We start from the raw sequence: 57,671 nt of genomic DNA on the forward strand, positions 1-57,671 counted from the left end.
TACCATCAGATTTATATCCGCTTGTGAGTAGAGGTCGTCATGCGTTCGTCCAGAAAGGCAAACAGATTGTCGGGCATGGCGGGATTAGCTTACATGAGGTGGTTGTCCCATTAGCTATTGTTACGAGAGAGCAGCATGTCAAAGAGAGTCAACTTTAGTCGTCATATCGAGGTTCAATGGTTAGATTCCGTTGCGGTCTGGGTCGCCGAGGGAAAACAAAAAAAAGAACTCGATGAACAGATTGATTTGATGCTTGAGCCTTCGGTCACGTGCAAAGTAAATAGAGGGAAAACTCGAAATCAGCTGACCAAGTTATGGTCCCCTAAATCTGATGATGTTACTGAAAGCTTTACTCAGTTTGCCATTGAAGCCGTGCTTGGTAGTGAACGTCCAGACTTTACATTGCATTGGGGAATGTTAGTTGCTAAAAACAACTTTTTTGCTGATGTAGTAAGATTCATCGGGCGACGTGAAAAACACGCTGAGGTGTTCGCCTATGCTCAAGTTCAAAAGCACATTGTTGAACTGTACGGGGATACCGAGACGGTCAAACGTGGTCTTCGCTCTGTGTTAAAAACACTGGTTGATTTTAGGGTTCTTGAGCGTCAAACGAATAGGACGTACAAAGCGCATAAGCTCGAACATATAGTAGAAAGTAAGTATAAGAGCTGGCTTCTGCAATCTTTGATGTATAACCAAAGGTATCGAAGTCGTTCTCTTGCAGATATGCTTGATGATCTAGTTTGGTTTCCGTTTGTATTCTCAGTATCAGTCAATGAGCTTGAGACAACCTGGTTTGATCTTCACCAACAAGGAAACGACCTTGTTTTATTTAAAAAGTAGAGAGAGTTGTATTGAAAGTTTCAATTGGTTTTAATCGTCACTTAGAGCCTGATTGGCTAGCACAGACGGCATCTTGGGTCGCTAATGGTATAGAAGGGCAGGCGTTGAAAGACCGGATTGATTCCATGCTTGAGCCTGCATTTACCAGTAAAGTTGCAAAAGATAAAACTCGGAATTTGTTATTTGGAATTTGGAACAAGCTACCTAAGCATATCTCAGAAAGATTTCAATTGAGAGGGGCTAACTTGTTAATGGAGCATAGTGAGCAACACTTGGTGTTTCATTGGGGCATGATGCTGTCGAAGTATCCGTTTTTTGCCTTTGTTGTAGGTCAGATTGGTAAGTTGACTAAGCTTAACGATACCTTTATATACTCTCAGCTTGAAGATCGTGTAACGGAGCAATACGGCGATACATCTACAATAAAACGTAGTATGCAGTTTGTTGTAAGAACTCTTATGAACCTTGAAGTACTCAAAAATCCAAAGCAGGGTGTTTATGAGCTAAATACGGCAGTATCTATTGAACAACCAGAGGTAAAAGGTTGGCTAGTAGAAGCAATAATGCATTCAAACCAAAGCTCTAGTAGGAGTCTATCAAGTATAAATGACGATACGGTTTGGTTTCCATTTAAGCTGTTTTTTGATTTATCAGATGTGCAAACTAACAAAGAACTAGAAGCACATCTTCAATCGTCGGACACGGTTGTTTTTCTTTAGTCTTAATAACTACAACCAATGTTTCGGGATTTTTAACTCGAAGCTCTTCGCTGCATACTCAAGCATCGTGATGATCTCACGGTGCTTTTTTTCATCATAGGGCTGACCGTTTTGCTTTTGCTGAACAATGATTTTGAGCTCTACGAGGTTAAACATGCCCAGCTTGTAGAAGTTTCCCCAACTTGGTATTCCAAATAAGTTGTATATTGTCTCTGTACTGTCACGCTCACTGGCAAGGCGTTTGGGCTCATCAATTTTGGCAAGTGCTGCTTCGCCTTCTTCTTTTGTATCGTAGGTGTTTAGTTGTTTCATCGTGCTATGGTGGATATCCTTAAGTAATATCAGACTAGCAAATCTGACGCTGAGAGTCTCGTACACAAGCTAATGATGTTTCGCTTTTCAGTACCCATTTTTCTCCTGATTTTGTGGTGTACCGCATTCATTTTTAATAAACTTGTATTCTATATGCAACAGCGTTTCTGTTGCGCTTTGTTTCGCTTAAATGCCAAGGCGAAGATAGATACGGCACAGGTTCTAGATTCTAGAGTTATCTTGCAGTGGTATCGTCGATTAGCCGGGTTTGATTCAAGAGAATAAGCATTTGGGTGTAGTCAGAAGGATTTCAAAAGTGGGATATTCAAGCCTGTCGATTAAGCAGTTAATCACCGATATTAGTGACAGTAAGTATTACCTACCGGCTATACAGCGTAAGTTCGTATGGGGCGAAGAGAAAATCTGTAACCTTTTTGATTCAATAATGCGCGATTACCCCATTGGCACTTTTTTATTCTGGGATCTTCCAGCCGAAAAAGCAGACCAATATACTTTCTATGAATTTCTAAAAAACTACCATCAGCGTGATTCTAAGAATGAGTTGGTTCGAAAGGACTTTACTCAAGAAGTTCGGGGTGTATTAGATGGCCAACAAAGAATAAGTTCATTGTATATAGCTTTACAAGGTGTTTACTGTTCAAAGCGAAAATATGCAAAAAAGACCACAGATAATGCATACCCCAAGCGCCAGTTGTACTTAAACTTGTTTGGTGATGAGAGAGATTATGAGTTTAAGTTTTTAGAGCAAAAAGATGCATTGGAAAAAGATGATTCAAAATACTTCTATCTCGTGAGAGACATCTTAAAACATGGTAGAGATGTAGACCCTCAAGACATTATTGAAGAGCTAGAAGATAGGACTCCTTCTGATGCAGATATGTTGAGGCGAAACGGTCGTGTTGCAAGAAAAAAATTATTTTTGCTGGCTAAAAAGTTAAACCAAGATGAGTTGATTAACTACTTCAAAATCGTGGACAAAGACCTAGATGATATCCTGGATATATTTGTGCGTGTAAACAGTGGCGGTACTATTCTATCAAAATCTGATTTGTTATTTTCTACGTTGGTCGCTCATTGGGAGGATGGAAGAGAGCATATCGAACAGCTTATTGAGACCATAAATGGTGAGGATAGTCTCTTCAATTTTAACACTGATTTTTTAATGAGAACGTGCTTGTTTTTGATTGATGCACCGATGAGCTTCAAGGTACAAACGTTTGATCGAAGTAACATCGCTAAGATTCGTGATAACTGGGAGGCAATCTTTACGGCGCTAACAAAAACTTCATCAATCCTACGTGAGTTTGGTTTCAATAAGACCAGGTTGTCATCTAACTATGCTGCTACACCAATAGCATACTACGTTTACAAAGGCGGAAGGGTAGATAAAGAATCGAAAGCCGAGTTGCGAAAGTTAGTCATTCATAGTCTGCTCAAGCAAATCTATAGTGGGCAAGCTGATTCAGCTTTAAGTGGATTACGTGATGGATTGAGAGATAAGCGTGAAGGCAGTTTTCCTCTAAAACAGACTAGCTTTTCATTTTCTAGTTTCCAACATACGAAACTTGCTGGTGGTAAGAGGCTTACAATTGACGGTGATGATATAGAGGATTTCCTAGAGTATAAGAAAGGTAGCTTCTGTTTCTTACTGTTATCTGTCCTTTATCCAGATCTTCAAATAGACCAAATCAGCTTCCATCAAGATCATATGCATCCCCACAGTGGCTTTAAAACATCAGCATTAGTCGACATGGGATTACAACAGGAAGATATTACTCATTGGCAGAACCTCCGTGACCAGTTACCTAATCTCCAATTACTTGAAGGACAAGAAAACGCGGAGAAACAGGCCACACCGCTGGACATTTGGGTATCCAAGAGTGGGATTGACGAACAGTATTATCGTCAACGTAATTATGTGCCCGCTACACAATCGCTCAAGTTAGTAGACTTTGCTCTGTTTTTCGAAGCTAGGAAAAGATTGATGCGAAAGCAGCTACATCTAATGTTTGATGTTGATACAGAAGAAAAAGTAGTCGAGTTAACTGAATAGCCAAGGAAATTTGGTAGTCCAGTGTTGATTCAATATAGTTAAAATGTAGATCAGCTGTATTTGCCATAGTTTAATTGAATCTCATTTAATGGAAATCTCAGTCACATGTTCCTAAGGGCTTACCCCAGTAGTAATAGAGACTGAGAGTGGAGTTTTTTGTTTGATGTTTGTCACAAAAATGAAATGTATGACAGGGTGTATATTCCCGAAAGTCGACTTGCTATAAGTTGTTAAATTTCAGACAGATAGGCTTAGAGTCCGACTTCCTCACTCACCGCCACATTCTAAGAGGTCTGATTTATCAGGCCTTTTTTCGTTTTTAAGGCTTATTGAGATAACGCTAGCCCACACTGGAGCTAACACATGTTATCGAATCAAAGGCTATCTTCTAAAAAATCTCTTTATCTCATTATCAGTAGGACAGGCGTTTGTTCGTTCCGCTGGAATCTAAGAGTTGATGGTAAGCCTCATCTATCCCCAACTGGGCCTGACAAAGAGAGAATGATCACTTGCTATTTCTCCTATCATCTAGCCAGTAGAGTTTTTTTGGAATGCCCAGCAAGAATTTCTCAGAACATCTAAACTCTGATGCGGATCACTACTTCTTGGCGAGTAGTGATTTTGACTGTAAAGATAATTTAAGAGTGAACTGTAGTAGATTCTTAAGCAGTAGTAATTCGCCAAAAGGCAAATACTAATTAATCTATATGGTCAGTAAGTGGGCATTTTAGATGTTTAAAGTCCAGCTTATTAGCTGGACTTGCTGTACTAATATTGGCTTTGAAATTCAGAGTACTGCATTAGAAAAGCTTGGAAGTCAAAAGGAGAAACGCCACCTTGCGATTGATACCAAGATATAAGTTTCGACACATCCATATTTTCAAAACTATCTTTCAAAGCGATATTTTTCGGTACTTTGGATAAGTAAAGCCAGGATTCTAAGAGTGTTTTGTCTTCAACTTCGGCACTGTAGGCAAGGAGTGCTGATTCATACGCTAACAGTTCAGCTCCCCAACAATCCCTGTCTGCTAAGTATTGTATATACGTAGCAGCAGCGAGCTTTTCATTTTTGGGCATGTTGATGAACCAATCATCAGCTATTTTTTTTAATGGCTTTTTGTTCTCTCGACATATTGCAATCTTTCTGTCTAGAGATACGTAGGCTTTCGTTACATGAAGCTTAAGAGACTCTTCCCATGTGACAGCGTGTGTAATTTGGGGCTGTATCAGGGCTATGAAGAAGAAGAAACTAGTAGATCGCATTAGCTACGCACCTCCAAAACTCGTAATCTTTTCCACTTGAGCTATACGCCATTAATTCTGCTGTTTGATGTAATTGTCTTTTACTAGCTTCGCCAACACCATTAAAAGCCTGTGAAAATTCTTTCCAATTATAAGTAGTTATGTTGTACCCTGCGGAAGTAGCGGTAGCCATCCCGTTATAAATAAAAGAACCACTCGCTCCTCTAGAGGCAAATATCTGAAAGGCAGGTATCGAAAGAAGAACTGATTCAAGTGTTTTTGTAACATCAATGATTCTATTCATTTCTTTAATACCGTCAAGTGTCTGAGAGCTTGGCGTAAATGAATTTATGTTGCAAAAGTCACCTTTAAAATTAGCTACTGGCATGTTTAAATCTCAAGTCTAAGTGGGAAATTAAAAGGTGCAGTCTAACATACAAAAAAACAGGGCAAAAATTTGCTCGTAAATTACAAAAAATACCAACTTGGGGCAACTTTTTGCTTGAAGATAAATATCAAATATTTAGCTATTAAACAACAATACTCCAAATGCTGAAATCATATCTGATTTATTTATAGCTAAAGTTCTTTATATTCTCTTTTCCAACCTTTGGGTATTTTAAACTTCTGTTATTTTTATGTATTTCTACTCTAGCTAGCTGTACTTGGGGTACATAAATCGAGGAATATCGAGGCCTTCTTTCTTATAGGCTGCTTGAATAGAGGCATTTTTTGATAAGCGGATTAAATAGCCTAAAAGGTGAGGGTATTTGGAAGGCTCAAATTCTAAAGGGATGCACCAGCCGGCTAGCATAAAGAGAAAATAATCACATGCAGTCAGTTTTTCACAGACTAAATACGGGTTATTTTCAAGCTGCCTATCAATAGCTAAAAGTGTCTTCGCAACCTGCTTATCTTGTGCTTCTACAATGCTTGCGATCATCGTTTCGTCGGTCGTGTTTCGGTGAGGGTAAAAACGAACCATCAACTGAGCTTGGAGTGTATTCGTAAGAAATGTCAGCCATTGAAAGAACAGAGGTCGGGTTGCCTCACCGATTTTGGGAATGAGCTCGTATTCAGGAAACGTTTCTGCAATATGAATACAAATAGCGGCAGACTCACAGATAACCTGCTCACCGTCCACTAATGTTGGGATCTTTCCACTGTGGTTTAAACGCAAATACGCTTCTGATTTTTGTGCGTTCAGTTTTCTATCCACGAGAACCAACTCATAGTCCGCTTTGACATGGTGAAGCAAAAAGTGGGGCGCTAAACTGGCGTTATTAGGGTAGTAATAAAGTTTAAACATGGGGAATCCACCTTTGGTTGTTCTATTGAAGGCACCATTTACTAATGCTACTTGTCATGATTTTGATAATATTTGTTTTACGAGCAATACATCGGTTATCCGTATATGTTTTAAGGTATTGAAAATTAATCGGAATTTAAAGGCATAGAGCCTTGAAGTGGGATGAGACGCAATATATGTCGTTTTGTTGCGCTTTGTGGTTACGATTCTTAAAAAGATAGTTGAGCGTAAAAAATAATGATGAGCATGAGTGAGTTTTCAAAGCAAGTTGGGTTGTCAGCGCATACGCTTCGGTATTACGAGAAAATAGGTTTGTTGAAGAACATTCAAAGGTCGAGCAGTGGGCATCGAGTCTATAGTAGTAAAGATCTGGCTTGGATTGAGTTCGTCAAGCGCTTGAAGGAGACCGCGATGCCACTTGAGGAAATATTAAAGTATGCTGAGTTACGAGAAGCGGGAGCGAGTTCTTTAGTAGAGAGGCAAACTTTGCTTGAAAAGCATCACAAAAGCTTGGTCGAGTATTTAGGGCAACAAAAGCAAAACCTCATAGCGCTCGAAGCAAAAATAGATTTATATAAGAAAGGAAAAGTTCGTTGACTTAGAGTGAACTCTAACTAGTAAGGTACTCCTGAATCAACTAGTTAGGAGTACGGACAATGCAAACCTCTCGTTTTGATAAAGGGCTTAAATTACTTTCAGAGATAGATGGCGAAGCTGGCAGAAATGTCATTGATAGCTTACAAGATATTTGTCCTGACCTAGCTCAGTTCACGATTGAATATCCATTTGGTGATATCTATTCCCGTTCTGGGTTAGACATCAAATCCCGAGAAATTGCGACGGTGGCTGCTTTAACTGCTTTGGGGACGTGTCGACCTCAATTAAAGGTTCACCTTCACGCAGCTCTTAATGTGGGCTGCAATGAGGAAGAAGTGAAAGAGGTTATATTACAAATGTCTGTTTATGCCGGATTTCCTGCAGCATTAAATGGTATGTTCGCTTTTAAAGAAGTTCTTGAAGAAAAGAGTGAGCGTTCAAATTTACTCGATTAGACAAACAATACCCATTACCATAGTGCTAAATTCATTAGCTAGTAATTATTTATGTCTTTACCTCCTTGCCCAAACTGTAACTCAGAATACGTTTATCCAGACCAAGACCACCTTGTTTGCCCAGAGTGCGCTCACGAATGGAACCCGACTCAGGCAGCAGAAGAAGACGCCGTAAACGTGAAAGATGCCAACGGCACTTTGCTGCAGGAAGGTGATAAGGTCACGTTAGCGAAAGACTTAAAAGTAAAAGGCAGTTCGCTGGTACTTAAGATCGGCACCAAAGCAGTGATTCGTCGTATTAAAGACGGCAAAGATCATCAATTAGACTGTAAAGTCGATGGTGCTGGCGAGATGATGGTGACGGCGCAGTTTGTGAAAAAAGCGTAATTTAAAGCCAGTCGAAACCCAATTTTCCAGCAGCCTCAATAGCGATATTGAGGCTGTTTTCTTTCTGTTTCATTATTCGCCATTGTGCGTCCCAAAAGCTACCCATACATTTGCGCTCTGACGTGCCATTCTTAAGCTGACTTTCTCGGTTTTTATCTTGATAGGAAAGGGCATGAAGGAATACGCACCGCAGTACAGCAAAAAAGAAAAGATCATCAGAGTCGCTATCGCTGGCGTATTTGGCCTTCTAGCTGGTGTGCTGTTTAAGCTTGAGGGAGAGCCTCTGCTGCAAGCAGTCGCCGAAGCGCCGGAATGTTATCAAATGTTCGGTATGTCAGGCTTAGAGCTTTTGGTTCACATACTGTTCTTTTGGATGCCACTGTCCGTGTTTTTACTTACTGCGGTATTGATGTTGCCACTTGGTGTACGTGGTTTGATCGAAGGTCAGTTCCCACCAAAAGGCGTCAAAGTATTCAGACCTACAGCGATTCAACGCGGCAAACTTGGCACGCTTAAATCCCTTATTCATCTGTTGTTCCCCTTATTGTGCTTTGGTTTTGTCTTGTGGGGTAATAGTCAAATCGAACCCATGATGGAGATGCTTAATGGTGAAGATGTGGATGTAACCTGCCAAAACGGAAAAAGAGGGGACAAGCCCCTCTAAGATCATTTATGTGGATGGTTTAAGGTCAACGTCTTTTGTCCATGATTACAGAACCTTAGTTTTGGTGAGCTCTTTGATGGCAGACAGTACCGCGGTTGGCAGTGCTGCAACGCCTAAAATCATGGCAAGGTGCCTAAGCTCAATCGCCTCGGTGCTAAAAATCAGCTGACCTAAGCTGGTGTATATCACCCCCAATGACAGAGTTGCCGATGTGGCGATAGCGCCTAGCAGGTACTTGTTAGTAAACGGGTTTACTCGATACAGAGACGTGAACGTTCGGCTATCAAACAAGTGCCACAACTGACCAAAAATCAAAGTAAGAAACGCCACGCTCTGCGCGTACTGGGCACTGAAACCATGGCTCAAAGCCATTAAGAAAGCACCAAAACTTACCCCGCCTAATGCTAACCCACGAATCACGATTCGGGCTCCTAAACCATCGGAGAAGAATCCTTGGTCACGCTTACGTGGCTTCCGCTCCATCAGGTCTTTTTCTTTTGGTTCAACCCCTAACGCCAGCGCAGGCAAACCATCCGATACCAAGTTCACCCAAAGAATCATCAGCGGCGTCAGCGGCAGAATGGCTTCTGGTCCCATCACTAAGAACGCAAATAGAATCACCGAGACTTCTGCTACGTTTGCGGTTAGCGCTTGGCGGATAAACTTACGCAGGTTATCGAATATCTGACGACCTTGGCGCACCGCTCGGACGATGGTGCTGAAGTTGTCATCCAGCAAAATCAGATCGCCGGAATCTTTGGCGACAGAGGTTCCCGTAATACCCATAGCGACACCGATATCGGCGCTTCTAAGTGCTGGTGCATCATTGACTCCGTCTCCGGTCATGGCGGCAATTTCGTTGTTTCTTTGTAGCGCTTGGACGATGCGCAGTTTGTGCTCTGGTGTTACTCGGGCAAACACAGCGGTTTCTTCACAGGCATATTCTAAGGTTTGCTCGCTCATATTATCGAGCTCAGTACCCGTGACCACACGTTTGTATTGTCTATTGATAATGCCAATATCTTTGGCAATCGCCGCCGCCGTTGCTGCGTGATCTCCGGTAATCATTACGGTGCGAATGCCAGCGTTGTAACACTCTTTTACCGCAGAGCGGACTTCCGGACGAGGTGGATCCATGATGCCAAATACCGCCAGCATACTTAGGTCGTTTTCCAGTTCGCTCACATCTGCGTTCAGTTCAGCTACGTCCAATCGACGGCAACCGACCGCCATGGTGCGCAAGGCTTTCTTGGCAAAGCTTTCAATCGCGCCATCAAAACGCTTGCTGAGATCTTTGCCGATACACTGGGAGAGTTCATTGAATCGGTTTGGCTGCTCTTCCATCGGCACTAATCCACCTTCAACCATATAGTTGCTCGATTTCTTCAGCATAAAGTCGGGCGCTCCAGCCACGGCTAAAAAGTGCTGTCCGCTTGGATCTTGGATAATCACCGAAGACATCTTGCGCTCAGAATCAAACGGGAAGCGTTTTAGAATCTGATAACCTTGCTTCTCTAGATTCTTTGGCGTAATTCCAAGCTTTGCGGCTGCCACTAATAACGCTCCCTCCGTTGGGCTGCCTCGTACACTCCATGCGTCTTCGATAAAGGCGAGCTCAGACTCATTCGACATCGCCGCAACGATCAATCCCATCTTCATTGCAGAGCTTTCTAGGGCATGTACACCGTGACTCTGAGGGACAAATTTACCTTTCGGTTGAAAGCCGTTTCCGGTCACTTCCCAGTAACGTCCAAAACTGTCATAAGCTTGCATCACCTGCATTTGATTTTGGGTTAATGTCCCCGTCTTATCGGAGCAAATGACAGTTGTTGAGCCCAAGGTTTCGATTGCGGAGAGTTGTTTTACCAAGGCGTTGTTCTTCGCCATCTTGGTAGAGCCCATGGTTAATACAATGGTGAGCACCGTAGGCAAGCCTTCTGGAATGGCTGCAACAGAGAGCGAGATACCTGTGGTTAGGATGTCCAGCCAATCCATGCCGTAAGCAAAACCAATTGCGCAGATAACAGCAACCACACCCAAACCGATAAACAACAAGGCTTTGGCTAAAGTATCCATACGCACTTGCATCGGTGTTTTTGTGGTTTCAGTTTGTGTCATCATGTGCGCAATGCGACCGACTTCCGTCTGCATGCCCGTGTTGGTGACGATCCCTAAACCTGAGCCAGTCGTGACGATGGTCGTCATAAAGCCCATATTAATTTGGTCACCTAAACTGACTTGTTTGCTATGGATCGCACTGACTTGCTTTGTCACAGGTTCTGATTCACCAGTGAGTGCCGCTTCATCGATCGATAGGCGGTTTGCTTCGACAATGCGCACATCGGCAGGAAGAATGTCACCTGTGCTGATTTTAATCACATCGCCAGGCACTAAGGTTCGCGCTGGAACATGTATCCATTTGCTGTCACGCAGAACATCCGCTTCTGGTGCCGCCATATCGCGCAGTGCTTCCATGCCTTTCTGGGCTTTGTATTCCTGCCAAAAAGAGATGCCGGTATTAATTACGATGATGGTGCCAATCGCAATGGCATCAATGAGGTGTCCCGTAAACCAAGACACTAAAGCACCCACCAATAGGATGTAGATTAAAGGGTTTTTGTATTGTTCAAAATAGAGTTGCCAAGGCGATTTCGATTTGTGCGTCGCCAGTGCGTTGTCACCGTACTTATTGAGGCGTTGTTGATGTTCTGTATGAGAAAGGCCGGCATTGGTATCAGTAGCCAAATGCTGCTCTATCTCTGACGTTGATTGCTTAAACCAAGGTTTTATAGTCATAAAAATTACTCCAAATTTCCTTCCGGTGGAGTGGTGAATGAGTGAGTTTGTGTTGTCTTCTGATGTGATCAGAACAAGATGAAATTAACGATGTTGAAATAAATCCAGATGCCCGAAATATCGACGAGAGACGCCAAAACCGGACTCACCAAGATGGCTGGGTCGAGCTTTAGCGCACGCGCAACAATGGGCAGTAAGCCGCCTAATACCGTCGATATCGTGACTTGAATAAACAGTGCAATGGCAACGGCAGTGGCGATCAGTGACACCCCAAACCCTTCCGACGAGGCGGCGGGTGTAAACAGGGCTATTCGACCGACAATCACCAGCGCCAGAATCCCTGCGAGCATGAGCGCAACACGGCTTTCTTTCCACAGTACGGCGCGCCATTGGCGGTTCTTAATCTCTCCGGTGGCTAATGCTCTCACCACCAAAGTCGCAGCTTGAGAGCCTGTATTACCGCCGGCAGCCGCGATCACTGGCATGTAGATCGCAAGCAAAACCAGCTGGCTGAGTAAGTCTTCGTAGCTGGCGATGATAAAGCCCGAAAAAATGCCGAAGATGGCGAGTAACACAATCCATCCTCCGCGCTGCTTAACGTGTTCCAACACACCAGTTGAGAGGTAATCGTCAGCGGGCTCTGCTTCCGAATGAACAAAGCCCAACTGAAATGAAAGATGGCTCGCGGCTTTGTCGAAGCCATATTTCTCCATCTTTACAATCCAATATTGCACGTAACCTAAAGGGCAGTAGGAGAGCAAATCGACGACCTCATCGGTATTGGTATGAGCAAGCCAATGGATTTTTTCTGCTTCGCTTAGCGCGTAAAACTGAGCCAAATGCGGTTGCTGATGCTCGCCAAGGTTGATTGGCTTACCGGACTCGCTAACAGTAATCATGGTGGCGTCACTAAGCGGTTTTCATGATGATCACCGAAGCAATCACCGTAAAAATACCGACCCAGCCAATTGGTTTGAGTTTTTGTTTAAACAAGAACCAACCACCGAGTGCGGTTCCTAAAATACCGATGGCTCCCCAACTGGCGTAGGCAATGGCGAGGTCGATTTCTTTCACGGCTTGTGCCAGTAAAGTAAATGCAGCGAGCACGAGAACGATGGCAGAAATACCCCAACCCTTGTGTTCAAATCCGCGTGATTTAGTCAGAGACATGTTCGCAGCGATATCGAGCAGTGCCGCCAAAACGACGTAACCGAAAGAGACGGTGAGAAAAGCGTTCATGGTTATACTCCAAGGCAATTAGTGAGGTTGAATTAGCATTGCGTGTTCGTCTTTCTTACTTGGCTGGTGGTGCTCTTCACCGAGTGTGACTAGCACCACACCGACAACGACAAGCGCGAGACCAAACAGCTCTTGTGCATTGAGCTGAGAATCGAAATAGAACATGGATACGATGGTGATTAAGGCAATGCCCAGTCCTTCCCAGCAGGCGTAAGCCACGCCAATGGAAATCTTTTTCGCTGCGAGAGAGAGGAAGTAATAAGAGAGCGAAATAAGAACGTACATGCCGAGATAGCCGGCGTAGCCTTCATTGCTGCCTGCGACATTCATGAGGCTAGTGCCCGCAACTTCAGCGATGATAGCGAGTAATAAAAATAGTCGTGCTAATAACATGATTTAAAAACCTGAAAATAAAGAGTCGTTAAACAAGTCCATGTTTATTGCCACGTCACTGTGAAGAAATATTCGAAGCAATATTTATTGTCTCGAACGGTATTTATGGTGGCATAGACAATTTAAAACCTGATGCACTGAGAGTGCATTGGGCGTGATAAATATGTTGTGGAGAATGTAAGTGTTTATTTCTGTGTAGGAATTAGACGTAAAGTGACATGGCAGAAAATAGAAATGAAACCAAGAAGAGAAGATGATAGAAAACAAAAAAGACGGCTGAGAGAAGCCGTCTTTTTATAAGTAGGTTTAGAAAGGGTCGGTTGAGAAAGGTTAAAACACCATGCCATCGGTGATGGAGGAGAAAGGCTCTGTTGAGTTAAACGTCACTCTGGCTTTACTGTTGGTGATCGCCCCTTGCTCCTCCCAGTAGTCGAGCGTCTTACTGACGGTGTTACGAGACATACCCAGCATGCCTGCGAGGTCTTCTACCGAGATTGGGATGGAACGTTTATTCGTTACACGGTAGAGGCTGTCTAGTGCTAAGCCGACTTTGCGATTGGAATTTCTCTCGTGGCTAATGAAGAGGATACGGGAGGTAAATAAGAGCTTCTGTGAAAGGTGTTGTGCCGTTAACTTATTAAACTCTAGGCTGTTTTCGTACAGTTCCAACACTGTACTTATCGGCAGAACAAGGGCGGTCATGGTCTCTTGGATGTGGTAGCGCCCATACAATTTGGTTTGATTCAAAATTGCCGATTCACTGTACATAAAGCCTGGAGGAATAAAACCCGCAAAGCGTTCTGCACCATCAAAGTTCTGTCGGTAAACGCTGATTAGCCCACTAAATACAAACAAAAAGTTTTCTAACTCTTGTCCCTGTACCTCAAGAATTTCTCCTGCTTCGATGGTTTGAACTTCTCCAGCTTCAAGTAACTGTGTTGCGAACTCTTCAGAAAGACCGAACAAATCCATGAGTGATTGTTTGGGTGTCATCGTTATTTAACCAAGCGCTATTAATCAACCACTTAGATCTTAGCCAGACAAAACAGGCTTTGCAAACCGATTATTTTTCCTCAAATGCACTCTGAGTGCATTAGGCTGATTGGTATTTTTGTTAGCTTAATAATTAACTTATGAACAGTGTTCATTTAATCATCATTGATTGAATGGAAATAATTCATTCGAGATTCGATTAATAATTAAAGGTTAGTTATGAAAAATACGATTAACGATATTTTTGAAGTGTTGCGATGTTACTTATTATTGCATGAAGACAATCGTTCAAAAATTCTCAGCTTATACATTAATACTGACAGTAAAAATCCAGCCAACCATCGTGAACGCCCGGCTTGGCAGATCGAAGTGAGCAATCAACTGGCCGCATTGCGTGAAGAGCACGGTGACGAAGGTACTCGACACATTGATTCCACACTTACTTGGAAAGAAGTGGAACAACGATTGGTCAACAAAGTTCTGGAAATGCGCCCGACAGGACGTTCTTTGGTGATCTTTACTGATTTGCTCGACGACATCCTGATCGAATTGCCAATGCCTGTCGAAACAAAAGCGTATTTTGGTCAACCTCAGGTAAAGCACTTACTCTCTCAGCTCCATCGATACGGCAAATATCTCGTTATCCTTTTCTCTGAAACGGAGCACCGAGTGGTTTCCATAGACGTTCCGACGAGTTTGGGAGAGGGCACGATGGAATCGAGTATTGAATCGGGTGTATTCCTTCGCCCTGGCGGAAGAAAGTCCCGAACTCAAGCCTCGGAACGTCGAGACTTGGATTCTGAGCGTCGTGTTATTCGCGAAGCGGCGAACGAAATCAATCGCTACTTTATGGGGGACCCAACGTTTGATCGCATCGTGTTCGGCGGCAACCTAAAAATCGCTCATCGCGTAAAGGGTGCGCTGCATCATACGGTTTCTGAAAAGTTGGTTTCTATCGAACCAATTCCTTTTGATGCCACCACAGAGCAGCTAGAACGCACAGTTAAACTGCTGGCGGATGAATACGAAGAGTTGCATGACAATACATTGGTATTGGAACTACTGATTCGTCGAGATACTTGTGGTCGCGGTGTAGCGGGCTTGGCAAATGTTCTAGAAGCACTGGAAAACGGACAGGTAAGAAAAGTCTTTTTGCCTTACCCAATTCAATCAGATGCGTTCGACCTCATCCTCGTTGAAGCTTTGATGGCTAATGTTGAGGTTGAGTTGGTACATGGTAAAGCGGCGGAGACACTGAATGAACTCGGTGGTGTGGGCGCATTGCTTTATTACATCATTCACTAATTCGTTTATAAGATTAAAGGCAACGCTTCACCCTAATGATTCCTCGAACATTGATCGCTGATCACTGATCGCTTGATTGCTCATTGGACACCCCCAAAGAAGTGTTGCCACTCTCTACTTTCCAATATCACTATGAATACCGTTACCTCTACAAATGATGTCGTTGACGATGTGTATCCTTTGTTTGATCTGAATGAAGATGAAATGTCAGCGCTCGTCGCCTTATATACGCTTGAGAAAACTGAAGGCGCAGCCGCGTATGCTGTCGATGAACAAATTGGTGTTTGGCTTTCCGATCTCAAGTTCGATTTGAACCAACAGCTGCATAACGATCTCGGTATCTACACCATTGAGTGGCAGGTTCTGGAGCAACTCAAAGCAAAACGATTCGTTACTCATGAACGCTTACCTAACACAAAAGTCGATTGGCTGAAGGATGGCGTATGCCTGTACCGTCTGTGTCCGAACGCAAAACAAATGGTTGGCGCATGGCTAACAGTCTGCCAAGTCGAAATGCCGCTGTTGGTTTGCTTTAACACTTAGAAAGGGGAGAGTCTCAACGCAACTCTATGAATACATGTAATGTACATGGCTTATTTTGTTAACAAGGGTTTGCTTAGTTTTGCTATTTATAAGATCACATAATGAGATTTTACTTCACGAAAAAACCTCGTGTTAATCAATATATTTATTGAATTTATAATGTGAGTCGTAAAGATAAAAATTATTAGAGAACGTTGATCTGTATAAATGAATTTATGAGAGATTTGTTTGATATAATCGCCCGAGATTTGAGCAACAACCGAAGGTATTCTAATCATGTTCAACAACCTCTCAATAAAGCAGAAGATAGTGCTTCCTCTATCATTAATGATCGCATTACTAACTATCAGCTCTGTTTTGAATGTAATCACTATGTGGAAGCAGACAGAACTTAGTGAAATGTTAAATGAACAAGTCGTCCCTAATTTATTCACTATTGAAGATGCTTACCGAGATTTATACCAAGCGACTTCTGCGATTCAAGGTCTAGCCTTAGCAGAAACTCAAGAGGAAGTTGATCATCACCTATTTGAATACAAAGATAACGCTTATAAAGCTTTGCCTCGCATGAAGAAAGCTCAAGAGCTGTCTGAAACAGGAATTATGCCTCTTAGCCATGGTTCTGAAGTGCGGAAGCTTGTTGAGTTGGGTGAGCAATGGCTACAGAGTTATGAAGAGTTAATTACCAAACCGCAATCTCAATGGGCAGAGATTTATGCAGAGAACAATGTTAAATATGAGTCGCAATTTGGCGCGGTTCGAGAACAACTAAATGTCGTTAAAGATGCTTTAGAAGCAAAACAGAAAACCTTAAAGCAACAAATATCGGATGCGACGATCCGTGCAGAAGTTATTCTTGAAGCTGGTATCGTGGTTGTTATTTTAGCGGCACTAGGCATGATGTATTTGCTGCTTCGTACTGTAATGAAACCAATCAACAATATTAAAGAGGCAATGACAGAAATTGCTTCTGGTAATGGTGATTTGAGTCAGCGAATTAATATGAACGCGAAAGATGAGATTGGCCAGTTGGCAGGTGCTTTCAATGAGTTTGTTTCCAAAATCCAGGTCACTGTGTCTCAAGTTATTGAAAGTACGACTACGCTACGAAATGAAATGTCCCATCTTAACGAGTTAACAAGCACTATCGCTGATTCGACTTCTCATCAGCAAAAAGACAGCGAAGCCGTAGCGGCGGCTGTCCATGAGATGCAAGTGACAAGCAAAAATGTAAGTGACAGTGCAACGGAAGCTGCAATGGCAAGTCACACTGCAAACGAAGAGCTGACAAATACCAATATTACTTTGGATAAGACTGTTCAATCGATTCGCTTACTTGCAACAGATATTGAAAGTGCAAGTGAGGTTATCAATACACTGGATAACGACGTAAGCAACATTGCTTCAGTGTTGGATGTGATCCGCGGTATTGCAGAGCAGACGAACTTACTAGCATTGAATGCGGCGATTGAGGCAGCTCGTGCAGGTGAGCAAGGACGTGGTTTTGCGGTAGTAGCGGATGAGGTTCGATCACTGGCTAGCCGCACTCAACAAAGTACTGGAGAAATTCAATCTATGATTGAGAAGCTTCAGTCTGGCGCCAAGCAGGCAGTAGAAGTTATGCAAGGCAGTCAACTAAGCAGCGAAGAAACCATTAGTTCTGCTGGACATGCAAGTGATTCACTAGCTGAAATCCTAAACGCGATTGCGCGAATGAACGAGATGAATACCCACATCGCGACTGCAGCTAGCCAACAAAGTACCGTGAGCGATGACGTAAACAGAAACGTGCAAGGTATAGCGGACAGCAGCACTTCGATTGTAGATGTTGTGAATCAAGCACAGCAATCACTGTCTATGCTATCTGAACAAACGCGACAACTAGATAAACAAGTGAGTCAGTTCCGAGTTTAATTTATTGCTGTCGGTATTCTAATTTTTGAGCCCGCCTTGTGCGGGCTTTATTTTAGGTCATCCCCATCTCTTTGTTACGAATTCTCTTGTTTTGTCCATTCTTTTTTCTTGTTTTTATTGAGAAAAAACTCACTTTGATTGCTCACAGAAAATTGGTTTTTCCAATAAAAAATCACCTAAATTGAGAGTTCAATAACAGCTTTCAAACAAACATTTTTGTCTATCGTAAAGAGCGGTAAATTTTGTTGTATGTACAACATTGAGTAATTATCATCCCGACTAATATTTGCTGGCTTCAAATAAAGCCAGATTTTTTAGTTAGGAAGAGAGAATTTTCATGACACGTAGAACCACGCTATCGCTTTTGATTGCGTCGAGCCTTTTATTGGCGGGATGTGAGCAAAGCCAAGAGGGACAAGCACAAGGTGGTCCAGCGCCAACTCCTGAAGTCACCGTGATGACGGTAGCACCGACTTATCAGGCATTAACGGTAGAATTACCAGGTCGTAGCCGAGCGTTTAAAGAAGCAGAAGTTCGTCCGCAAGTAACAGGCATTATTTCAGAGCGCAACTTCGTTGAGGGCGGTGTGGTCGAAAAAGGTCAGTCGCTTTACCAGATCGATGATTCTACATTCCAAGCAGATCTGCTAAGTGCTGAAGCGGAGCTTATTCGCGCGCAAGCATCTGAAGAATCGACGTACTCAACCGTTCGTCGTTACCGCGCGTTGATCACTAAGAAGTCTATCAGTCAGCAAGATCTTGACGAGGCAGAAGCGGCTTACAAAGAAGCGAAAGCACAAGTGTTGGTAGCAAAAGCGAAGATCAACACAGCGAAGATTAATCTGTCTTACGCACAAGTGAAAGCGCCAATCAGTGGTGTGATCAGCAAGTCAAACGTAACGGCGGGTGCGCTGGTAACGGCAAACCAAGCAGCGACGCTGACGACTATCCAACAGCTAGACCCAATCAATGTTGATATCGTGCAATCTTCTGCGCAGCTACTTCGTTTGAAAGCAGCGATGTCACAAGGCCATTTGCAAAAAGACGAGTCCGCTCAAGTAACACTAACACTTGAAGACGGTTCGACTTACGCACACAAAGGCACAATGAAGTTTACTGAGGTAAACGTAGACGAAAGTACTGGCAGCGTAACGCTACGTGCAGAATTCGCGAACCCGGATGGTTTATTGCTACCAGGCATGTTTGTGCGTGCAACAGTAACCGTTGGTGTGGATCCTGTGGCGATTCTTATCCCGCAAAACACAGTAACTCGTGACGCAACGGGCAAAGCATCGGTTATGACAGTGGGTGTAGACAATAAAGTGACGATTACTCCGGTAACGACAGCGGAATCTATCGATAACCAGTGGCGCATCACTGAAGGCTTAAAAGCAGGTGACAAAGTTATTACGACGGGGCTTCAAATGGTTCGACCTGGTAGCCCAGTGACCATTCAATCAGGTGAGCAGGCATAATCATGGCACGATTCTTTATCGATCGTCCGGTATTTGCTTGGGTACTTGCGATTCTGACTATGTTGGCGGGCGTGATGTCCTTGTTCAACTTGCCGGTTTCTCAATACCCAACGATTTCACCGACCACGATCTCTATCAGTGCTCGTTACCCTGGCGCTTCTGCGAAAACCGTAGAAGACTCTGTGACTCAGGTTATCGAGCAAAACATGACCGGTCTGGACTACCTGCGTTACCTAAACTCAAGCAGTGATGCGTTTGGTAACGCAACCATCACGCTGACGTTTGATAGCGAAGCTGATCCAGATATCGCGCAAGTTCAGGTGCAGAACAAGCTGCAATTGGCGATGACATCACTTCCAATGGAAGTACAAAGCCAAGGTATCGTTGTAAACAAATCTAACACCTCATTCTTGATGGTTGTGGCGGTTTACTCTGAAGACCCTGACTTCACGGAAAATGACATCGGTGATTTTGTTGTTACCAATATTCAAGATCCGATCAGCCGTGTAACGGGCGTAGGTCAAGTGCAAGCGTTTGGTTCTCAATACGCAATGCGTGTTTGGCTCGACCCATTCAAACTGACTCAGTTCAACCTAACGGCAATCGACGTTGCGAACGCTATTCGTGAGCAGAACGCTCAGGTTTCTTCTGGCCAGTTAGGCGCAGCGCCTGCTCAGTCTGGTCAGTTGCTTAACGCGACGATTTCTTCTGCAAGCCGTTTAACCAGCGTGGCTGAATTTAGAAACATCATTCTGAAATCAGAAGCGAACGGCTCGAACGTTTACCTGAAAGACGTAGCGCGTGTTGAGCGCGGCGCAGAAAGCTACGACATCAAAGGTCAGTACAACGGCTTTCCGGCAGCTGGTCTTGGTATCTCGCTAGGTACTGGTGCGAACGCGTTAGAAACAGCAGAAGCAGTAAAAGAACGTCTTGGTCAGTTGAGTGCGACTTTCCCAGATGGCTTGAAGATCGCTTACCCGTTTGAGACAACGCCATTCGTTGATGCATCGATCAAAGAAGTAATCAAGACACTGCTTGAAGCGATCGTGTTGGTATTTTTGATCATGTACCTGTTCTTGCAGAACTTCCGTGCGACGATCATCCCAACAATTGCGGTTCCGGTGGTACTGCTAGGTACGTTTGCGATCCTTTACGCGACCGGCTTTAGTGTTAACACCTTAACCATGTTTGCGATGGTTCTGGCAATCGGCTTGCTGGTGGACGATGCGATCGTTGTGGTTGAGAACGTGGAACGCGTAATGCACGAAGACGGTCTCGACCCAAAAGAAGCGACCAAGAAGTCGATGGGGCAGATCACTGGCGCGCTAGTGGGTGTTGGTTTGACGCTATCTGCGGTATTCGTACCGATGGCGTTTATGTCGGGCTCAACTGGCGTTATCTACCGTCAGTTCTCTATCACCATCGTAGCGGCGATGACGCTATCGGTATTGGTGGCGATCATTCTTACTCCGGCACTTTGTGCGAGCTTACTGAAAAAAGGCGATGCGGAATTTTCAGATAAGAAAGGCTTCTTCGGCTGGTTCAACCGCAAGTTTGATGCAGCAACGGCGGGTTACGAAGCGGGCGTAGCGAAAATGCTAAAACGCACGGGTCGCATGCTATTGGTGTTCATGGCGATGAGTGCGGGTGCAGGTTGGTTGTTCATGAACCTACCGACGTCGTTCCTACCGGATGAAGACCAAGGTACCGTATTCTCAATGGCAATCTTGCCACCGAACTCGACTCAAGAGCAGACGGAAAAGACGCTAGAAAAAGTTCGTGATTACTTCTTAGAAGAAGAAAAGGACAACGTTAAATCGGTCTTCTCTGTAGCGGGCTTCAGCTTCGCGGGTCAAGGTCAGAACATGGGTATGGCGTTTATCGGTCTGAAAGATTGGTCAGAACGTGAAGCCCCGGGTTCGGATGCGGCTTCGCTAACAGGTCGTGCGATGGGTTATTTCTCAACGATTAAAGAAGCAATGGTGTTTGCATTTGCGCCACCAGCGATTCAAGAGCTGGGTAACGCGACTGGTTTCGATTTCTACCTACAAGACTCAACCGGTAACGGTCATGAGGCGCTTGTAGCGGCTCAATACCAAATCCTGGGTATGGCAGCACAGAACCCGAAACTAGTGGGCGTGCGTCCAAACGGCCAAGCTGATGCGCCGATGTACCAAGTAAACATCGACCACGTGAAACTGCGTGCGCTGGATGTGAGCATCAATGATGTAAACCAAATCCTGTCTTCAGCATGGGGTGGCGCGTACATCAACGACTACATCGACCGCGGACGCGTGAAGAAAGTATTGGTGCAGAGTGATTCTGAATATCGTATGCAGCCGAAAGACTTCGACTCATGGTATGTGCGTAACTCACAAGGTGAAATGGTGCCATTCTCGGCATTCGCAACGGGCGAGTGGACTTACGGTTCTCCGCTATTGCAACGCTTTAACGGTCTACCTGCGATGAATATCCAAGGTGGCGCGGCTCCGGGCGTAAGTACCGGTGAAGCGATGGCAGAAATCGAAGCCATGGTAGAAAAACTGCCTCCTGGCTTTACGGTGAACTGGAACGGTATTTCTTACGAGGAACGTCTGTCTGGTAACCAAGCACCGATGCTTTACGCGCTGTCGATTCTGGTTGTCTTCCTTGTACTAGCTGCACTGTACGAGAGCTGGTCAGTACCATTCGCGGTTGTGCTTGTTGTACCTCTAGGTGTGTTAGGAGCGGTACTTGCGGTCATGACTCGCGGTATGGATAACGACGTATTCTTCCAAGTTAGCTTGTTGACCACTGTTGGTCTAGCAACGAAGAACGCGATCCTTATTGTGGAATTTGCGAAGGAATACTACGAGAAAGGCGCGGGCTTGATTGAAGCAACGCTGCACGCGGTACGTGTCCGTCTTCGTCCGATCATCATGACCTCACTTGCGTTTGGTCTTGGCGTAGTACCGCTAGCGATTAGTGCGGGTGTAGGCTCTGCGGGTCAGAACGCGGTAGGTACAGGTGTACTTGGCGGTATGGTAAGTGCGACCTTGCTTGGTATCTTCTTCGTACCTGTGTTCTTCGTTGTGGTTGAGCGTTTGTTTGACCGCCGCGCAAGAAAAGAAGCACAAAAAGAGCAAGTGGAATCTACTTCACAGCCAACGGCAAGCCAAGAGTAGGACTTAGCGCTAAAGACTAAGTTATACTATTGCTAATAAGTACAGAAAAGGGCGCTTCGGCGTCCTTTATTTTTGGATTCAATTGGATAGTTTGGGTTTGAGGTTTAATTTTTACGTCATTCTGAACAGCGAGGGACGAGCGTGATTCAGAATCTGCTCACCGAGTGCCGTGACTTGATGTGAAATATTGAGTGAGAGCGTGTGGGAGTTAGATTCCTGATCTCGCCTAGGCTCGTCGGAATGACGGGGTGTTGTTCTCCCGGTTATGTTTCTCGTCATTCCCGAAAGCGACGAAGGAGCGTAGTCGGGAATCTCTTGTAAACGCAGTACTATCCAAATGAAAACAAAGCCGAAAGTAGAATAGGCAAGTATGAAAGATCAGAAGATTTCTCCGATATCCGTGTTGGATCAAAGCCCGATGTTTGTGTGCAGCGTGATGAACCGAACCTTCCGCAATCGTGCCCAAGCAGAGCTATCGCGTCAGGACTTAATGACGTTGGAAATGGCGAGTGCATTGGCGGCGTTAGAAGAGTTTCAACCGATGAGCCAGCAAGAGTTGGCGGATGCGGTACTAACGGAGCGAAGCGTCGCAAAACGCATGGTGGATAACTTAGAGAAACGAGGCTTTGTTAAAGTTTCTAAGAGCGAAACCAATCAGAGATTAAAGATTCTGACACTCACCAAAGAAGGGGTAGTAGCGGTACGCAAAGTGCACCGCATCATGACTAACCTCAAGCAAGATTTCTTCTCTTGTCTGACGGAGGAGGAATCCGATGAATTCTTCCGTTTGGTCCGTAAAATGACCTTAGCCAATCATCCCTAAGCGTCTACCGAGCTTTTGTGTTGGCGAGGCTTTGTTGTTAAATCAAACCATACGCTTTCAGAATCACAATCCCTACGGTACAAGTCACTGTTGAAAGCACGGTTGTTAAAGCAATGATGTTCGCTGCTAAGACGGAGTTTCCTCCCATCGAACGAGCCATCACATAGCTTGCTGCCGCCACAGGAGAGGCGTTCATAAAGAACAGAATGCCAAGCTCAATCCCTCTAAAGCCGACTAAATACGCGCCTGTGGTAATCACAATAGGGGCGACGATCAGTTTGTAGCTACTGGCAAACCAAGACGGTCCTTTCTCTTTCTTCATCAAACTTAAATCGAGTGAGCCACCGGTACACAAGAGGGCAAGGGAAAGCGTCATCTTTGATAGATAGTTACCGGCATCAATCGCCACATCCGGAACCGGAATCGACAGAAGGTAGAACACCATGCCAGAGACGATCGCGATGATCAGTGGGTTGCGCGTTAAGGTTCTCACCATCATTTTGGCGGCTTGAGATCCAGACGTTGCCCCTTTCGGAGACAAACAAATCACGGCTTGCACGTTATAGATAAAGGTGGTCACCGCAACATAAAGCGCAGCCAGAGCGACACCTTGTGAACCGTAAGCATTCGCCACATACGCAATGCCGATGATGCCCGTATTGGCACGAAAGCCACCTTGGATTAAAACGCCTTGGTCGGGTGAAGATTTGAAGAACAGTTTGACGGAGATAAAAGTGAAGATGAAAAACGCGATGCTGGCAACAATGCCGTAATTGACGAAGCCGCTAGCCGCAGAGAAATCATGCTCGGAGACGACGATACTCAAGAACAACATCGCAGGTAGCGTGACCTGAAACACCAGTTTAGAACCGACTTCGATAAAGTTGTCGTTGATAAGCCCAATGCGTTTGAAGATAACACCCAGCACCAACATTAAGCAGATGGGGCCCGTGATCGACAACGAGAATTGCAACTGATGTAAAACAGCATCCATGAGTGTATCCGCAGCAAAAGAAAAGAGTTTTATAATTGTCATACAATTAAACCACAACTTAATCTTGGGAGACAGTAGGGTGGTGAAATTTTCTTCAGTTATTGTGGGGTTACTAGTGAAAGGAGAGGAAAACCAGTCTGGCTTGTATCACCAGACTGGAAGCAAACTCTAAAGCAGAATTACTTTTGAGCGTTTGAAAGGAGGTAATCAGGCCCTGCTGTTTCCGCCGTTACCACAGATAGCTTGCTCGTATCTGCACCAACGCCTTGGTATTGAGTAAAGCCTTTCACTTGTTCGCTTTTTGGTAGCTCTACCGAGTAAGAAGCGATTTGTTCTGCGTTAGTCACCGTGCCGACGTAGACTTCGTTGTTGTAGGTAGGATTCACCAGCGGCAACTCTTCTGTCGCGCGTACACTCACGAATTGCTCTTGCTGGTGGTTATCAACCACGTTGCTGTCGAAGTGAACGTCTACGCCAGCGAAAATGTTCTTCACTTCACTGTTGTTGAACAGGCTCACACGGTGCGTTTGGTTGCCGTAGACAATGCCCCATTCCGTATCTACAAGGGTGTTGTTACGAATGGTGATGTTCTTTGGTGTCCATTGTTTGTTGAGCTCTTTGCCTTTCACTGCTTGGTCGAGCTTCTCGCCGTTTGCTACATCAATGATGCCGGTATTGATCACGATGCCGCCGCGCAGATCTGCATTGCCTTCAATCTTGCCATCACGACCGCGCGTGCCAGTGATGTAGTTGTTCTCAATCACGTGGTCTTCATCGTAAATACGCAAACCGCCAGTCAGCAGTTTTTCATTACCTAGAATCACGTTGTCTTTCACCACGTTCGCTTTACCGTGACGAAGAGAAATCAGAGAAGCACTTTCAAAGATAGTATTGCCAGAGATTTCATTGCCGCCTGACTTAATCGAAATCAGCTCGCGCTCACCATCCATATCGATCATCAGGTTGTTGGTGAACTTAGAGTTTGATGCCCATTGAGAAGATTTAGAGTCACCAATTCGAATCGCTTCCCAGCTGTTGCCGTTGTAGCGAATCGCTTCTTTGATGTCGAATTCATTGAACTGGTTTGGTTTTTGGTCCAAGAAAATGTTGTTAGCAATAAGGTGGTTATCTGGTGTGTCGTCTTTTTGTACGCCAATTAACGTGCCGCGCTTTTGCTTACCTTCAAAACGGTTATTGATCACCTTGCCATCTTTACCCCAAAGTGAAACCCACAAGTATTTCGGGTATTCCGAGCGACGTTCGTCCGGTTGGTATTCGTAAGCGTGGTTGAAGTAGTAGAACGTAGAGTTTTGCAAAGTGTTGTTGTTACCCATCATACGCACGCCGCCGAAACGTTCAGCAGGGCCGCCTTCGGTAAATACCAAACCGTCGACAGTGATGTTGTTACCTTCAAGGCGAAGCTGAGCCAAACCCGTTAGCCAAACGCTGCCAGGTTGCTCCGCCTTGATGGTAATGTCATTGGCTTTTACCGTGACGATATCAAGATCCGCGTATTTACCCGCAGGAATCGTAATTGCTGTACCGTCTACGGCATTCTCCATTTGTTGTTTCAATGCTTGCACAGCGTCTGCTGATTGCGCTTCAAGTGCGCTGCCATCCACTGTGTTTAAGCGATCCGTAGCAAGCAAGTAATCGCGAGTGATGTCATTCACCGCGGTTTCAACAACAGCGGGAGCCGCAGCTTCCGTCGTTTGAGAAGGTGAAGTGTTACAACCTACTAGGGTTAGGGCAGAAATGGACGCGGCAACCACGCCAGCAAGCATTGTTTTTTTCATAATGTATCTCTTTGTAGAAGCACAAAAAGCGGTTGAATACTCAACCGCTTGTTTCTCGTTATGAGTTCTCCGTTATTGGAGCCCCCTCAGAAGCGCGCTCTGCGTTGCCATCGACTGCTCTCATCAGCGCCACGCCGACGCCAAGAACAATCACACCACAGAACACGAAAATCATGCGTCCCCAGAATGGGTTAGGCAGTAAGAACATCGCCATCACACCCACACCAGACACCGCAATCAACGAACCCAACATTTGGCGTTGTTTGTTATCCAGTTTTTTCTGTTCCGTTGAGTCAGAAACCAACGGTGTTGCTAAGTTATTGAAGAAGCGGTCAACGTCTTGTTGGCGTTTCTCTTCAAGCGGTTTGTAGAACAGTGTCGACAGAGCAAAGAAGCCTGCGGTAAACACCAAGTGACCAATCAAACCAACCGCAACTTTTAGATCTGACCATTCACGACCTGTTAGAGGCTGAAGATCAAACCAGTTTTGAATCATTTCCGGTGTGATGACAAAACCAACCGTGTAAGACACGATGCCACCTACCACCAATGTGCCCCAGCCAGCCCAGTCCGGTGTTCTCTTGATGAAGAAGCCACAGAACGCAGGAATCGTCATTGGGAAACCAATCAACGCGCCAACGTACATCATGGTGTCGAACAGGCTCAGACCTTTTAGCGAGTTGATGAACAGAGCAATCAAGATGATCGCGATGCCGAAGAAGGTAGAGGTGATTTTCGATACGATCATCAGCTCTTTTTCTGTCGCGTTCGGGCGCAGAATCGGCAAGTAGAAGTTCATCACGAAGATGCCTGAGTTACGGTTCAAACCCGAGTCCATTGACGACATCGTCGCTGCAAACATCGCTGAAATCAGCAGACCAACCATGCCCGCTGGCATGTATTGCTCAACAAAATACAAGTAAGCAAAATCACCCGCTTTTGAGCCTGCTTCTGGGTAATGCGCTGATAGGTCAACACCTTGGCTTGCAATGAACCAAGAAGGGGTAAACCAAATCAATACGCCCACTGTCATAAGTACACACGCAAGCAGTGCAGCTTTCTTCGCGTTCTTAGAGTCTTTTGCCGCTAGGTAACGGTGACAGTTCAACATGTTGTTGTTGATAGAGAACTGCTTTAAGAAAATGAACACTGCCCAGATACCAAAAATACTGAGGTAGTTCAGGTTGTTACCCGTTACAAAAGTCCCGTTTTCTTGAACAGGGAAGTTCGCAATGATTTCTGCAATACCGCCGCCTTTTACTACCGCAACCACAGCACACGTCACTGTTACTGCCATGATGATGACCATCTGCATAAAGTCAGATGCGATAACCGCCCAAGAGCCGCCCGTTACGGACATCATCAGTACCACTAAACCCGTGATCCAAATGGTGGTTGTCATATCGAAGCCGAAAATGCCCGATGCGATGATCGCCAAACCATTCAACCAGATACCCGCAGAAATCACGCTGCTTGGCATGCCAGACCAAGTGAATACTTGCTCGTTAAAGCGACCAAAGCGCATGCGAATCGCATCAATCGGCGTGATAACGCGCAGCTGGCGGAATTTCGGTGCGAAGTACAGGTAGTTCATCAAGTAACCGAACGCATTCGCTAAGAAGATAGTCGCTACAGCGAAGCCATCGGTGTACGCTTTACCGGCCGCACCAGTAAATGTCCAAGCACTGAACTGGGTCATAAACGCCGTTGCGCCTACCATCCACCACAGCATGTTGCCGCCCCCGCGGAAGTAGTCACTGGTGGTGCTTGTAAATGTTCTAAACATCCAGCCTATCGCAATGAGGAATAGGAAATAGATGCCAACAATCAGGGTATTGAGTTCCATTTTTCGACCTTCTCATAGTCATTGATTTCTGCCGGATATATTATCCGTTCGATTATTTATTTGTACTACAATAATTCAATTGTGTGATGAGGTGATTAATACTGGAAATCTGCTTGACCCAGTACATTCTTCTGCTTCTATCTACACAAACTGATGGTTGTGAACTTAAAATATATTATTCAATAACTTATGGTGAGTTTTGTCAGTATGGAACCCCGTTAATCACATTCGCTTATCGTTTCAACAAGAAACTTTGGTTATACATTTCGCTTGTTTTGTATGATTATTTCTTTGTTAAATTCGCTGGTTATTTAATGTCTCAACCGCAACGGACTTAACAAAAAAGTAAACAAATAGACCTGAGTGATAAGGGAAGAATGAAGCGGCTGTGTACAACCGCTTCATAAGGTAGATTTAGCTTTCGGTTACTGCTTGTTGGGTTTGAGTACCGTTGTCGTCAACCGCTTTAACAAGTAGTAGACCAACGCCACCAACAATGGCACCACACAAGATGAAGACTAAGCGTCCCCACATTGGGTTTGGCAGTAGCGCCATCAGCATTACGCCTACACCAGCGACTGCGATAAGTTTGCCAAGCATTTGACGTTGCTTGTTATCAAGAATTTTCTGCTCTGTAGATTCAGCAACAAGTGGTGTTGATAGGTTGTCGAAGAACTTATCTACGTCTGCTTGACGTTTCTCATTTAGAGGCTTGTAGAACAGCGTTGATAGAACGAAGAAGCCACCCGTTAGCGTAATGTGGCCAACTAGACCAATCGCGACTTTAACGTCTGACCATTCACGGCCAGTAAGCTGCTCAAGACCGAATGCTGAAGAAACCATGTCAGCAGTGACAACGAAACCAACAACGTAAGAGACAAGACCACCGACAATCAGCGTGCCCCAACCAGCCCAGTCTGGCGTTTTCTTAATAAAGAAGCCTAGGAATGCAGGGATGGTCATTGGGAAGCCGATCAAGGCACCAACGTACATCATGGTGTCGAACAGGCTCAGGCCTTTTAGTGAGTTGATAAACTGCGCAACCAGGATGATGGCAATACCAAAAACCGTTGAGGTAATTTTCGATACCGTTACCAGCTCTTTCTCTGATGCTTGGCCACGGCGAATCACTGGTTCGTAGAAGTTTTTAACGAAGATACCAGAGTTGCGGTTTAGACCTGAGTCCATTGAAGACATGGTCGCGGCAAACATTGCTGCTACGAGAAGGCCAACCATACCCGCAGGCATGTACTCTTGCACGAAGTAAAGGTAAGCGAAGTCGCCTGCTTTGCTGCCTGCATCTGGGTAAGCGGCTGATAGGTCAACGCCTTGACCCGCAATGTACCAAGAAGGCATGAACCAAATGAATACACCGCCTAGCATTAGAACACACGCTAGCAATGCCGCTTTCTTCGCGTTTTTCGAGTCTTTTGCTGCAAGGTAGCGGTAAGAGTTCAACATGTTGTTGGTAATAGAGAACTGCTTAACAAAGATGAAGAACGCCCAAATGCTAAAAATGCTTAGGTAGTTCAGGTTGTTACCAGAGACGAAAGAACCGCCTTCTGCAACAGGGAAGTTACTGATGACTTCAGTAATGCCGCCGCCTTGAACGATCGCAACAACTGCACAAGTTACCGTTACCGCCATGATGATCACCATCTGCATGAAGTCAGACGCGATAACTGCCCAGGAGCCACCCGTCACTGACATCATCAGTACCACCAAACCGGTAATCCAGATGGTTGCTGTCATATCAAAGCCGAAAATACCAGAAGCGATGATCGCCAGTGCATTCAACCAAACACCAGCAGATACCACACTGTTTGGCATGGAAGACCAAGTAAAGACTTGTTCGTTCGTGGTGCCGAAACGCATACGAATCGCTTCAATTACCGTTACTACACGTAGCTGGCGGAACTTTGGTGCGAAATACGCAAAGTTCATGAAGTAACCGAATGCGTTTGCTAGGAAGATAACCGCAACCGCGAAACCATCGTTATAAGCTTTACCAGCAGCACCAGTAAACGTCCATGCAGAGAACTGCGTCATGAAGGCCGTTGCACCAACCATCCACCAAAGCATGTTGCCGCCGCCTCGGAAATAGTCACTAGTCGTATTGGTAAACGTTCTGAACATCCAACCTATTGCAATTAAGAATAGAAAGTAGATGCCTACAATAAGGGTATTGAGTTCCATCTTTAGACCTTTTGATCGTTATTTAATGTCTTGAGGCAATACTAACTATCAGTTTGCTTATTTGTAGTACAATAACTCAAAAGCGTGACGAATGATCCGGAATGGGTCATTTCAATAATCATACAAGTGATCATGATCGGATATTGACATTGCACTCAAAAGGGGAAGGGTGCACCAACTCAATATCACGACAAGTTATCAATGCCTTTGGCGTGCACTCGATTGGTTCAATAGCGTTTATAGCCTTAGTTAATAAGGGTTATAACGGCGTAAGAAGGTGTGAAGTATTGTCAGATTTGTATGACTATTGCAGATAAAAAAACGCCCACGACATGCCTGTAATGCGTGGGCGAAAAACGGTATTGATACCGTCTGAGCCAAGGGCTCTGTTGGATTGCAATAGAACAGTGAAACGAGGTTCTGGATGTAGCTGAAAGATACTCGAGGGGTATATCTCTCATCGCTGCTAAGCACGTTACGCTGTAAGATCTTCGACAATCATTGCAAAGTTCAACAAAGCTAGGCTCTGTAAAGTGTTGTTATGATATGGGAGCAACTATACCAATCGACACAAGTCATCATCCTCGTCTGATCGATCTCGGCGCTTTACTTATGCCGATTGGTATTAAACATTTCCCACTTAAGTAACTACTCCTAAAAACTCAATTAGTCATAACCAATTAAGCGTTTTCCTTGGCTTGCTACCTATTGATAGCGAAACCAGGCTGTTGATTTGTCTCTATAAGTGTCTGTTACAAAAGATAAACCGCTACAGCCATTTAAGTCCAATGAGAACCACAACCGTTGGAAGTAACAACAAGCTGCTTAGAACCATCAAGACTTGAGCAACAGCGAGTAGGGATGACAAAACAGTATTCTTCAATGTTGAAAGTTTCACTGGTCGCATCCATCTTGTTCGCTGTACCTTGCTTCTATTTACTATTTCTTCTACTTACTTATTTCTTCTACTTACTTATTTCTTCTATCCACTTATGCCTCAGCCTGACATAAGTGACCTCTGCTTATATAGTCGCGGCCTTTCTCATTTCGTCTCTATAACCAAGCGATGCTTAACCTGTTATTGGACTCTATGTAGAAAAGGGCAGAACGAAAAAGAGCGCGTCAATAACAATTTGATGTTCTGTGTCTCAAAAACTTGAAATGATTATATTGTATGACAAATAAAAATGAACTCATTTGGTGCCAAAATATGCGGTAGAGCACATTTTTAGCCTAAATATTAAGACAATTAATGAGCCGTAAATATCGGTAATATATTTAATATCAATAAGTTAATGTAAGCTTTGGTGGTTGTAACAAAGTTTGATAGCGTGGATAAATCATACAATTAGATCTAATTCACAGAACGCTAAACATCGGCTAGGTACTATATTTGTAGTATTTTAACTCAAGATATAAGGCCGATAATAATGAAACCCCTACGACCTCTACATCTAGCAACCTGCCTCAGCGCCATTCTTTTCAGTGCTAACACTCTTGCTGCAGACTTTGTGTTCCTTGATGAAGCAACGCTTGAACAAAACCGCGCTGTTTTACAGTCAGATAAAGCGAGCGATTCAATGAAAGACGCGTACGACCGTCTTATTGAAGAAGCAGAACTGGCGATGAAAGATGGCCCGTTCACGGTAACAGCGAAAGGTATGACGCCACCAAGCGGTAGCAAAAACGATTACATGAGCATCAGCCCGTACTGGTGGCCAGATGAATCGAAAGAAGATGGTCTTCCTTGGGTTCGTCACGATGGCAAAACTAACCCAGCCTCCAAAACAGCTGAAACAGACTCTAAACGTATTGGTCACTTCACTCGTTCTGTTCGCGCATTGGCATTGGCTTATTACTTCAGCCAAGACGAGAAATACGCAAAACAAGGTATCGAATACGTTCGTACTTGGTTCATGAATGATGAAACTAAGATGAACCCGAACGTGAATTACGGTCAGGGTGTACCTGGTCGTGCAGAAGGTCGTCGCGGCGGCATTATTGATACGCGTACTCTGGCCGATCGCATGCTGGATTCGATCGCCATCCTTTCGCTTTCTCCTGCTTGGACGGATAAAGACGAACAGCAAATCACGCAGTGGTACGGCGAATACTTAGATTGGTTGATTGTTGACGATCTATCAGGTGGCCCGAAAGGCGAAGCTGCTGCGGCAAACAACCACGGCACTTGGTATGACTTCCAAGTCGCCAGTATTGCTTACTTCTTAGGTAATGAGCCTCTCGCAAAACAGATGGTTCAAAAAGGCAAGATGCGCGTAGACACTCAGTTCGAAAAAGACGGCTCTCAGCCTCATGAAATCGAACGTACTCGTGCATACCACTACCACTACTTCAGTTTAGATCCATTGGTCGGCATCGCTCAAATCGGCGACAAAGTGGGCATCGACCTATGGCACTACCAAAACAAGAAAGGTGGCTCATTAGCGCAAGGTATTCAGCTAATGGCGACTTATCAAGATCCTGCGTCTGACTGGCCATACACCGCGAAAGACAATCCACGCCGCGTAGAGCGCATGACACCGATTTACCTAAAAGCAGGTGTGGCGATGGAGAAACCTGAGTGGGTGAAACTGGCAACCGAAACTGACTTTAGCCGCTTCACAGTGAAGAAGAACTTGGCAGAAGTTTGGGCTCAGCGCGATATCGAATTGCTTTACCCAAAACAATAAAACCCTAAAAAGGGCGGCGTGTATGCGCGTCGTCACTTTGAAATACAATTTATTTACAGTGGAACACTACTATGACTTCTAAAAAACAAATTGCTTTAGCGATCGCGACAACCCTTTTTGCAGGTAGCATTTCAGCCGCGTCACTAGACTTCCGTGAAGAATACAAACACGATTCAGAGCAGTGGGCAGGTCGTATCAAAATTGGTGGCAGCACAGGTAACCATTACTACGGCGTAGAGATGAAGCACACTGGTAACTTAAGCGAGCTTCAGCGTGGTGATAGCGAATTCGAATACGGCTACCACTTCAAATTTGATAACAACTGGCGTGTAACCACATCGATGCCAATTACCTTTGGTGACGAAGCCGTAACGTACAAACCTCAGGTTCGTGTTCAATACAAATTTGATTCTGGTATCACAACCAAGCTTCGCTACCGTCACGAGTTCCGCAACTACGCATCTGGTAAAACATCAACAGGTCTAGACGGCAAACAACACGATTCACTGAACGCGAGTAAAATCACGGGTAACATCGATTACAACTGGAACGCTTGGCAATTTGGTTTTGAAGCAAACTACAAAGAAGATTTCTTCAGCGATGAGTGGAAGCTAGGTAACCGCGATGGTAAGTACGAATGGGACTACAACTTTAAACTTGGCTACAAAGAGAAAGGTTGGGATTGGCGTCCATACGTAGAATTCGGTAACGTTCAATGTAACAGCTCTTGTGATGACAGCTCATCACGTCAGCTACGTAGCCGTGTTGGTGTGACGTACAGCTTCTAATCCAAGCCACAAATAAATTAAGATTCTTTCCAATAGCCCGCCCCCGAAGCGGGCTATTTTTGTATGGTTTTTCCAAGATTTCAGTACAAGAGCATATCAACATGAACCTAAAAACGTCCGCATGATCGATGTTTAGTCCACTTCGGTTGGTAACTTTTCTTATTTACTGCGTTTCTTGAACGGTTTGGGGTTGTCGTTTGTTACCCAACAAACGCTGCCAATTGAGGGGCATCATCGGCAGCACAATCAGGATGATCCCGAGCGCGGTAAACAAGTCAGGTATTTCATCAAACCACATCACGCCGAACAATGTCACAAATGCCAGTCCAGAATATTCAGCCAGTGCAATCTGGCTCGCAGGTGCACGCTTAAACGCTTTGACCACCAAGGCGTGGTAAGCAAGTACAAACAAGTTAATCGCCACAATCCACATCAGGTGTTGCCAAGTAATGGCTTGCCATTGAGGGTAGGCGAGCAATAAAGCTACTGGTAATGTCATTAACGTTGTCCAAAATAAGGTGCACACCAAAGGCTGCTCTTGTGGCATACGACGAATAAGGATGTTGCCCACACCGATAGCAAGCGCACTGCCGAGCGCAATGATTGCAGCCCAATGGAAATGTTCGGGACGAAGCACAATTAAGACGCCACCAAAACCAATCAAAGTACCGAAAATCTTACCCTTAGAAGGTTTTTCTTTAAGGAAGATAACCGAGAGCGGCAGCACCAATAGTGGACCGACATAGAAAATCGCATTCGCTGTCGCCAATGGCAGATGGGTGATTGCTACCATAGCGCTGGCACTGCCTATCAAAATCAATTGCGCACGCCAGAAGGTGATCCAATCGCATCCCATTTGACGTTCTCGTTTATCCAAACGAAGCCAAAGAGGTAACAGCAACACCAGACTGATTAATTGGCGAATAAAGACGTATTGAAAAGTGGGCACTTCGCCATTAAGCATTTTGAGGGACACGTCGGAAAGAGACGCGACCAAGTTCGCCGCCACCAAAAGGAAGATGGCGCTAGAGACATCAGATTTTTTCATATTGGAATGGTTAGAGAGTTAGAGACTCAATCGATAAAGGGTACCGATGGTGGTTTTTCCTTGAGGAGTAATGCGAGTTTTTTGTGCCAACAACAGCTCTGCCGTCGCGACCGCATCCGCTAACGCATTGTGTCCGTTGTACTCAGGCAGCCCATAGCGAGCGCGAGTACCTGAGAGAGTGACATCAATTTCGTCACGAGGATTAATCGCTTTCTGTAGATGCTTTTCAATGCACATGGTGTCGAGCCAAACCAACGGTGGTTCACTGAGTTTAAACACCCGCTGTAGATACTGATTGATGAACTGGGTTTCGACCACACAAGCGTGAGCGACCAAGATCTTGCCTTTGGCAGCATGGAAAAATGCACGCATGGCATCATGGATTGAAACGCCTTCGGACAGCATTTGCGGCGTAATATGGTTGATCACCGCGGTTTCTGGTTTGATTTGCGAATCACTATTGATGTACATGTGTTGGCTGGTGGCCAGATCCACTTTGCCATTCGCAATGTCTACCCAACCGATCGACAAAATCAAATCTTCTTCGCTGTCTAAGCCGGTTGTCTCCAAATCCAGCACAATGTAATTGGCGTCTTGTGCAAATTGTGCCGCTTCCAGACGTGGTGTTTGAACCAGCGCTTTGATGTGCTCTGGCATGGTTGTCTGTTTCACGTATTGCTCGCGCTTTCGATTCAGACGCGAGCAAGGATGAAAGTGTTCTAGGATTCGCTTCATTAACGGCTCCCAAAGCGCACTTTCGCCGCTTCCTGCAAATCAGCAATAATGCGGAAGGCGTCTTTCAGGTGCTGGCGTTCAAAGCTACCGAACGTATTTGGATCGATGTGGTTATTTGGCTCTTCACCGCGTTTCAGTGCTTCTAACTGATGACCAAAACGGAACGACAAGATGAACTGGTAGGCGTTAAGGATGTTCTTGTAAGCATCTTCACTCAATACGCCCGCTTCATTCGCGGCCTTGAAACGCTCGTCGGTTGCCGTTAAATCACACTCAACCGCCAAACCATAAATACGCGCCAAATCAATGATCAGATTGATGGCGTACTTCTTCACATCGAGCGTCTTCTTGTTCTCACCCGACTTCTCCAAAACCAAACTGTTGAAGATGCCCAAGGGTGGGTTGGTGTTCACCGCATCGTTCACAAGCATGGAGAGGAACTCACGATTGCTGCGAATGTTGGTATGCAGTTCATCTCGCAAGATGCTCTCATAATCTTTATTGCCGTAAAGGGTACGAATTTCCAAGAACACGCTGATGTTTAGCAAGCGCTCGTATTCTGGGTTGGCAACCCATTTTTTGTAGTACTTCTTCCAGACGCTCAGAGGTTGGCACCACTTTGGCGTTGCGGCCATAAATTTGCCTGGACACAAAGGGTAATCACAGCTTGCAAGGCCGTTACTGACGATCATAGCAAGATGCTTGAAGTAAATTCGGTCGTTCTCTGTCGCGTGGTCAGCAAGGACGATCGCGCTGTCTTGATCCGACAACATGTGGACTTCGTTACGAGCGTGAGAGCCTGCCACGATCCATGAGAACTTACATGGCGGTGGACCAAGTTTATCAATCGCGATTTGAATCAAGCGACGCGTGTAGGCATCCATGATCATCGTCATCACTTTACCGATGACTTCCGGTGAAACGTGCCCATCAACTAGCGCTTCAAAGATCGCTTGGCGCTCTGGGGTAAAGCTCGACAGGGATTTCACGCTGCCTGCGTATTTGATTTTCTCGATCAAGAAGATGGCTTGCACACGGTGGTTTTGCACAAGGTGTGTCGTAGTAAGCACGCCGACGACCTTGTTGTTTTCTACTAATGGCAGGTTGCGAATATTGTGCTGCATCATCATCGATGCGGCATGCAGGACGAGATCATCCGGTTTGATGGTTTGCGGATCGTGCGTCATCACTTCAGAAATAGGGCGGTCAGTACTTACCCCTTGTGCGATAACACGCTTGGTCATATCGCGGTCGGTAATCAAGCCTACGATTTTGTCGTTCTCGTAAACCACGGCGCATGGCGAGCATTTGGTCAACATCTCGTTTGCAACGGTTTGAATCGACTGGTCGGCAGTCACCACAGCAACGCGACCGCTGGCAACTTCGCCAACGCGGCGAATGAACAAGCCTTTCTCTTTGTTTGACCACACCACATCCAGAGCAGATTTCAAACGAACTTGCGCTTGAGAAGCAAAGTGCTCTGCACATTCAGGGTGGGCTTCGAACAGTTTTTTAAGCGCCGAGTTGGGAATCACGTAAACCAGTGAGTTCTCAATCGCGATGGCACGGTAGCCCTTCGTGCTGTCGATTTGGCTGCCAAGAAAGGTGAAGCCAAAGATGTCTTCTGGCCCCAGTTTCGCACGTAGCACACCATCGGACTTTCTTTGCTCCATAGAGCCAGTACGTATGATGTAGAGTGACTTTTCTTGGCCTGTCGCGCATTGGTCAATGACTTCACCTTTGCCAAGGTAGGTAATCTGCACGTGCGATGCGAGTTCACGCAAGGCGGGTTTTGGGATCTTGTCGAATGGGTCGATTTGCCCAATAAATTGCAGGATGTTTGGCAGCAAAGATTCAGTCATAACACAGCACTTTAATAAATTTAATTTGTATTATTATATATCTAAATTTAATCAAAGTATCACTGAATAAGAAGTTTTTTGTGAGGATAGAGAGGATTCTGGCTGAAGTAAGAGGGGAGTAGATACAAAAAAGCACGCGAAGGACGCGTGCTTTCAATGGTTTGTCGCTGAACTTATTTTACTGGCGCTAAGCGGTGCTTAGAGTCTAATAAGTGATTCGCTGATGCTTGGCGCGCTTTGTCTGCGTTACCTGCCATGATTGCATCGTAAATCTGACGGTGTTCTTTGATACAAGTACTGCCTTCTTCCGAAGAGTGCGCAATAAAGTTAACGAACATCGTCGTTAGGATATTGCCGAACGGTAGGTAGAAGTCGTTACCTGTTGCATTGAAGATCAGGCTGTGGAAGCGTGTATCCACTTCCATCCATTTTTCGTGATCAAACTCTTCCGCTTCTGCAACGTCGACCATCTGTTGGAAAGTTTCAGATAATTCAATACGTTGTTCCGCAGTCGCGTGGATAGCAGCAAGTGCACATGCCTCTGGCTCGATCGCACGGCGTAAACCAAGGAATTGACCACAGAACTGATCAGTATCAGCAAGACCGTCCATCCATTCAATCAGTTGAGGATCTAAGAAGTTCCAGTAAGCGCGGTTGATGACGCGAGTACCAACTTTAGGACGCGACTCAAGTAGACCTTTCGACGTTAGCAATTTCACTGCTTCACGTAGTGCAGTGCGGCTGATGCCAAATTGCTCACAAAGAACCATTTCGCCAGGTAGGATAGAGCCCTGAGGAAGCTTACCAGACAAAATACCACGTGCGATTTCACGCGCTACTTGCACATGAAGGCTTCGCTTAGAGCCTGAGATAGAATGAAATTCGCCAGACATAATCTTCACTTAATTGCTAAATATGTATTATTTAAGCCGTACTATAGCACTCTTGCACCCACCCACCAAGCAGATGTGAACGTAATATAAGAAGGTTCACATAACGCGTGTTTTCACCAGACACAATCAATGATTGCGTTGACTTGACCGCTTCTTCAATATCGTTTTTATCGCTATCAGGTTGTTAAAATATTCATACAAATAATAGCTGTAAAATACTACTTGTTGTGACCCAAACCACAAATGTAGCGCAAACCTGACGAATTTTGCCGGATCTCGCTCAATTGGGCGCAAATACGCTTGCGACCGAAAGATCTTATTGTATGATTTATTTCGAAAGCACGAATAACTAACATAGGTAAACCGTCATGTTTAACGATTTGAAAGGTAAGCGCGTACTTATCACTGGTTCTACGTCAGGTATGGGCCTAGCGGCGGCACGCGTGTTCGCAAAATACGGCGCTAAAATCGGCATTAACAGTCATCAAACCGGTCCTGACGCAGATGCTGCAGTGACTGAGCTAACCGCACTTGGTGGCGATGTTAAGTTTTTCCAAGCGAACCTTATGGTGACCGCAGATTGCGAAAAACTGGTTAAGGAATTTACCGATCATTTCGGTGGCATGGACGTGCTAATCAACAACGCTGGTGGTCTTGGCGGTCGTGAAAACCTAGAAAACATCGATGATGAGTTCTACAACCGCGTGATGGATCTGAACGCTCGTTCTGCGTTGATGACAACCAAATATTCAATCCCGCATTTACGTGCGTCGGCAGCGGAGTCTGGTGAGACTGCATGTGTGATCAGCACTGGCTCTATCGCAGCTCGTGAAGGTGGCGGTGTTGGTGCTGGTATCTACGCAGCATCAAAAGCGTGGTTACACGACATTCACCGTAACTGGGTGAAAGAGTTCACTAAAGACAATATCCGTTTCAACATCGTTTCTCCAGGCACTATCGACACCGCATTTCACGATGGTAAATCTGACGAGTTGAAAGCAGCAATTGCAAGCGGTATCCCTATGGGTCGCTTCGGCCGAATCGAAGAAGTGGCACCAACGTTTGCTTTCTTCGCTTCACACGCATGTTCTGGTTACATCACTGGCCAAGTGCTGGATGTAAACGGCGGACAAATGGCGCCATAAGCGCTGACCTATTTCGTTTCAGACGAATACACTGACCTCAAAAAGCCAGCTTCGTCTGGCTTTTTTTGATCATTTATCAAGTGCTACGGCACTGGAAGCATAATTATAAGGAGCGTCAAATGGCAAAGTTTTCTCTTGTGGAGGATTCACACCGCAAGATCCATGTGCAAGTTGCCAGACAAATCGCCCGCAAAATACTGTCAGGTGAGCTAAACCAAAATGAAAAGCTACCCAATGAGATGGATCTCTGTGACGCGTTTGGCGTGAGTCGCACAGCATTACGCGAGTCAACCAAACTGCTCTCAGCAAAAGGGTTAATTGAGTCAAAGCCGAAGGTGGGAACGACCATTCGTGCGCGCAACCATTGGCATTTTCTCGACCCTCAACTCTTGGAATGGATTCAAGATTTAGAAGATACCGAGCCGTTTCTGGCTCAGTTTTTGGGGTTGCGTAAAGCGATTGAACCAGAGGCTTGTGCCTTAGCGGCGAATAACGCAACGGCAGAGCAACGCAAAGAATTGTCGGTCATTTTTCAGCGTATGACCATGGCGGCCAATCGTTTCGATTATGACGATTGGACGGTCAACGACCACCTGTTCCACCAGACAATATTCCTTGCAACAGGCAATCAATTCTACATTCCGTTTAGCAATATCTTGTCGACCATCTTCAAGCAGTTTATCGATCATTCAGCTGAAGGCGGTCGATTCTGTATTGAAGAGCATCGCGCGATTTACGATGCCATTATGGCGGGGAATGGAGACCAAGCTCGCATCGCGTCGCATACATTGCTTAACGACGAAAACCAAAAACTGGCTCAGGTCGTCAACGGTTGATGAATCAACGTGTATTTGGCTTTGCTCTAACGGTGAAAGAATAGGGCAAGGCCAACGTTTAGCGGCAACGGCTTACTTGCTAGTTGCGCTTGTGACAACTCCGAAAGGTCTACCATGTCTTCCCAACCCTATATAAGAAAAAATCTCTCCCTTGCTTGGCCGTTGGCCTTGAACGCATTATTAATGCAGTCGATGTTAATGATCGACACCTTCCTTGTCTCACCACTCGGTGAAGTTTCCCTTGCTGCCATGGGTATTGCTACCACAATCGTCTCCTTTGTTTTAGGTATCCAAATGGCGTTGGCGAACGGCTCACAGTTGGTACTCAGTCGTGCAGTTGGATCTGGGCAACACCTGTCGCTGAACAAAGGTTTCTGGGCGGGCTTAATTATCAACGTTTTGGTCGCGGTTGTGTTTTGGACACTGATTACCGCCTTCGACAAAGCGTTGATCAGTAAGTTGACCGACAACGTTGCCCTTTATGCTGAAACCGAACGTTACCTTGCTGTCGCCAAGTTCATCATCATCTTCAACGCGATTACTCAAGTTATGATCGCCTTGTTTAATGCTCTTGGCCGAACCAAAGTGCCGTTCAAAGGTTACTTGATTGAGCTGCCAATCAACATGGCAATGTCGTACGTGTTGATTCATGGCTTTGCTGGTTTTGAGGGTATTGGTGTGCAAGGCGCGGCAGCAGGCAGCTTAATCGCCATCACCATTAGATTGCTGTACTTAACGCTTTGTATTCGATGGGATAATTCCATCGTCTTGTCGATTAAGAACCTAGATGCGTCACTGAAGGCCAACACGCTAAATCACTTTAAAGAGATTTTCCCCGTTGCAGCAAACGTGACTATGTTGCAAACCGGCGCGACTATCTACATGTTGTTGTACTCACAGCTGACATTGAACGCGTACGTAGCGATGACCATCGTGATGCCTTGGATCAAAGCAGGGACTCAGTTCATCACGGCTTGGGCACACTCGTCGGCGATCACGATCAGTCAAGCGATTGGTTCACGACAAATGGATGAACTGCGTAAGAATGTTGATATCAGCATCGACATGGCTGTGATGATCTCGTTTGTCTCTGCGGCGTTCTTCTTAGCCTTGAGTTTTGTTCTACCGGATTTATACCCAGACCTAGATCCAAGCACCTACGTTGCCCTCGCTTCTATAGCGCCGTTATACGTCTTTCTGCCGATTGTTCGTGGCTATAACACGGTACACGGCCACGTGTTACGTGCGTTGGGCAAGACCACAGAAGTCTTCAAGATCAACTTCACGGGTCAGTGGATTGTGTCCATCCCATTGTGTGCATTAATCATTCTGCATTGGGATCTCTCTTTCTTCTGGGCATTTGCCGTTATGCCATTTGAAGAAATAGTGAAAGCACTGCCATTTAGGCACTTGGCGCGTAAATCACTCAACGAGTTTGATCTGAAGAAAGCTGAGAAGCTTATGTATGACTGACTGTTTAGGTAAAGCTAAAAGAAATCTCTATCAATCATGCTGGGGCGGTAGGTTACTTGAAAGGCGTGTTCGGCTTAAACCTGTTCTGAAATCGGGTCTGAAAATTACGACCAAAAAATAATTCAAAAAAGTGTGCATCCTTTTGCGACCTCAAACGTGTTAGAGGTAAATCGTTTAGAGGGTGCCACTATGTTGGACATTTTTACCCATTTTGCCGACTGGCTGACGTATTCCATTTTCAATTTGGAAGCCAGCACTTCAATGGCAAAAGGTGTTCATTTCTTTATTGAAGACACAAGTAAGATCCTAGTCTTACTGGTTGTGTTGATTTACGTTATCTCCGTACTGAGAGCTAGCCTTAGTGTGGACAAAGTTCGCCAAAATCTGCAAGGCAAGCACCGTGGTGTGGGGTACTTTCTTGGTTCTCTGTTTGGTGCGATTACCCCGTTTTGCTCGTGCAGTTCTATTCCTCTGTTTATGGGTTTTGTCTCCGCGCGCCTTCCTATTGGTGTGACCATCGCATTTCTTATTACCTCGCCTCTGATCAACGAGGTGGTGGTCATCATGCTTGGCAGTGTCCTTGGTCTGAAATTCACCATCATGTACGTCGTCATTGGTATGTTGCTGGGCATTTTTTCAGGCTTTGTTCTAGATGCTTTTAAAGCTCACCGTTGGTTACAACCATTCCTCGCCGAGGCGTATCAAAAAGCCAATGAGCTAGATGCGCTGCCTCAAACGGCGATTGAGTCTCCGGTAATGACGTTGAAACAACGCCACGAATTTGCCGTGAACGAAACCAGTACCATCTTCAAGCGCATTTGGATTTGGGTCTTTGTTGGGGTGGGTATCGGTGCGTTTATTCATGGTTTTGTTCCGGCTGATTGGTTCGAGCAAAACCTCGCACATGGACAATGGTGGACGGTGCCACTTGCCACGCTCAGCGCTATTCCAATTTACACCAACGCTACGGGCATCGTGCCAATCATGGCGTCGTTGATAGACAAAGGCATGCCACTGGGAACCACACTTGCGTTTTGCATGGGAGCGGTCGCCGTGAGCTTGCCAGAGTTCATGATGCTCAAACAAGTCATGCAATACCGATTACTTGGTGTCATCGCGGGTTACTTGCTGGTGGCAATTTCCATCACGGGTTGGTTGTTTAACTTCTTCTATTAATCACAACAGAGCAAGTGCTCACAGGAGTCTGATATGAAAAGCATTCAAGTTTATGGTTCAGGTTGTAAGAACTGCATCGTCACCGCAGAACGTTTTGCCGAGGTTGCACAAGAGCTAGGGCAGCAAGTCAGCATTGAAAAAGTCACCAGTTTAGAAGCCATCATGAAAGCGGGCATTATGAGCACACCGGGTGTCGCGATTAATGGCGAGTTGAAACACACAGGTTCGGTGCCATCTGTTGATCTGGTTCGCGATTTGCTCAAAGAAGATGTTGTAGCGTAAAGGCAAGGAAAGCGCGTCGCGCGTGCGGATTGTTTGAATGAGCACGCGCGACGACCAATCGAGATTCAAGAATGAAATGTTTGATGAATGCGTGGAACCATGCAGAACCGAGCCTTTATGGTTGGCTACTAAAGCAAACCCAAAATCCGCATGAAGCGGAAGACATCATGCAAGAAGTGTTTCTGAAAGCCATGGAGAACAGCGAGCGTTTCTGTACATTGCATGACGGCAAATCATGGTTGTTTAAGATGACCAGAAACCACTTCGTTGACCAACTAAGACGGAAAATCCAATCGGTAGAAATCGAAGAGTTTGTCACGCCAACAGAAATTTCTCCCGCAATGGTTCAACTTCAACGCTGTCTTCCCAAGGTATTGGTGAAACTTACCGAGCAAGAACGTGATGTGATAGAGCAATGTGACCTCAACGGCATGGCACAAAAAGCTTACGCAGAAAAACACCAGCTCAGCCTGCCAGCTGTGAAGGCGCGTTTACGCCGAGCCCGAATAGAGCTCAAAAGCATTTTAGTGAGCGAGTGCAAAGTGACCCAAGACCAAACGGGCGTCTGCTGCTTTAAGTCTTTTCAAGCTGAACCTTAAATCTTTCTGACAGTAACGTTTCTGATTTAAATTTATTGATAATAATTCTCATTACGCTATGTTTGTGGTCTTAAATACACTCATTGTTGCGGAGACCAACATGGAACACTCGGATATTACTCAACTGCTTATTCCAAAGAGTGATTGGGCATCGCCTGATCTTTTTCTTTATGAAGGGGAAGACAAACTTCGTCTGAGCTTAGAAGGCGCAATTCAATACAGTGGATTGAACAGCATTGGTGGCGTAGTTCTGGGCTTTAGAATGATCCAATACGCGGTGCAACTGGCGGCGGGTGATCAGTCTTTGCAACGAGATGGCATCAGTATTTATACCGCGTTCCCTGGGCGAGGTGCTCAAGATGCTTTTGAATACACATGCCGCGCGCTACGTGATAAACGTTATTGCTGCGATACCACATTGCACCACCCAGCAGCGCAAACTGGGCAACGTGGTCAGTTTCTATTTACGATTCGTTTGAATGAACAATCTATGGTGATGACACCTGCAAACGGACTACCAAGAAAAAGCTACTTTGAAGCCGACCGACATTCACAAGACAGCCGAGAAGCGGCATTGAAATGGCGAGATGAGAAGATCAACTTCGCTAACACGCTCTTGAGCTTGCCTCCGGAAGAGTGCTTGCGAGTGTTGTAACCCTTGAGTTGCACCAAAGAATGAATAACAAAAGGTCGCTCGCTTACAATTGAGCGACCTTCTTGTATCAAGCATTCGCTGAAACCAGATTCCTAGTCGCGCCTAGGCTTGCTGGAATGACCCAGTTTAAGCTTTGAGTTAGTGGAAGCCGTATTTGTTGCCTACGACTACGAACTCAAACATCGTCATTCTGAAAAACGAGGGATGAGTGTAATTCAGAATCTACTCACCAAGTGCTGTTGAATCTTAGTGCTCTCGCAAATCCACAGCTTATTGGAACCAGATTCCTAGTCGCGCTTAGGCTTGCTGGAATGACCCCGTTTAAGTTTTGAGTTAGTAGGAGCTGTAATTGTTGCCTACGATCACGAACCCAAACATTGTCATTCCCTAGAGCGAAGAATGAGCGAGTAGGGAATCTCTCACTTCCAATTGCGCAGACAAACGAGCCGTTAGCCAGCAAAAAACTCCCGACGAAAATCCGCTACCTCTTGCTCGTAATAACGCTGCCATTCCGAGTCCGATAAACTTGCGTGGCTAGTGGCTCTTTGCGTTGCTAGTTTGGATTCAAGCTGCTGCAACTCACTCTGATAATCGCGCACTTGCTGCTTTTGCTTGGCGACTTGTCGTTCGCGAGCGTGTATATCTTCACTCTCTTGTTCTGAAAGGTAAGTTTGTTGAAGCTCCTCAATCAAAGCCTCGCGCTCTGTTTGGCTCACGTTATTCGGAATTAACCCCACCGCACGCTCGTACTTTGCCTGCTCGCTGGCTAATCCCAACGTTTCCTCATTGCCTTGCCACTCTTGAACTAAATCCTTAAAGGCTTGCACGTAGTCTTGAGCCGGAATCGAATTCAACTGCTCTGCCTGCAAACTAAAATCGTAAAGGGCAAATTCATCAGCAAAAATGACTTCGGCCAGCTCACCCCATATCTTTTTTGCTTCCGCTTTGAGAAGGGCAACACGAGAGGCGAGCGGTTGCTGCTCATCAAACAACAAATCACCCACACTTTGCTGCCACAAACTATTGAGCTGATGGTAGTTCGCTAATAAAGCAAAGCGCTCACTCGACATATAACTTTCCAGTTCGGCCAGCTTAGATTCGCAGTTATGGTCAGACATACACGTGTGCCAGAAGGTCTCTATCTCGGCTTTTAATGCACGACCTCTGGCGTCATTCAAACGTCCAGCAATGGCTTTAATTGGAGAAGGGGTATCTTTGGCTTTCGGGACAATTTTTTTACTGGCAGTTTGATTTACTGATGAAGAAGAATGACCACTGGTATCTTGCTCAGCATGCCCTTCAATAACAGAAGAAAACGGAAACAAGCTTTCACGCTTATCACCCGCCATTGAGAACCAAATCGTGCCCGCCACAACGGCGGACACAGTAACTAACGCAATACGCTTCATGGTTTGATCACAGCGCTAACAGGGAAGTGATCCGACAGATTGTAATGCTTCCACAAACTCTCCGCTGTTGAGCGTGGAATGTCGACACGGTTATCGTTAAACGACTTCACGCCATATTCATTACTCACCACCACGTAGTCAAGGTACTCCACATTCTCGCCACCAGATAAAGCCTCTCCGGCAAAGTTGTTAATGCGAGGATCGAAGGTCGAAGCGGTATAACCTGAGTACTGCGGTTCTATCGCACTTAAATTCGCAATCATCTGCTGGTAGTCACCAGGGAACTTCAACTTGTTCACGTTAAAGTCGCCGCTGTAAACCACTGTCTCGTTGGTCGGGATATTCAGAGATTGAGCCATTGTGCGGATCTGCTTGAATTGGCGCTGACGATATTCGCGCGCCGTATCCGTATCAAAAGACGCAGTATGAGTCGCGAACACATGGTAAGCCTGACCGCCTTTGATGATCTTCGCATAATTCACGCCCTTATCGGCAAAACAATCCGTGCCCGAGCAATCTGGGAAGACGTATTGAGCCTGATTGACGATAGGGTAGCGACTCACAATGAGCACGCCACCGTCGTAAATATTGAAGCCTTCTTTATCCAGCATTTTAGTCTGGTATGGATATTCTTTTGCAAGCTCACGCAAGAACGCATCACGTCCGCTGGCAAATACCTCTTGCAGTGCCAGCACATCGTAACCTTTGACGTAATCAGGAATGAGCTCGTAACGATCGCCAATGTGAGAAGCAATCGCAGGCAGTGCCCAGATGTTATAAGTCATTAGCTTCAGGTTTTGCTCATCGGTATCGACGACTTCATCCACCTTGTTTGGCGTGATGGTGTAATACAAATCATCATAACGAGCTGTGCTGGCAGATTTAAACGCCAGTTCAGAAGTACGGTCGCCAAATGCGTCGGTACTAGCGCGGTGAATATTGCGATCGTCTTTGAGTGCTAAGTCCACATCCGCCGCAGACAAGCCATATTCAATCGTAGAGTTATACCAATGGCCTTCCATCACTTGGTTAAGCGTGATGCTCTCACCTTGTGGGTTAGACACCACGGTTTCAAAGCGATAGTTCTGACCAGATTTCACGCCTTCCCAGCGATTAAAGCTCAGTACGGATTTGGTTTCCCAAGGGCCAAGCACTTGCACATGCTGCTGCCATTCTTCTCCGTATTTAAGCAAATCACTGCCTTCGTGTTTCACTTGAATGGTTAACGGTTGGTTTGAGTTATTGGTGAGGTATACGTCCGTATCTGCCAAGCTCGGTAATGCCACTAAACCGCTTAGCAAAAGACTCCACTGCGAAAATTTCATCTTGTTTATCCATAAGTTGTGTTAGAGCAATAATTCTTATTTATAAATATGACTAGCACGTTAAATATGGATGACAGAAAGGCACTCAGCAGAATTAGTTAGCGAGTTGTGATCTTTGTTCGGATTGAATTGCAATTTGAGAGACTTTGTTTACCCGATGCTGCTCGCTATCTATATGAAAATAAACGATTGTCACCATAAAAACTTCTTGTGAAAAATGAGAAGGTTTCACGCATATAAACCTGATTGACTGTGATACCGTTAGCGTATGTATCAGTTGGAAATTCGTCACTTTGCTCGACACGTTTTCCGACTGAGTAGTACACATACAAGGGTTTACTATGAGAGTTTTTGGACACATACCCGATACTGAAGTCGGTGACATGTTCGAAAATCGAGCCGCGTTAGCCAAATCTGGCATCCATCCTCCAACGCAGGCTGGTATTAGTGGTGGCGCGAAAGAAGGCGCTGACTCAATCGTACTTTCCGGTGGTTATGAAGACGACGAAGATTTTGGCGACGTGATCATCTATACCGGAGCTGGTGGCCGTGACGAAAATACCAACAAACAAATTGCCGATCAAAAATTAGAACGCACCAATCTCGCTCTGGCTAGAAACAAGCTGGAGGGCTTACCTGTCCGCGTTACTCGAAGTCATAAACACCAAAGCCATTATTCTCCAACCAAAGGTTACCAATATGCGGGTTTATACCGCGTTGAAGACTATTGGTGCGAGCGTGGATTGTCTGGCTTCAAAGTATGGCGTTACAAACTTGTCCAAATTGATTCGGAACCTGCGGCAGAGGTGCAAGACACAAGTAAAGCACGTTATGAGGTAACGTCCCGCCAAGCCGTTACGGTCAACAAGATCGTCCGAGACTACAAAAAGGCAAAGCAGGTAAAAGACTGGCATCAATACCAATGCCAAGTATGCGGTTTGACCATTGATACTGGAGCAGGGTACTACGCAGAAGCTGCACACATTCAACCGCTGGGCGAACCGCATCGCGGCCCTGATGTGGTCGAAAACATTCTGTGCTTATGTCCAAACCATCACGTGATGTTTGATAACGGAGTGTTCTCAATTGCGGAGGATTTCAGTTTGATTGGCCTAGACGGACAGTTAACGCTTAACAAGAAACACAAGATAGAACAGAAGTTTCTTCAGTATCACCGTGAGCATTATTTTAAGTAGAGTAACTATGAGTCTAATAAATAAAATTGATAAAATAGCTATTAATGACGACAGTTCAAAGGTTGATAGTTGGGATTATAAATCAGTTAATAAGATAAATTTATTTATTGGTCAAAACAATTCAGGTAAGAGTAGAAAACTAAGAGAGTTGTTTTCAAGTGATATAAACAAATGGTTGATTGACTTTAAAACAATTCCTCTTTCAGAACTATTTATACTAATTAATGAACAGTTCGAAATTCCATATAATGCAAGGGTTATACATAATCAAATTCCAACAGTTGATATCATTAAGCTACAGGAGTTTATAAAAGAAAGTGTTGAATCTACAAAGCCAATGGATGTAAAAAGTATATCATATTATTTATACTATTACTCTAAAGATGGTAATGTAAGTTCAATTGATGAATCAAAGTTGTCTGGGACTTTAGTAGATAAAGTTTTAGAATCAAAATATGAATGTTATAAAGAGGCTCTTGATTTTATTAATTTAAAAAAGGAGAAAGTTTACATTCCAACTCTGAGGAGTCTAAGAAATATACAACGCTCAGGCGATAATGATTATTTCTTATCTAGAACGGTAGATGATTACTTTGAAGACAAATTACTAGAAAAGAATATTTTTACAGGCCATTCCTTGTACCAAGAATTAGTCAAACACTTGCTAGGTACGCATGAACATAGAAAAAAGGTGAGAGAATACGAAAACTACCTCTCAGAAAATTTCTTCTTTGGGCAAGATATATCACTTGTTCCAATGGTAGAAAAAGATGTGGTCTTCTTTAAAGAGGGGGACAAAGAGGAACGCCCTATCTATGATTTAGGTGATGGGATTCAGTCAATTATCATACTGACTTTCAAAGTTTTTATGGCCGAAAAACCAACAGTATTTTTTATTGAAGAACCAGAACACTATCTTCATGCTGGTTTACAAAGAAAACTCATAGAGACCTTCTCTCAACATGAAGAACACCTTTTCTTTATGACTACTCACTCAAATAATTTTCTCGATTTAGCTCAAGAGAGAAGTGATATCTCGATTCAACAAGTCAGGCAGGTTGGGTCTGAAACCGTAGTGCAAGCCACGGAAAAATATAGCGACTTACTTAATGATTTAGGAGTCAGAGCTTCTTCGGTACTACTAGCAAATTGTTCTATATGGGTGGAGGGGGTGACTGACAAGAAGTACCTTAGGGCTTATATGGGTAAATATATAAAAGAGCTTGAAGAGTCAAACAGTGAAGAGGATAAAAATAGAGCTTCTAGGTTGAAAAGTTATCACGAAAATCTGCACTATGTCTTCACTGAATATCAAGGAAGTAATATTACCCATTGGGACTTTGGAGACACTAATGATACACAATCAAGCAAGACACCGGCTAAAAAATTAAACCAGAATATTTTCCTTATTGCAGATGCTGATATTGATGGTAAAGGTAACAGAATAAATGTTCTTTCTGATAGTCTAGGAGCGAACTTTCACCTTCTTGAACGAAAGGAAATAGAAAACTTTATCCCTTCTAATATTCTTATCAAAACGGCTGAAGCGAGGTGGGAAACATTCAATAGAAAAGACAATTGTCATATAGGAAGGTTTGCAAACATTAAGAGCTCTCTTTTCGATGATAAAAAGAAAGGTATAGGAGAAATCCTAGAGAGGTATGTAACCAAACCAAAAGGCTTTGATAGAGACTTCTTCAAAGATAAGTCAGGTACAGTTAAAGACAAAGTGAAGTTCTGCAATAAGGCAACAGAGATAATGTCAGAGCCCAATGTATCTTGGACCTTGACTGCTGAATTATCTGATTTGTGTAGAAAAATCTGGGATCATATTGAAAAGAGTAATGCTTAGTTAAACTAAACGTGAAGGAAAGATATGGAAATCACATGCCATTGCGGGAACATCGTTGTTCAAGCTGACGTACCGAAAGAGATAGCGTCATGTAATTGCTCTATCTGCCGTCGATATGCAGCTTATTGGGCTTACTATTCGCCAGAGCAAATATCAGTTCGCTATTTGAAAGAGCCTTCTGTCTTTTATATCTGGGGTGATAAAGAAGTCGAGTTTCACCGCTGCAATCTGTGTGGGTGTTTGACACACTACGTAACGACAGAGAAATGCGACGCTGATATCGTCGCCATCAATATGAGGATGGCAGAAGAGGAAGTCTTGAAAGATATCCCACGGAGACTCATAGATGGTAAGCGCTACTAACCAAAAAGCCAGACATATGTCTGGCTTTTCTCTTTCTAGTTAACTGACTTTATCTTTGACATTTCAATCAGTTGTGTAACGTTTTTGGCGAGAGATAATCGGCAACTCTGGTAATTGGTTTATAAATTAGAGTTAAATATCTAATTTCTGAACTAACTTCATAAATCCCATGCAACTCAATTCACCTTGTTTGTTGTAAGGAATATAACAGCGCCCTCAAACATATAACTAATTAATGAGTGTTGTTATGTCTCATACCCGTCTATTCCCACGTCATCGCTTGGCGCTAGCTTGTATGCTTGCCAGTGTTTCCAGTTTCTCATTCGCTCAAGAACAGTGTGATATTCCTGATCTTCAACAGGCGCCTGATCTTGCTTTAGCCGTTTCTGAAGCTACTCATCATTGCTATGGTGCTTGGTTCTCTGCACCAGCTGATTCACTGAACGATATTTACAGTGAAGCGAGCTTAAGCCGTATTCAAATCGCGTTAAACCAAGCCATTGCAAGTTACCGCGGTGAGGCAGAACAAGCGCGCAAACTCGAAAACCTTGGTGAGTTTGTCCGCGCGGCTTATTACGTTCGTTACAACGCGCAACAGCCGGACTTTTCTCAGGCATTAGGCCAACGTTTTGCTCAGTCGATTAATGCGTTTTTAGCGAATCCACACGCGTTAGACCAAGGACGCGAGCAAGTAGGGGCGATGAAAAGCCTGACGTTGATGGTCGACAATGTGAAGCAACTTCCTTTGACGATGGAAGCACAACTTGCGGCACTGCGTCACTTCAATCGTGAAACGGCGCAAGACACACAGTGGGTCGATGGGTTGAATAACCTTTTCCGTGCGATGGCCGGCCATGCTTCGCGAGATGATTTCTACCAGTACATGGCGAGCCATACGCAACACATCGATACGTTAGCAGCATTCGCTCGTGATAATGCTTGGGCATTGGATACGGATGCGAGCTTCTTGGTTTACAACGCCGTTCGCGAAACCGGACGTTTATTAGCGAGCCCAAACCAAGCAACCAAAGAGAAAGCGCTGCGTGTGATGCAACAAGTGATGGAGCAAAACCCGCTTGGTAGTGAGCACGATAAGCTTTGGTTAGCCGCAGTAGAGATGATGAGCTACTTCGCGCCAGAGGGTTTGAATGGTCTGGATTTAGATCAAGCGAAGCGTGATTTGGCGGCTCGCGTGCTACCGAATCGTCATGAGTGTGATGGTCCGGCCATCATTCGTTCTCAAGATTTAACCCAAGCCCAATCTATTGAAGCTTGTGAGGTTTTAGCCGCAAAAGAGGCCGACTTCCACCAAGTGGCGAACACAGGGCATCAACCTGTTGCGGACGACAACAACGAGCGAGTAGAAGTGGCCGTGTTTGCAAACAACGGCAGCTACGTGGATTACTCGTCTTTCTTGTTTGGTAACACGACGGATAACGGCGGTCAATACCTTGAGGGTAATCCGGCACAAGCAGGCAACGTGGCGCGCTTTGTCGCTTACCGTTATGACAATGGTGAGGCGCTTTCTATTCTCAACCTAGAGCATGAATACACTCATTACCTAGATGCAAGATTCAACCAATATGGCTCATTCAGCGATAACTTGGCACATGGTTACATTGTTTGGTGGCTAGAGGGCTTTGCTGAGTATATGCATTACAAGCAAGGTTACGATGCAGCGATTGGGCTGATTGCTGACGGCAAGATGAGCCTATCGGACGTGTTGGCGACCACTTACTCTCACGATACCAATCGAGTTTATCGTTGGGGCTACTTAGCGGTTCGCTTTATGTTGGAAGAGCATCCGCAAGAGGTAGATAGCTTACTGGCGCTTTCTCGTTCTGGTCAGTTTGCTGAGTGGGCAAAACAGGTTCAATCATTGGGTGAGCAATACAATGGCGAGTTTGACCGTTGGTTAGATTCAGTCTCTAGTGAACCACAGCAACCTGATCCAAACCCAGACCCAAATCCGGGTGAGCCGACTGAGCCTTCTGATCAAGTAACGCAGCTTGTAGCAAATCAAAGTGTGGTGCTCAGTGGCGCAGCATACAGCGAGCAACTGTTCTATGTGGATGTGCCAGAGAACACAACTCACTTTGACGTAGCGATTCATGGCAATAGCCAAGGCGATGCCGATTTGTACATGAGCTTTGAGAAAGAAGCCCATTACTATGACTTTGAGTTCAGCCAATATGGTGATGGCAGCAACGAGATGGTGACGTTTGAGCCGGAGCAATCGGGTTACATTAAGCCGGGTCGTTACTACATCAGCATCGCGGGCCGTTCTGACTTTAATGATGTGACGCTACAGTCATCATTAGTGACTGAAACCCCAACACCGCCAGCACAAGAGCAAGATGACTTAACCCCAGTGGTATTGGAATCTGGCCAAGCGCAAACCTTAACGGTGCACCAACAACGTTACGCAGCGGTTTATGTTCCGCAAGGCGTACAAGAGGTGCGAGTGTGGCTAACCGACAAAAACGGTAATGCAGACAATGGCAACGTTGATCTGTATGCGAGCAAAGCTTATTGGCCAACAGTAGGGCAGCACGAATACGCATCAAACTACTGGGGCAGTAATGAATACCTGCAAATCCCAGTGACAGAAGAAGGCTATGTTCATTTCTCTTTAAATGCTGAGCAGCAAGGGGATGACGTCGAGATGTTGGTTTACTTCTACTAACTCGCTGTACCGAAATCAAACCCTCATAAAACCAAAGCCGGACATCAGAGTCCGGCTTTTTGCTATTTGTGCGCAGGGCTTAATCTGCTTAGATTGGCTCGTTCACTTTACTCTTTGTCGCGACTTTGCCATCGGTAGAATACGCAAGTTCACCTGCAATATAAGTGGCTTCGACGTTTCGTTCGTCACCTAGCATCATTAGGGCAAAGAGTTTGTCTTCTAAGCTTTTGGAATGCTGGTAACGCAGCTTCTGCAAATCCGTTGCTGCCCAGTTAAGGACAACAAAATCGGCCTCTTTCCCTGCTTCAAAACTGCCTATCTTGTCATCGAGACTCAGCGATTTCGCGCCGCCCAATGTCGCTAAGTACAAGCCTTTAAACGCGGAGAGTTTCTTTCCTTGTAACTGCATGATTTTATAAGCCTCATTTAAAGATTCTAACTGAGAAAAACTGGTGCCTGCGCCAACATCGGTCCCCAAACCGACGCGTACATCTTTTTGCTCTGCCTTTTCTAAATCGAACAGACCGCTACCCAGAAATAGGTTGGACGTTGGACAAAATGAAATCACAGAATCGGTACGCTGAAATGCACTCCACTCTTTATCCGTGAGGTGAACCGCGTGGGCGAAGATGGAGCGTTTGCCAGCCAAGCCATAGTGCTCGTAAACATCGAAGTAGCCTTCACGATCGGGGAAGAGTGATTTCACCCATTCGATTTCGTTTTTGTTTTCTGACAAGTGCGTATGCACATACACATCGGGATACTCGGCTTTGAGCTTTCCGGCCGCCGCTAACTGTTCTGGCGTTGAGGTCGGCGCAAAGCGGGGCGTAATGGCGTATTGCAATCGCCCTTGGTTGTGCCATTTGTTGATCAGGTTTTTGCTTTCTTGGTAACCCGTTTCAGGTGTGTCGAGCAGGTAGTCTGGCGCGTTGCGATCCATCATGACTTTCCCCGCAATGATTCGCATGTTCTTGTCTAGCGCTTCTTCAAACAGCGCTTCTACGGATTGAGGGTGCACCGTGCCAAACACTAAGGCGCTTGTGGTGCCGTTCTTCAGCAGTTCATTGATAAAGAACTGGGAGATGGCTTTGGCGTGAGCTTTGTCTTCAAACTGCTTTTCTGTGGGAAAGGTGTAGGTTTCTAGCCACTCCAACAGCTGTTCACCATAGGCGGCGATCATTTGTGTTTGTGGGTAGTGGATGTGTGTGTCGATAAAGCCCGGCACGATGAGTTTTCCCCTGTGATCGACAATCTCTTGGTATTGTGTCGCATCGTTTTCATTGAACGCTTTGATGGCTTTGATGTGTCCATCTTCAATCACTAACAAACCGTCTTCGAAGTACTGGTAGGCATCAGTCAGGTGTTCAACCTTGGCTGGATCATTGATGAAATGTAATAGGCTAGAGCGGATGGCGGTGACGTCCGCCGCCGCATGAGAAGAGAAGAAAGCCGTACCGAGTAAAGATAGAAGGATCGCGTTTTTGTTCATAAGTCACTCCATTGAATCGTTTGAAAATCCATGGTTTTTGACTTATTCGAGCAAGCCCTTGTCAATAGAGTGTAACAACCGAAAACCATTAAAAGCGAAGTGACTACTGCGAGATGTATGCCAATCAACGACAAAGGGGATAATGGTAAGCAGGACAAGGCTTGAGGACGAATTCACGAGACAATAAGTAGGTATTCGCTAACCATGATGGTGAGGAAAAACAGGCAGTTGAACCGATGTGGTGCATTTCATGTTTTGCTAATAAATGACCTTGGGCTGCAATAAAGCTGTCATGTTTGGGTTATAAGTTGTGCGACTTAAATGGCTATGCCAGATGAGAAGCCCAAGCCAGATGAAACAAGTAAACCATGTGGCTAACAACGTAACCAGTAGATTGGAGAACCATGGCAAGAGTAGTAAACGCAGCCGATGAAGTGATCATTAAGTTGCTACAAAACCAAGGCTTTATTAAAAGCGAAGCTGAAGCGCGCTTGAAAGAAGAAGTGTACCGTTTACACCCACACGAAATCGAAAAAGTGAAAAACTACGATCAGCACTTTGGCATCAATGCAAAAGAGAAATTGATTGATGAGATTTTAGAGCTTAGACGTGAAGCACTGATAAAGAAAATATCCCGCCCAGAGACTGCCGTTTTTAAGTAACTTGTCCTCAAACTATCCAAGACATTTGATCGACACTCAATGTGTAAAAGTAAGTAAATAAGAGAGTCAAAGTTAGTGAGTGGTTTGACACTTATGGAAATGCGTTTTAGTTTTCGATTCAATCAATCTTTGTCATGAATGGGTATAGATAGCAGGATATGGATTCAATCACACAAGCTGCATTAGGCGCGACCGTCGCTGGTGCGATTGCCGGTAAGCGCTGTAACGCGAAGGTATTACTGATGGGTGCTGCGCTCGGCACTTTGCCGGATCTGGATGTGATTCTGGATTATGGCGATGCAGTACAAAACACAATCAAGCATCGTGGCTTTACGCATTCTCTCTTGGTGTTACCTCCTTTTGCTTTGCTAATTTCTTGGCTCTACTGCCGCTGGCGACCAGATACGTTTTGGACGCTTTCTCGTGTGTTCTTTTTAACCGTGAGTGTGTTCGTCACCCACACTTTGTTGGATGCAATGACAACGTATGGCACGCAGTTGATTTGGCCATTTGAGGGCTATTTTGAGCTGCGGAACGTGTTCATTATCGATCCGCTTTATACTCTGCCTCTGTTACTTGCGATTGGTGTTGCTCTGTTTTCCAAAACTCGCGGCGGACGTTGGTGTCAGAGTGTAGTGCTTGTCTCCACGCTTTATCTCGGTTGGGGTTACGCATCGCAGCAAATTATTGCATCTCGCGTGGAGCATAACTTAGCGGCGCAGAACTTACCGAATCAACAAGTGCTGATCACGCCAACACCGTTTAATACCTTCCTATGGCGAGTGGTGGTGATGGATGATGGTCAATATTACGAAGGCTTGGCATCGGTACTCGATAGCGATGAGCGTATTGATTTTGTCTCGCACCCGCTGGGCAGTTGGCCTTTGGCAGACAAGCCGGAGACTTTGAAAGGGCTTGAGGCTTTCTCACATGACTATCTGAACTATCGAGTAGAAGATGATGCACTGATTGTGTCTGACTTGCGTTTGGGAATGTCGAACAACCTTTCCTTCGAATTTATCTTTGCGGAGAAGGGCAAAGACGGCGATTGGCAGTTGTTGGAATCAACACAACGCTACCCAAGTGAGCGTAGCTTGGACTTGTTAGGTCAACTTTGGGAGAGGCTGAAAGGCGACCAGAGTATTGATGCGAATTTGGAACGTGTGGAGCTAAGCGCGCGTTCATAGTTTAGGTGTACAGCGATCCCCAACTCGCTCTTGAAGATAATGAGATGAGAGCGTGTTGTCGGGAATCTCTTCATCAAAATGAATACTGACACCAAACTGAATAAAGAAAGCCGGACATGATGTCCGGCTTTTTCGTATTTGCTTTAATCAACTATTGGTCGAACTCTCTACGGGAATTCATACCCGTCGTGTGAGTTCGTTAGGTAGTAGAACGTCGCTTGAACATAGTCAGTTGGGTCACCTGAGTTGTTTTGGTTGTACACGCCTACTTTAAAGTACATGTATTGGCCGCCAACATCGTAGCCGCTGGTGGTCATATCTACCGTTTCAGTGACGTCTTCGTGGTCATCACGTTTAATAGTGACGATAAGTTGGTTGCCTTGCACTTCGATGCGGTAGAAGAATAACTCGTTCAGTCCGATGCCATCTTCAGGTTCTGAAGCGTTGGATGCTGAACTACCAATAAGATTAATGAACTGCTCTGGATCTGATGACGCGTCTTCGTTAGGTTCATGCGCAAAGTAAAGTGAACCTTTGGTGTGGCCCGGCAATAAACGGTAGTAGAGGCGGATTGGTTCATCGTTATTTGCGTGGATCTGACCAACGATCACGCGACCCACTTGGCTAGAATCACCCGTTGTCGTTACCGCGTTCACGGCCAACGTTGCTTCAAGTATGCCGTCCACACCGCCAGAATTGTTTTGATCATCGCTTGGTGCGCTAGCGAATACCCAGTTGTTCTTGGTGATGCCTGTGGTTGAGATGCTAGTGTCGCCACGACGGAGCATTTCACGCATTTCTGAACGTGTGTATTTGGTATTTGCAGATGTGGTTGCTCCTTCGACGGGTGAGATGAACACCAAACCGCCGTCATCACCAGTGTAGAAGAACTCGCTGTTCTCAAAGCCGCTAGAGAGTTCGTCTTCTTTCACTTCTTGAGCATCGCCAGACGCGTTGCCGTTATCATCAACCGGCAGGTCGAGTTTCCAATCTAATAAGTCGAAGTTGCCTGATGGCGGCAGGGTAGGGTCGAGATCGAAGACTGGCAGGGAAGTGGTCGGCGGATCAATGATTTCAGAAGATGTGAGTTTGAAGAGATCGACACGGCCCTCAGCGCCACTGTATTCACCAAAGACGGTGATTTCCGTTGCATCTCCTGAGTTGAAGGTAATGGTGGTTTGCGCCCAATCTGAGTTTGAAGCGGTTTTGCTAAAAGTGTCGCTGCCAACATTCACACCGATG

At 45.2% G+C, this 57,671-nt stretch carries 50 protein-coding genes (2 of these 50 cut by a window edge); 29 read left to right on the plus strand and 21 right to left on the minus strand.

Annotated elements, in window-relative coordinates; translation table 11 throughout:
• The 3 genes in view from pglZ to KIV41_RS14325 are tightly spaced (at most 11 nt apart) and all read left to right on the plus strand, a layout consistent with a single transcriptional unit that may run on beyond the window.
• A protein-coding gene (pglZ, locus tag KIV41_RS14315; protein ID WP_285336853.1) for a BREX-3 system phosphatase PglZ crosses the window boundary here: on the plus strand, nucleotides 1-158 show its 3' portion. Its footprint begins 1,822 nt before the window's first position; 158 of the gene's 1,980 nt are visible here — the last part of the coding sequence; its start codon lies beyond the left edge, outside the window; the stop codon is at nucleotides 156-158.
• Nucleotides 136-843, plus strand: a complete 708-nt coding sequence (locus tag KIV41_RS14320; RefSeq protein ID WP_285336854.1) for a hypothetical protein — start codon at nucleotides 136-138, stop codon at nucleotides 841-843. Before pglZ ends, KIV41_RS14320 begins: the two co-directional genes overlap by 23 nt.
• An 11-nt stretch (nucleotides 844-854) precedes the next feature.
• Nucleotides 855-1,562, plus strand: coding sequence for a hypothetical protein (locus KIV41_RS14325; protein ID WP_140338391.1), 708 nt, complete (start codon nucleotides 855-857; stop codon nucleotides 1,560-1,562).
• Nucleotides 1,563-1,571: 9 nt separating this feature from the next.
• Here the strand turns inward: KIV41_RS14325 and KIV41_RS14330 are convergent, their stop codons facing one another.
• Complete coding sequence (locus KIV41_RS14330) at nucleotides 1,572-1,874, minus strand: hypothetical protein (protein WP_285336855.1); 303 nt, start codon at nucleotides 1,872-1,874, stop codon at nucleotides 1,572-1,574.
• A gap of 316 nt (nucleotides 1,875-2,190) precedes the next feature.
• Here KIV41_RS14330 and KIV41_RS14335 point away from each other — a divergent pair, with 316 nt between their 5' ends.
• Nucleotides 2,191-3,948 (plus strand): DUF262 domain-containing protein, encoded by a 1,758-nt coding sequence (locus KIV41_RS14335; RefSeq protein WP_285336856.1) that lies wholly within the window; start codon nucleotides 2,191-2,193, stop codon nucleotides 3,946-3,948.
• A gap of 768 nt (nucleotides 3,949-4,716) precedes the next feature.
• Here KIV41_RS14335 and KIV41_RS14340 read toward each other — a convergent pair.
• From KIV41_RS14340 to KIV41_RS14350, 3 genes are all read right to left on the minus strand, one after another.
• Nucleotides 4,717-5,211, minus strand: coding sequence for a hypothetical protein (locus KIV41_RS14340; protein ID WP_045388063.1), 495 nt, complete (start codon nucleotides 5,209-5,211; stop codon nucleotides 4,717-4,719).
• Entirely contained in the window at nucleotides 5,198-5,578 is a 381-nt protein-coding gene (locus tag KIV41_RS14345) for a hypothetical protein (RefSeq protein WP_052447940.1), read from the minus strand. Before KIV41_RS14345 ends, KIV41_RS14340 begins: the two co-directional genes overlap by 14 nt.
• Nucleotides 5,579-5,845: 267 nt before the next feature.
• Nucleotides 5,846-6,499, minus strand: a complete 654-nt coding sequence (locus tag KIV41_RS14350) for a glutathione S-transferase family protein (protein WP_045388060.1) — start codon at nucleotides 6,497-6,499, stop codon at nucleotides 5,846-5,848.
• Nucleotides 6,500-6,739: 240 nt separating this feature from the next.
• On the opposite strand from KIV41_RS14350, the gene KIV41_RS14355 reads away from it, so the two are divergent.
• The 4 genes from KIV41_RS14355 (at nucleotide 6,740) to KIV41_RS14370 (ending at nucleotide 8,602) form a co-directional block, all read left to right on the plus strand.
• Nucleotides 6,740-7,096, plus strand: coding sequence for a MerR family transcriptional regulator (locus KIV41_RS14355; RefSeq protein WP_045388286.1), 357 nt, complete (start codon nucleotides 6,740-6,742; stop codon nucleotides 7,094-7,096).
• 59 nt (nucleotides 7,097-7,155) lie between these two features.
• Nucleotides 7,156-7,551 carry a carboxymuconolactone decarboxylase family protein gene (locus KIV41_RS14360; protein ID WP_045388057.1) on the plus strand — a complete coding sequence of 132 codons (396 nt, stop codon included), beginning with the start codon at nucleotides 7,156-7,158 and terminating at the stop codon, nucleotides 7,549-7,551.
• A 51-nt stretch (nucleotides 7,552-7,602) separates the two neighbouring features.
• The gene (locus KIV41_RS14365) at nucleotides 7,603-7,938 is read left to right on the plus strand and encodes a zinc ribbon domain-containing protein YjdM (RefSeq protein ID WP_005450215.1); all 336 of its coding nucleotides are present in this window, start codon (nucleotides 7,603-7,605) and stop codon (nucleotides 7,936-7,938) included.
• A gap of 172 nt (nucleotides 7,939-8,110) precedes the next feature.
• Nucleotides 8,111-8,602, plus strand: coding sequence for a hypothetical protein (locus KIV41_RS14370; RefSeq protein ID WP_285336859.1), 492 nt, complete (start codon nucleotides 8,111-8,113; stop codon nucleotides 8,600-8,602).
• A 45-nt stretch (nucleotides 8,603-8,647) separates the two neighbouring features.
• Here the strand turns inward: KIV41_RS14370 and KIV41_RS14375 are convergent, their stop codons facing one another.
• From KIV41_RS14375 to KIV41_RS14395, 5 genes are all read right to left on the minus strand, one after another.
• Entirely contained in the window at nucleotides 8,648-11,398 is a 2,751-nt protein-coding gene (locus tag KIV41_RS14375; protein ID WP_285336861.1) for a cation-translocating P-type ATPase, read from the minus strand.
• A gap of 68 nt (nucleotides 11,399-11,466) precedes the next feature.
• Nucleotides 11,467-12,297 (minus strand): magnesium transporter, encoded by an 831-nt coding sequence (locus KIV41_RS14380; protein ID WP_285336862.1) that lies wholly within the window; start codon nucleotides 12,295-12,297, stop codon nucleotides 11,467-11,469.
• 10 nt (nucleotides 12,298-12,307) lie between these two features.
• Complete coding sequence (locus tag KIV41_RS14385) at nucleotides 12,308-12,637, minus strand: SMR family transporter (protein WP_005437032.1); 330 nt, start codon at nucleotides 12,635-12,637, stop codon at nucleotides 12,308-12,310.
• 18 nt (nucleotides 12,638-12,655) lie between these two features.
• Entirely contained in the window at nucleotides 12,656-13,030 is a 375-nt protein-coding gene (locus KIV41_RS14390; protein ID WP_029789077.1) for an SMR family transporter, read from the minus strand.
• A gap of 330 nt (nucleotides 13,031-13,360) precedes the next feature.
• Complete coding sequence (locus KIV41_RS14395) at nucleotides 13,361-14,023, minus strand: Crp/Fnr family transcriptional regulator (protein ID WP_029789078.1); 663 nt, start codon at nucleotides 14,021-14,023, stop codon at nucleotides 13,361-13,363.
• Between the two features lie 219 nt (nucleotides 14,024-14,242).
• Here KIV41_RS14395 and KIV41_RS14400 point away from each other — a divergent pair, with 219 nt between their 5' ends.
• From KIV41_RS14400 to KIV41_RS14425, 6 genes are all read left to right on the plus strand, one after another.
• Nucleotides 14,243-15,328, plus strand: coding sequence for a hypothetical protein (locus KIV41_RS14400; RefSeq protein WP_285336865.1), 1,086 nt, complete (start codon nucleotides 14,243-14,245; stop codon nucleotides 15,326-15,328).
• A gap of 132 nt (nucleotides 15,329-15,460) precedes the next feature.
• Nucleotides 15,461-15,871, plus strand: a complete 411-nt coding sequence (locus KIV41_RS14405; RefSeq protein WP_285336867.1) for a hypothetical protein — start codon at nucleotides 15,461-15,463, stop codon at nucleotides 15,869-15,871.
• A gap of 276 nt (nucleotides 15,872-16,147) precedes the next feature.
• The gene (locus tag KIV41_RS14410; protein WP_285336869.1) at nucleotides 16,148-17,785 is read left to right on the plus strand and encodes a methyl-accepting chemotaxis protein; all 1,638 of its coding nucleotides are present in this window, start codon (nucleotides 16,148-16,150) and stop codon (nucleotides 17,783-17,785) included.
• Between the two features lie 337 nt (nucleotides 17,786-18,122).
• Nucleotides 18,123-19,259, plus strand: coding sequence for an efflux RND transporter periplasmic adaptor subunit (locus tag KIV41_RS14415; protein ID WP_071235656.1), 1,137 nt, complete (start codon nucleotides 18,123-18,125; stop codon nucleotides 19,257-19,259).
• Between the two features lie 2 nt (nucleotides 19,260-19,261).
• On the plus strand, nucleotides 19,262-22,423 hold the full coding sequence (locus KIV41_RS14420; protein ID WP_285336872.1) for an efflux RND transporter permease subunit: 3,162 nt from the start codon (nucleotides 19,262-19,264) through the stop codon (nucleotides 22,421-22,423).
• 370 nt (nucleotides 22,424-22,793) lie between these two features.
• A complete protein-coding gene (locus tag KIV41_RS14425; protein WP_285336874.1) occupies nucleotides 22,794-23,246 on the plus strand; it encodes a MarR family winged helix-turn-helix transcriptional regulator in 453 nt (150 codons plus the stop codon).
• 37 nt (nucleotides 23,247-23,283) lie between these two features.
• Here KIV41_RS14425 and KIV41_RS14430 read toward each other — a convergent pair whose 3' ends face one another.
• The 4 genes from KIV41_RS14430 to KIV41_RS14445 form a co-directional block, all read right to left on the minus strand.
• Nucleotides 23,284-24,240: an AEC family transporter gene (locus tag KIV41_RS14430; protein WP_285336876.1), complete on the minus strand. Its 957-nt coding sequence runs from the start codon at nucleotides 24,238-24,240 to the stop codon at nucleotides 23,284-23,286.
• 179 nt (nucleotides 24,241-24,419) lie between these two features.
• A complete protein-coding gene (locus KIV41_RS14435) occupies nucleotides 24,420-26,036 on the minus strand; it encodes a polysaccharide lyase 6 family protein (protein WP_285336877.1) in 1,617 nt (538 codons plus the stop codon).
• Nucleotides 26,037-26,094: 58 nt separating this feature from the next.
• Nucleotides 26,095-27,882, minus strand: a complete 1,788-nt coding sequence (locus KIV41_RS14440) for a transporter (protein ID WP_285336878.1) — start codon at nucleotides 27,880-27,882, stop codon at nucleotides 26,095-26,097.
• Between the two features lie 414 nt (nucleotides 27,883-28,296).
• Entirely contained in the window at nucleotides 28,297-30,078 is a 1,782-nt protein-coding gene (locus KIV41_RS14445; RefSeq protein WP_285336879.1) for a transporter, read from the minus strand.
• Nucleotides 30,079-31,508: 1,430 nt separating this feature from the next.
• Here KIV41_RS14445 and KIV41_RS14450 point away from each other — a divergent pair.
• Both KIV41_RS14450 and KIV41_RS14455 read left to right on the plus strand, forming a co-directional pair.
• Nucleotides 31,509-32,768 carry an alginate lyase family protein gene (locus KIV41_RS14450; RefSeq protein ID WP_032802640.1) on the plus strand — a complete coding sequence of 420 codons (1,260 nt, stop codon included), beginning with the start codon at nucleotides 31,509-31,511 and terminating at the stop codon, nucleotides 32,766-32,768.
• A gap of 71 nt (nucleotides 32,769-32,839) precedes the next feature.
• The gene (locus tag KIV41_RS14455; protein ID WP_020195684.1) at nucleotides 32,840-33,556 is read left to right on the plus strand and encodes an oligogalacturonate-specific porin KdgM family protein; all 717 of its coding nucleotides are present in this window, start codon (nucleotides 32,840-32,842) and stop codon (nucleotides 33,554-33,556) included.
• A gap of 163 nt (nucleotides 33,557-33,719) precedes the next feature.
• On the opposite strand, the gene KIV41_RS14460 is transcribed toward KIV41_RS14455, so the two are convergent.
• The 4 genes from KIV41_RS14460 to KIV41_RS14475 all read right to left on the minus strand — a co-directional run bounded on the left by KIV41_RS14460 (nucleotide 33,720) and on the right by KIV41_RS14475 (nucleotide 38,094).
• A complete protein-coding gene (locus tag KIV41_RS14460; protein WP_285336882.1) occupies nucleotides 33,720-34,604 on the minus strand; it encodes a DMT family transporter in 885 nt (294 codons plus the stop codon).
• Nucleotides 34,605-34,622: 18 nt separating this feature from the next.
• Nucleotides 34,623-35,339, minus strand: a complete 717-nt coding sequence (locus KIV41_RS14465; protein ID WP_041055069.1) for a 3'-5' exonuclease — start codon at nucleotides 35,337-35,339, stop codon at nucleotides 34,623-34,625.
• A complete protein-coding gene (locus KIV41_RS14470) occupies nucleotides 35,339-37,201 on the minus strand; it encodes a putative nucleotidyltransferase substrate binding domain-containing protein (protein ID WP_285336884.1) in 1,863 nt (620 codons plus the stop codon). The genes KIV41_RS14465 and KIV41_RS14470 overlap by 1 nt, the downstream gene beginning before the upstream one ends.
• Nucleotides 37,202-37,374: 173 nt before the next feature.
• A complete protein-coding gene (locus KIV41_RS14475) occupies nucleotides 37,375-38,094 on the minus strand; it encodes a FadR/GntR family transcriptional regulator (RefSeq protein ID WP_020197014.1) in 720 nt (239 codons plus the stop codon).
• A 368-nt stretch (nucleotides 38,095-38,462) separates the two neighbouring features.
• Here KIV41_RS14475 and KIV41_RS14480 point away from each other — a divergent pair, with 368 nt between their 5' ends.
• From KIV41_RS14480 to KIV41_RS14510, 7 genes are all read left to right on the plus strand, one after another.
• Nucleotides 38,463-39,239 carry an SDR family NAD(P)-dependent oxidoreductase gene (locus tag KIV41_RS14480; protein WP_005437107.1) on the plus strand — a complete coding sequence of 259 codons (777 nt, stop codon included), beginning with the start codon at nucleotides 38,463-38,465 and terminating at the stop codon, nucleotides 39,237-39,239.
• 119 nt (nucleotides 39,240-39,358) lie between these two features.
• Nucleotides 39,359-40,075, plus strand: coding sequence for a FadR/GntR family transcriptional regulator (locus tag KIV41_RS14485; RefSeq protein WP_005437108.1), 717 nt, complete (start codon nucleotides 39,359-39,361; stop codon nucleotides 40,073-40,075).
• A gap of 183 nt (nucleotides 40,076-40,258) precedes the next feature.
• Complete coding sequence (locus KIV41_RS14490; RefSeq protein WP_373417612.1) at nucleotides 40,259-41,548, plus strand: MATE family efflux transporter; 1,290 nt, start codon at nucleotides 40,259-40,261, stop codon at nucleotides 41,546-41,548.
• Between the two features lie 189 nt (nucleotides 41,549-41,737).
• Entirely contained in the window at nucleotides 41,738-42,724 is a 987-nt protein-coding gene (locus KIV41_RS14495; protein WP_285336889.1) for a permease, read from the plus strand.
• A gap of 33 nt (nucleotides 42,725-42,757) precedes the next feature.
• A complete protein-coding gene (locus KIV41_RS14500) occupies nucleotides 42,758-43,006 on the plus strand; it encodes a thioredoxin family protein (RefSeq protein ID WP_285336891.1) in 249 nt (82 codons plus the stop codon).
• A gap of 83 nt (nucleotides 43,007-43,089) precedes the next feature.
• Nucleotides 43,090-43,605, plus strand: a complete 516-nt coding sequence (locus KIV41_RS14505) for a sigma-70 family RNA polymerase sigma factor (RefSeq protein WP_285336892.1) — start codon at nucleotides 43,090-43,092, stop codon at nucleotides 43,603-43,605.
• Nucleotides 43,606-43,705: 100 nt separating this feature from the next.
• On the plus strand, nucleotides 43,706-44,260 hold the full coding sequence (locus KIV41_RS14510) for a hypothetical protein (RefSeq protein ID WP_009705715.1): 555 nt from the start codon (nucleotides 43,706-43,708) through the stop codon (nucleotides 44,258-44,260).
• A gap of 449 nt (nucleotides 44,261-44,709) precedes the next feature.
• On the opposite strand, the gene KIV41_RS14515 is transcribed toward KIV41_RS14510, so the two are convergent.
• Together KIV41_RS14515 and KIV41_RS14520 are read right to left on the minus strand one after the other, a co-directional pair.
• Nucleotides 44,710-45,669 carry a chromosome partitioning protein ParA gene (locus tag KIV41_RS14515; protein ID WP_285336893.1) on the minus strand — a complete coding sequence of 320 codons (960 nt, stop codon included), beginning with the start codon at nucleotides 45,667-45,669 and terminating at the stop codon, nucleotides 44,710-44,712.
• Nucleotides 45,666-46,994 (minus strand): sphingomyelin phosphodiesterase, encoded by a 1,329-nt coding sequence (locus KIV41_RS14520; protein WP_285336894.1) that lies wholly within the window; start codon nucleotides 46,992-46,994, stop codon nucleotides 45,666-45,668. Before KIV41_RS14520 ends, KIV41_RS14515 begins: the two co-directional genes overlap by 4 nt.
• Before the next feature lie 341 nt (nucleotides 46,995-47,335).
• Here KIV41_RS14520 and KIV41_RS14525 point away from each other — a divergent pair, with 341 nt between their 5' ends.
• The 4 genes from KIV41_RS14525 (at nucleotide 47,336) to KIV41_RS14540 (ending at nucleotide 53,091) form a co-directional block, all read left to right on the plus strand.
• Nucleotides 47,336-48,190 (plus strand): YDG/SRA domain-containing protein, encoded by an 855-nt coding sequence (locus tag KIV41_RS14525; protein WP_285336895.1) that lies wholly within the window; start codon nucleotides 47,336-47,338, stop codon nucleotides 48,188-48,190.
• Nucleotides 48,191-48,197: 7 nt separating this feature from the next.
• Nucleotides 48,198-50,042 (plus strand): ATP-binding protein, encoded by a 1,845-nt coding sequence (locus KIV41_RS14530; protein WP_285336896.1) that lies wholly within the window; start codon nucleotides 48,198-48,200, stop codon nucleotides 50,040-50,042.
• Between the two features lie 24 nt (nucleotides 50,043-50,066).
• Complete coding sequence (locus tag KIV41_RS14535) at nucleotides 50,067-50,405, plus strand: GFA family protein (RefSeq protein WP_285336898.1); 339 nt, start codon at nucleotides 50,067-50,069, stop codon at nucleotides 50,403-50,405.
• 247 nt (nucleotides 50,406-50,652) lie between these two features.
• Entirely contained in the window at nucleotides 50,653-53,091 is a 2,439-nt protein-coding gene (locus KIV41_RS14540) for a M9 family metallopeptidase (RefSeq protein ID WP_285336899.1), read from the plus strand.
• A gap of 88 nt (nucleotides 53,092-53,179) precedes the next feature.
• Here the strand turns inward: KIV41_RS14540 and guaD are convergent, their stop codons facing one another.
• The gene (guaD, locus tag KIV41_RS14545) at nucleotides 53,180-54,580 is read right to left on the minus strand and encodes a guanine deaminase (RefSeq protein WP_285336901.1); all 1,401 of its coding nucleotides are present in this window, start codon (nucleotides 54,578-54,580) and stop codon (nucleotides 53,180-53,182) included.
• Between the two features lie 404 nt (nucleotides 54,581-54,984).
• On the opposite strand from guaD, the gene KIV41_RS14550 reads away from it, so the two are divergent.
• A complete protein-coding gene (locus KIV41_RS14550; RefSeq protein WP_005437145.1) occupies nucleotides 54,985-55,242 on the plus strand; it encodes a hypothetical protein in 258 nt (85 codons plus the stop codon).
• A gap of 158 nt (nucleotides 55,243-55,400) precedes the next feature.
• Nucleotides 55,401-56,429 carry a metal-dependent hydrolase gene (locus tag KIV41_RS14555; protein ID WP_285336904.1) on the plus strand — a complete coding sequence of 343 codons (1,029 nt, stop codon included), beginning with the start codon at nucleotides 55,401-55,403 and terminating at the stop codon, nucleotides 56,427-56,429.
• A gap of 167 nt (nucleotides 56,430-56,596) precedes the next feature.
• Here the strand turns inward: KIV41_RS14555 and KIV41_RS14560 are convergent, their stop codons facing one another.
• A protein-coding gene (locus tag KIV41_RS14560; RefSeq protein ID WP_285336906.1) for a polysaccharide lyase family 7 protein crosses the window boundary here: on the minus strand, nucleotides 56,597-57,671 show its 3' portion. Its footprint extends 269 nt past the window's final position; the window shows 1,075 of its 1,344 coding nt (coding positions 270-1,344); the start codon falls outside the window, past its right edge; the stop codon is at nucleotides 56,597-56,599.

The sequence above is a fragment of the Vibrio sp. D401a genome (genome assembly GCF_030248515.1).
In the GTDB taxonomy this organism is placed as follows: domain Bacteria; phylum Pseudomonadota; class Gammaproteobacteria; order Enterobacterales; family Vibrionaceae; genus Vibrio; species Vibrio rotiferianus.

What these genes read in the sequence shown, in the direction of transcription:
- KIV41_RS14320 (WP_285336854.1), top strand. Translation starts at nt 136, where the DNA reads ATGTCAAAGAGAGTCAACTTTAGTCGTCATATCGAGGTTCAATGGTTA.
- KIV41_RS14330 (WP_285336855.1), bottom strand. Translation starts at nt 1,874, where the DNA reads ATGAAACAACTAAACACCTACGATACAAAAGAAGAAGGCGAAGCAGCA.
- KIV41_RS14340 (WP_045388063.1), bottom strand. Translation starts at nt 5,211, where the DNA reads ATGCGATCTACTAGTTTCTTCTTCTTCATAGCCCTGATACAGCCCCAA.
- KIV41_RS14345 (WP_052447940.1), bottom strand. Translation starts at nt 5,578, where the DNA reads ATGCCAGTAGCTAATTTTAAAGGTGACTTTTGCAACATAAATTCATTT.
- KIV41_RS14350 (WP_045388060.1), bottom strand. Translation starts at nt 6,499, where the DNA reads ATGTTTAAACTTTATTACTACCCTAATAACGCCAGTTTAGCGCCCCAC.
- KIV41_RS14355 (WP_045388286.1), top strand. Translation starts at nt 6,740, where the DNA reads ATGAGCATGAGTGAGTTTTCAAAGCAAGTTGGGTTGTCAGCGCATACG.
- KIV41_RS14360 (WP_045388057.1), top strand. Translation starts at nt 7,156, where the DNA reads ATGCAAACCTCTCGTTTTGATAAAGGGCTTAAATTACTTTCAGAGATA.
- KIV41_RS14365 (WP_005450215.1), top strand. Translation starts at nt 7,603, where the DNA reads ATGTCTTTACCTCCTTGCCCAAACTGTAACTCAGAATACGTTTATCCA.
- KIV41_RS14370 (WP_285336859.1), top strand. Translation starts at nt 8,111, where the DNA reads ATGAAGGAATACGCACCGCAGTACAGCAAAAAAGAAAAGATCATCAGA.
- KIV41_RS14375 (WP_285336861.1), bottom strand. Translation starts at nt 11,398, where the DNA reads ATGACTATAAAACCTTGGTTTAAGCAATCAACGTCAGAGATAGAGCAG.
- KIV41_RS14380 (WP_285336862.1), bottom strand. Translation starts at nt 12,297, where the DNA reads ATGATTACTGTTAGCGAGTCCGGTAAGCCAATCAACCTTGGCGAGCAT.
- KIV41_RS14385 (WP_005437032.1), bottom strand. Translation starts at nt 12,637, where the DNA reads ATGAACGCTTTTCTCACCGTCTCTTTCGGTTACGTCGTTTTGGCGGCA.
- KIV41_RS14390 (WP_029789077.1), bottom strand. Translation starts at nt 13,030, where the DNA reads ATGTTATTAGCACGACTATTTTTATTACTCGCTATCATCGCTGAAGTT.
- KIV41_RS14395 (WP_029789078.1), bottom strand. Translation starts at nt 14,023, where the DNA reads ATGACACCCAAACAATCACTCATGGATTTGTTCGGTCTTTCTGAAGAG.
- KIV41_RS14400 (WP_285336865.1), top strand. Translation starts at nt 14,243, where the DNA reads ATGAAAAATACGATTAACGATATTTTTGAAGTGTTGCGATGTTACTTA.
- KIV41_RS14405 (WP_285336867.1), top strand. Translation starts at nt 15,461, where the DNA reads ATGAATACCGTTACCTCTACAAATGATGTCGTTGACGATGTGTATCCT.
- KIV41_RS14410 (WP_285336869.1), top strand. Translation starts at nt 16,148, where the DNA reads ATGTTCAACAACCTCTCAATAAAGCAGAAGATAGTGCTTCCTCTATCA.
- KIV41_RS14415 (WP_071235656.1), top strand. Translation starts at nt 18,123, where the DNA reads ATGACACGTAGAACCACGCTATCGCTTTTGATTGCGTCGAGCCTTTTA.
- KIV41_RS14420 (WP_285336872.1), top strand. Translation starts at nt 19,262, where the DNA reads ATGGCACGATTCTTTATCGATCGTCCGGTATTTGCTTGGGTACTTGCG.
- KIV41_RS14425 (WP_285336874.1), top strand. Translation starts at nt 22,794, where the DNA reads ATGAAAGATCAGAAGATTTCTCCGATATCCGTGTTGGATCAAAGCCCG.
- KIV41_RS14430 (WP_285336876.1), bottom strand. Translation starts at nt 24,240, where the DNA reads ATGGATGCTGTTTTACATCAGTTGCAATTCTCGTTGTCGATCACGGGC.
- KIV41_RS14435 (WP_285336877.1), bottom strand. Translation starts at nt 26,036, where the DNA reads ATGAAAAAAACAATGCTTGCTGGCGTGGTTGCCGCGTCCATTTCTGCC.
- KIV41_RS14440 (WP_285336878.1), bottom strand. Translation starts at nt 27,882, where the DNA reads ATGGAACTCAATACCCTGATTGTTGGCATCTATTTCCTATTCCTCATT.
- KIV41_RS14445 (WP_285336879.1), bottom strand. Translation starts at nt 30,078, where the DNA reads ATGGAACTCAATACCCTTATTGTAGGCATCTACTTTCTATTCTTAATT.
- KIV41_RS14450 (WP_032802640.1), top strand. Translation starts at nt 31,509, where the DNA reads ATGAAACCCCTACGACCTCTACATCTAGCAACCTGCCTCAGCGCCATT.
- KIV41_RS14455 (WP_020195684.1), top strand. Translation starts at nt 32,840, where the DNA reads ATGACTTCTAAAAAACAAATTGCTTTAGCGATCGCGACAACCCTTTTT.
- KIV41_RS14460 (WP_285336882.1), bottom strand. Translation starts at nt 34,604, where the DNA reads ATGAAAAAATCTGATGTCTCTAGCGCCATCTTCCTTTTGGTGGCGGCG.
- KIV41_RS14465 (WP_041055069.1), bottom strand. Translation starts at nt 35,339, where the DNA reads ATGAAGCGAATCCTAGAACACTTTCATCCTTGCTCGCGTCTGAATCGA.
- KIV41_RS14470 (WP_285336884.1), bottom strand. Translation starts at nt 37,201, where the DNA reads ATGACTGAATCTTTGCTGCCAAACATCCTGCAATTTATTGGGCAAATC.
- KIV41_RS14475 (WP_020197014.1), bottom strand. Translation starts at nt 38,094, where the DNA reads ATGTCTGGCGAATTTCATTCTATCTCAGGCTCTAAGCGAAGCCTTCAT.
- KIV41_RS14480 (WP_005437107.1), top strand. Translation starts at nt 38,463, where the DNA reads ATGTTTAACGATTTGAAAGGTAAGCGCGTACTTATCACTGGTTCTACG.
- KIV41_RS14485 (WP_005437108.1), top strand. Translation starts at nt 39,359, where the DNA reads ATGGCAAAGTTTTCTCTTGTGGAGGATTCACACCGCAAGATCCATGTG.
- KIV41_RS14490 (WP_373417612.1), top strand. Translation starts at nt 40,259, where the DNA reads ATGCAGTCGATGTTAATGATCGACACCTTCCTTGTCTCACCACTCGGT.
- KIV41_RS14495 (WP_285336889.1), top strand. Translation starts at nt 41,738, where the DNA reads ATGTTGGACATTTTTACCCATTTTGCCGACTGGCTGACGTATTCCATT.
- KIV41_RS14500 (WP_285336891.1), top strand. Translation starts at nt 42,758, where the DNA reads ATGAAAAGCATTCAAGTTTATGGTTCAGGTTGTAAGAACTGCATCGTC.
- KIV41_RS14505 (WP_285336892.1), top strand. Translation starts at nt 43,090, where the DNA reads ATGAATGCGTGGAACCATGCAGAACCGAGCCTTTATGGTTGGCTACTA.
- KIV41_RS14510 (WP_009705715.1), top strand. Translation starts at nt 43,706, where the DNA reads ATGGAACACTCGGATATTACTCAACTGCTTATTCCAAAGAGTGATTGG.
- KIV41_RS14515 (WP_285336893.1), bottom strand. Translation starts at nt 45,669, where the DNA reads ATGAAGCGTATTGCGTTAGTTACTGTGTCCGCCGTTGTGGCGGGCACG.
- KIV41_RS14520 (WP_285336894.1), bottom strand. Translation starts at nt 46,994, where the DNA reads ATGAAATTTTCGCAGTGGAGTCTTTTGCTAAGCGGTTTAGTGGCATTA.
- KIV41_RS14525 (WP_285336895.1), top strand. Translation starts at nt 47,336, where the DNA reads ATGAGAGTTTTTGGACACATACCCGATACTGAAGTCGGTGACATGTTC.
- KIV41_RS14530 (WP_285336896.1), top strand. Translation starts at nt 48,198, where the DNA reads ATGAGTCTAATAAATAAAATTGATAAAATAGCTATTAATGACGACAGT.
- KIV41_RS14535 (WP_285336898.1), top strand. Translation starts at nt 50,067, where the DNA reads ATGGAAATCACATGCCATTGCGGGAACATCGTTGTTCAAGCTGACGTA.
- KIV41_RS14540 (WP_285336899.1), top strand. Translation starts at nt 50,653, where the DNA reads ATGTCTCATACCCGTCTATTCCCACGTCATCGCTTGGCGCTAGCTTGT.
- guaD (WP_285336901.1), bottom strand. Translation starts at nt 54,580, where the DNA reads ATGAACAAAAACGCGATCCTTCTATCTTTACTCGGTACGGCTTTCTTC.
- KIV41_RS14550 (WP_005437145.1), top strand. Translation starts at nt 54,985, where the DNA reads ATGGCAAGAGTAGTAAACGCAGCCGATGAAGTGATCATTAAGTTGCTA.
- KIV41_RS14555 (WP_285336904.1), top strand. Translation starts at nt 55,401, where the DNA reads ATGGATTCAATCACACAAGCTGCATTAGGCGCGACCGTCGCTGGTGCG.